This window comes from Pantoea sp. 18069, assembly GCF_902706035.1.
Taxonomy (GTDB): domain Bacteria; phylum Pseudomonadota; class Gammaproteobacteria; order Burkholderiales; family Burkholderiaceae_C; genus Comamonas.
Map to the genome: position 1 here is coordinate 1 of NZ_CACSJA010000023.1, position 57,671 is coordinate 57,671.

The following is a 57,671-nucleotide window of genomic DNA, read 5'->3' on the forward strand; positions in this document are numbered from 1 at the left end:
ACACCCACAGCTACAGCGTAGTGGGCGCCAGCACCGGAACCTATGGCAGCTTTAGCGTGGACGCGAGCGGCCAGTGGACTTACCAACTCGACAATGTCGCAGCGCAATCTTTGAAGACCGGCGATGTACGCACTGAAACCTATACGGTTCAGGTCAGCGATGGCAAGGGTGGCACCGATAGCAAGACGGTCACCATCACCATCAACGGCACCAACGATGTGCCGACACTGGGTGCAAGCACTTCTGCGGTGACGGAAGACAAGGATGTGGTCAACGGCAAGCTGTCCGTTGATGGCGCGGTCACGATTACCGATGACGATACCGGCGAAAGCAGCTTCCAGGCCGACGCGGTCTTCAATGGTGCAGGTGCGCCGTTGGGCACGCTGGTATTCAATACCGACGGCACCTATAGCTACTCGGTGGACAACAGTCTGGTCCAGTACCTCAAGACTGGCGAGTCGGTCATTGAGACCTACACGGTCACCAGCAAGGACGGCTCGGCCACGACGACCATCACGATCACCATCAACGGTACTGACGACGGCGCGGTGATTGCACCAAGCAAGCCCGGCGATGACGCAGGCCAGGTGAAGGAAGATGTGACGTTGTCCGCCAGCGGCAAGCTCGATGTGACCGATCCAGATGAGGATCAGGCCGAGTTCACGCCGGTGGCTGCGCACGCGGGGCAGTACGGTGACTTCAGCATCGACAAGAACGGCAACTGGACGTTTGACCTGAACAATGGCAATGTCACGGTGCAGGCCTTGGGCGTGGGTGAACATCTCACCGACACCTTTACGGTCACCACCATTGACGGCACGACGGCGCAAGTCACGATCACTATCGATGGCACGAACGACAAGCCCGTTCTGTCGGGAGCCTTGACGGGCGCTGTGACCGAAGACGGCACGCAGTCGGCCATGGGTCAGCTGAGCACCACCGATGTGGATATCAATGACACCCACAGCTACAGCGTGGTGGGCAGTGCCACGGGCACCTATGGCAGCTTTAGCGTGGACGCGAGCGGCCAATGGACTTACCAACTCGACAATGCCGCAGCGCAATCTTTGAAGGCTGGCGATGTGCGTACCGAAACCTATACGGTCCAGGTCAGCGATGGCAAGGGTGGCACCGACAGCAAGACGGTCACCATCACCATCAACGGCACCAACGATGTGCCGACGCTGGGCGCGAGCGCTTCTGCGGTAACGGAAGACAAGGATGTGGTCAACGGCAAGCTGTCCGTGGATGGCACGGTCACGATTACCGATGACGATACCGGCGAAAGCAGCTTCCAGCCCGACGCGGTCTTCAATGGTGCAGGTGCGCCGTTGGGGACGCTGGTATTCAATACCGACGGCAGCTATAGCTACTCGGTGGACAACAGTCTGGTCCAGTACCTCAAGACTGGCGAGTCGGTCGTTGAAACCTATACCGTTACCAGCAAGGACGGCTCGGCCACGACGACCATTACGATCACCATCCACGGCACCAACGATGTGCCGACACTGGGTGCAAGTGCTTCTGCCGTGACGGAAGACAAGGATGTGGTCGACGGCAAGCTGTCCGTGGATGGCACAGTCACGATTACCGATGACGATACCGGGGAAAGCAGCTTCCAGGCGGGCGCGGTCTTCAATGGCGCGGGAGCGCCATTGGGTACGCTGGTATTTAACACCGATGGCACTTATAGCTACTCGGTCGACAACAGTCTGGTTCAGTATCTGAAGGACGGTGAAACGGTTGTTGAAACCTATACGGTCACCAGCAAGGACGGCTCGGCAACGACAACCATCACGATCACCATCCACGGCACCAACGATGTGCCAACACTGGGTGCAAGTGCTTCTGCCGTGACGGAAGACAAGGATGTGGTCGACGGTCAGTTGGTCACTTCGGGCACGGTCACGATCAGCGATGACGATACCGGTGAGAACAGCTTCCAGGCGGACGCGGTCTTCAATGGCGCGGGTGCACCGCTGGGCACGTTGGTATTTAACCCCGATGGCACCTATAGCTACTCGGTGGACAACAGCCTGGTGCAGTACCTCAAGACCGGTGAATCGGTCGTTGAGACCTATACGGTCACCAGCAAGGATGGCTCGGCCACGACCACCATCACGATCACCATCAATGGTGCCGATGATGGTGCGATCATCACCGGCAACGACACCGCAAACCTGAAGGAAGACGTCAAGACGGATGCCAGCGGCACGCTGGTGGCCACCGGCGCTGATGCCGGACAGCCTCAATTCATCGAGCAGCGTGACGTGCCGGTCAAGTACGGCGCCTTCACCATTACCAACGACGGCAACTGGAATTACCGTCTGAACAACAACGACCCGGTCATTCAGAGCCTGGGCGAAGGCCAGCAACTGACGGAAACCGTCACCGTGCGCACGGCCGATGGCACGCTGGCCGAGATCAAGGTGACCATTACCGGCACCAATGACATGCCGCAGCTCAGTCAGGCGGACAAGTCGATCACCGAGAACCCGAACGCGGCAGGCGGCGTCCTGACGGCGGTCGGCACGCTGACCATTTCCGATGCAGATGCGGGTGAAGCACAGTTCCAGTCGGGCGCGGTGCTGAGCAAGGTCGAAGGCCAGTTCCTGGCGGCCAATACCGCGCTGGGCACACTGACCTTTAATGCCGATGGTTCGTACAGCTACTCGGTGGACAACAGCAAGGTTGCCTACCTGAAGAGTGGCGAGTCGGTGGTGGAAACCTATACGGTCACCAGCTACGACGGGACGACCACCAGCACGATCGTCATCCGGATCCATGGCCAGGACTCGGGCGCCGTGGTCAGTCCGGCCACGCCCGGCTCCGACAAGGGCGTCGTCACCGAAGACGGCCAACTGGTCGCCGGTGGCAAGCTCGATGTGACGGACCCTGACGCCGGCGAGGCCGTCTTCGTTGCGCAAAGCAATGTCAGCACCACCTACGGTCAGTTCACCATCGGCACCGATGGCACCTGGACGTACACGCTCGACAATGCCAATACGGCCGTTCAGGCGCTGGGCGCGGGTCAGACCCTGACCGAAACCCGTGAGGTGGTGACGGCCGACGGCACCAAGGCCAATGTCGTCATCACCATCAACGGCACCAACGACGTGCCGGTCATCAGTGGCGCGGCCACGGGTGTGGTCACCGAAGATGGCACGACTGCCATCGCAGGCCAACTGACCAGGACCGATGTCGATGCCACCGACACGCACACCTGGTCGGTCAGCAACAGCGGCCAGGGCCAATACGGCGCCTTCACGGTCGATGCGACGGGCCGGTGGAGCTATGTGCTGGACAACGCCAGCTCACAGGTACAGGCGCTGGCCGCAGGCCAGCAGGTGACGGACACGATCGATGTCTCCGTGAACGATGGCAAGGGCGGTGTCGCGACCCAGCTCGTGACCATCACCATCAACGGCACCAATGACAAGCCGACGATCAGCGGCGTGGTCACGGGCGCGGTCCAGGAAGATGTCCTGCTGACCACCAGTGGTCAGTTGACCAAGGCCGATGTCGATCTCAACGACGTGCACACATGGTCCGTGAACAATGCAGGCAAGGGCCAATACGGTACGTTCACGGTCGACGCAACGGGCAAGTGGACCTATGTGCTGGACAACGCCAGCAGCAAGGTGCAGGCGCTGACCGAAGGCAAGAAAGTGACCGACACCATCACGGTGACGGTCAATGACGGCAAGGGCGGTACTGCGAGCCAGACGATTGCGGTCGAAATCACGGGAACCAACGAAGCGCCGGTGCCGAAGGCGGTGTCGGGAACGGGCCCGGAAGACAATATCGTCGCCATTGCTTTGCTCGCCACGGATGCCGACGGTACGGTGGTCAGCTTCCAGCTCACCAGCCTGCCTGTCAATGGCACGCTCTACAAGGATGCGGCCGGCACGCAGGTGCTGAGCCTGCAGGACGTTCTTGCCGCCACCGGCAATGGTGCGACGATCTACTTCAAGCCCAATGATGACTGGAGCGGCACGACCACCTTCAACTACAACGCCAAGGACAACCTGGGGCAGATTTCCACCAGCACCGCGACGGGAACGATCACGGTGACTCCCGTTGCCGAAGACCCGGTGGTGACGATCCAGGTGGGTTCTGGATCGACGCCGGTCACGACGGTGATCAATACTTCGACGGTCAACACCACCAGCTCCGGCCATACCGTGACGGCGACCAATGCCAGCGGCGGCGCTGCTAATGTCAGCGTCATCACGGGCACGAACCACGATGGCTTTGGTGTCTCTGGCACTGCGACGGGCAATACGGGTGCCGCCTCGGAGGAACTGGCGGGCAATGGCAGCTATTCCGAATCGCTGACGATTGCCTTCAATGTTCCGGTCACCAGGATCACCGTGCAGTTCGCCTGGCTGGCCAGCAGCGAGCAGGCGCGCTACAAGATGTACGACGAGGCCGGAAACCTCATCAAGACGGCCATTGTGCAGGGCAAGACCGATACGGTCGAGGAGCAGTTCTCGCTCACGGCGCCGGTGGGCACGACGATTGGCAGCATCGTGTTCGATGCGCCGCGCAACGGCGATGACTATCTGATCCACAAGGTGACCTACACCACGGCCACTACCTATCCGCTGACGATCACCGCAGACCCGCGCGATCTCGACTATTCGGAGTCCATCGTCAAGGTGGTCGTGGAAGTGCCCGCGGGGGTGACGCTGTCGGCGGGCACGCAGATCGATGCCACGCACTGGTCCTTGCCCTTGACGAGCAATGGTGGCTACTCGGTGAGTGTGGACCCCATCACCAACGCGGTCACGATCACGGGCCTGAACATGACCGTGCCGGAAAACGTGACGGTCAATGAAGTAAAGGTGGTCGCGACGGCCGCGGATGGCAGCAGCACGGCGACTGGCACCGATACCTTCCACAGTGTGCCGGTGGCCAATGACGACACCGCGACGGCCGTGTTGAGTTCAAAGAACGTGACTGCGGCATCGACGCAGACGACATTGGCGAATTTCTCCAGCAACGAGAGCAATGCATGGAAGTTTGACAGCAGCAACAACACCCGGGTGTACAAGACCAATGTGGAACTGTCGAGCGTTACGGTGCTCAAGGTTGACATGGGCAAATGGCTGGTCAGCAGGGTCGATGGCTCAACCTCTGACGCCACGAACAACGGAACTGCTTTGGTGCTGACGGACAACAACGGCAACCTCACTGGCGATGCGCGATTGGTGACGCCGATCTACACAGCCACCGCAGCGGGAACCACGCTGCAGTTCCAGGTGAAGTCCCTCAGCAATATGAGCAGCTCCAGCGATTTTGCAAATTGGGCGCTCTACAAGAGTACCGATGGCGGGACTACCTGGTCTGCGCAGCCAGCGCAAAGCGGCACGATTACAGGGGCAGGCACCATCACCACGAGCGCGCTCGAAGTCAATGCTACTTACCGCATTGCCTTGACCGTGCATGAAGGCAGCCACAGAAATACCGATGCCGCTGTCACTTTCGATGACTTCGTGGCCATCGTGCCCGGCGCGACCTCGATCCAGTGGTCTAGCTCGGCCATCACCGGCTCGGTCACGTCCAATGACAGCCTGGGTACCTTGGGCGAAACCTCGACACTGTCGGTCTTCAACGGCTCGACCTGGGTCAATGCGTCGACCGCTGGCACCACGGTGAACGGAGCCTATGGCACCTTGATTCTCAAGAGCGATGGTTCCTATACCTATACGCCGACGGCAAGCGCGGCCGGTGCGGGCAAGGTCGACCACTTCGAGTACAAGCTGACCCAGGCCGATGGCGATGCCGATACGGCCAATCTGGACATCAGCATCCATGCGACGGGACCGGGCGCTGCCCAGGCCTCGACTTTCGCAGGCATGGCGCTGTCGAGCACCGAGACCAGCGGCCATGAAGTGCACGGCACGGCGGGCAACGACACGCTGCTCGGCACCGACGAAGATGACCTGTTCGTCTGGCACCAGGGTGATGCCGGCACGACGGCACGCCCGGCGACCGATGTGGTCAAGAATTTTGGTACCGCGGGCAACGACGCGCTGGATCTGGCCGATCTGCTGCAGGGCGAGGAAACCAGCAGCGATCTGAGCAAGTTCCTGCATCTCGAGACCCGCACCGAGGCCGATGGAAAAACCATCGATACGCTGATCAAGGTCTCGACGGCTGGCACGCTGGATGCGGACGGCAATGGCTTCAACCAGCAGATTCTGCTCGAGGGCGTGAATCTGACGGGTTCCAGCCACGACCAGAACAGCATGATCAAGGACTTGATTGACCAGGGCAAGCTCAAGATAGACCAAAGCGGCAACTGATGCGAAGCGGCGCGGGGCGGTTGGATGACAACCGCCTTGTGGCGCCGCGCAGGCGAGGGCGTTGCGCCCAAGTGTCAATGCAATTCGTTACAGTAGCGTGCTATCCACGCCGCTGTTTCAGCATTTCTGCAGGCGCCCGGGCCCGAGAGCGGCAGGCGCATGCTTTTCATCGTGCCGTTTCATTGAGCCGTCTGCCTTGCCCTTCGCTGCCGTGCCCTTTGCGTCCATCGCGCAGGGCGTGGCTTGCCTATGGCGCTGCGGTCTGGGGGCTGGGCCTGCTGCACGCCGGGCGGAATGCGATTGCGCTGGACTTCGATGCGACGCGGCTGCAAACCAGCATGCAGTCGCGCTATGGCGCCAAGGGTGCTCAGGCGCTGCGCCAGTGGCTTGACATGCTGCAGCAGCAAGCCGGCAAGCCCTTGCCGCAGCAGTTGCCCGCCGTCAACCAGTTCTGGAACCGGGCGGTGGTGCAATCGGAGGACAGCGTGCTCTGGTCGCAGCCCGACTATTGGGCGACACCGCTGGAAACGCTGGGCCGGGGGGCGGGCGATTGCGAGGACTATGTGATCGGCAAGTATTTCTCGCTGCTGCGCCTGGGCGTGCGCGAGGAAAACTTGCGCCTGATCTATGTGCGCGCGCGCATGGGCGGGGTAGGCAGCACGCAAAGCGTGGCGCACATGGTGCTGGGCCACTACGCGACACCGGCGGCAGAGCCCCTGGTGCTCGACAGCATGGTGGACGCCATCCTGCCATCGAGCCAGCGCCGGGACCTGACGCCTGTGTTCAGCTTCAATGCGCAGGGCGTGTATGTTGCCGGCGCGCAGCCGTCGCCGGTGGATCGCATCACGCGCTGGAGCGATCTGCTGGCGCGCATGCGGCAGGAAGGATTTTTGCCATGAATCGCATGGTGTACGCGCGGGGCCGTTGGCGGCCAGGCGCACAGAGGGCTGCAAGATGTCGTTGTTGAAACAACTTTTGATTAGTGTGACCGTGGCCATTGTGGCGATCCTGATCGGCACGCTGGCGTTCAGCATCGGTGCTGCGCGTGCGTATCTCGACGGGCAGCTGCAGTCCGAAGGAGAGAACGCGGCATCGTCGCTCGCATTGACGCTGTCGCAACCGGCGAACCAGGACCCGGTCACGCGCGAGCTGCTGATGATGGCCTTGTTCGACAGCGGGCAGTTCCGGCTGATCCGCCTGACGTCGCCGCAGGGGCAGACGCTGTTCGAACGCAAGAGGGGGGCAGGCGATGGCGCGACGCCGTCCCGCGAGCGTACGCCGCCGTGGTTTGTTGCGGCCTTGCCGCTGCACCAGGCCACGGCCGAGCGCGTCATCAGCGATGGCTGGACCCAGGTCGGCCAGCTCACGCTCGAAGTCGAGGACAGCTACGCCCGCGAAGCCTTGTGGCGCAGCAGCGTGCGCATGGCCACGCTGGTCGTGGTGGCGGGCCTGGCCTGGGCGCTGTTCGTGGTGCTGCTGCTGCAGTGGTTTCGCAAAGTGCTGCAGCGCGAGATTGCGGCCCAGGTACAAGCGATCGATGCGGGCAGTGGAGCGCACGCCGCCGCCACGGACCGCTCCATCGTCGCCGAGCTGATGCCTGTCGTGCGGGCCATTGCCGATACGCGTGAACGCGTGCAGGCGACCTCGATGGAGCAGATGGCGCGCATTGAGTCGCTGGAACTCGAAGTCAATCGCGACCCCGGCACGCAGTTGCCCAACCGCAAGTACTTCGTCAATGAACTGCGCCGCGCCCTGAGCGGCGACGCCGGCCGGGTGGCGCATGGCTATGTGATGCTGTTTCGCCAATGGGACCTGTTGGCGCTCAATGCGCAGATGTCGCGCGCCAGCGCCGACGCCTGGCTCGCTTCGGTGGTCGAACATGTGGGCCAGGTGCTCACGGACCAAGCCGAAGGCGGGCCGCAGCTGGCGCGCCTGAATGGTTCGGACTTTGTCGTGCTCATGCCCGCGCTGGCCGGGCCGCAGGCCATGTCGCTGGTGCAGCAGATCCGCCAGGTGCTGCTGTCGATGCGCGTGCGGCTCGCGGGCGGGCAGTGGTGCCGCTGGAGTTTTGCGCTGACCGACTATTCGTCGTCGAGTTCGGTCACCGGCGTGCTCTCGCGCCTGGACTATGGGCTGATGCGCGCCGAAAGCTCGGGCCAGGCGGAAGTCGAGTTCGTGGCCTATGGCGATGACGAAGTCGTCTCGAACATGGCCGGCGAAACCCTGTGGCGACAGATGCTGATCGAGGCGCTCGAAGCGCCGGGCAGGCTGTCGCTGGCCGTGCAGCCACTGGTTCTTGGCAGCGCCGAGCGCACGCAGCTGCGCAGCGAAGCTTCGCTGACGCTGAGCGCGCCATCGGGCGAGACCTTGATGGGCTCGCTGTTCCTGCCGGTGGCCGTGCGCCTGGGCCTGTCGGCCGACTTCGATCTGCGCGCCGTGGCGCTGGGCCTGGTCTGGCTGGAGCAGCACGCGGATGCCGAACTGGTGGTGCGCATCTCCTTGCCGTCGCTGGCCCAGCCCGATTTTCTGGCGCGCCTGCGCGAAGCGCTGCAGACCGCGCCGGGCCTGCAGCGCCTGTGCCTGGAGCTCGATGCGCACGGCCTCGTCGCCTGCCCGCAGGAAGTCACCGAATTCTGCGGCGCCATGGCGCAGGCCGGTGCGGCCGTGGGGCTGCGCCGCCTGGACCAGCAGCCGATGGCGCTCGCGCACCTGCATGCCCTGGCGCTGCGCTATGTGAAGCTCGGTGGCGATTTCGCCGAGCAATCCTGGCAGAGCCCGGGGGCGCTGCATCTGCTGCAGGCCATGCTGCAGACGGCGGCCACGCTGGGCGTTCAGGTGGTGGTCACCGACTCCGTGAACGGCGAGACCTTGCGCATGCTGCATGCGCATGGGGTGCTGACGCCAGCAATTTGAGCGTGAGGCCAAAAAATTGCGGAGTTTTCTCGGGGCCCGGATTTGAGCTGCTATACTTGCGGCTTCAACGACAGGCGCGTAGCTCAGCTGGTTAGAGCACCACCTTGACATGGTGGGGGTCGTTGGTTCGAGTCCAATCGCGCCTACCAAATAACCATTGGTAAAAAAGCCTTTCAGATCCACGGTCTGAGAGGCTTTTTGCTTTTCGGCGGATGCTCGGCAGCGCGCTTTGCCGGACTTTGTCCCGGGCCGTCAGCGGCGTGGCGGCTGATCGAGATGGCGTGAAAAGCTGTTGATGGTGCCGTCGTACTTGAGCTTTACGCCGTCCAGGAAAAAGCTCGGAGTTCCCTTGACGTCGAAATCTTTGTAAGCCTGATCGGTCAAGCGCTGCAGCGCCCGCAGGCGGTCCGAATTCTTCATTGCGCGGTCGTAGGCCGCATGGTCCACGCCGGATTGCGCCGCTATTTCGCGCAACACCTTTTCCTTGTCCTTGGCGGCCAGGATTTCCGCACGTTTCGCGCGAAAACGCGCGAGCGTCGCATCCCTGCGCATCAGGCCGCCTGCATCCGCGATCAGCAAGATTGCGCCATCCAGGGCATTGTTCACGGTGGGGCGCACCGAGACCCTGAGCCGGCCACTGTCGACGTACCTGGATTTGATCAGAGGCAGCACCTGCTCTTCGAATCGAATGCAGGGCGGACAGGTTGGCGAGCTGTAGACAACCAGTGTGGAAGGCGCATTGCTGGCGCCCAGGAATCGATCTGGAACGCCATCAGGCTGCATCAGCGAGCCGGCAGATGCCGGGCCTGTCAGGCCAATGCACAGGGCAATGAAAAGGAGGACTCTGGTCTTCATGTTCTTCGTGGAAGCCCGGTATTTCCAGCCTCCGTTGCTTGGCACTCAAGGCTTGGTTTGATTGAAAGAGCAGGCCCCCTGCCGGTGGCCTGGAGCTGCTGCACCAGCGCTGGCGGATACTAGGACGGTCTTGCCGTTGCTGCCATCGGGGGCAACCCGATGGCAGTGGGTGCATCCGCGCGCCCTGGGCCTGGCGCAGGGCGTTCGTCTGGAGGCACTCTTGGGCAGGCCCCTTTCAATTCGGCCGGGTATCGGGCTGGTCGCCCGCTGCATCTGCCAACGCGATCTGCAGCGCACCGATGATCAGCGCCTGCATGCCGCGGGTGAATTCCACCTCCATCTCGGCTTCTTCCTGGGCCCGGTCCGCATCGACCAAGGGCTCCTGCGCTGCCACCGAATACACCGTGTCGGCGGCGGCAAAGCAGTGGAACGCCACCGTCGCCAGCAGCCACTGCGCGCGCTCCTGCGGGATGCCGTAGGCCTGCGCGATATGGCGCTGGTGCGATTGGATCTTCTCGATGACAGCCTCGGAAGCCGCCATGCGGCGCAGCATGTAGGGCGTCACGCCCGGATGCGCCTTGACGAATTCCTGTATCGAGGCGCTGAACACCGTCAGGTACTGCCTCAGCCCCTCTGGCTGGTTGCCCAGGGCTTGGGGAATGTGCCAGCGGCGGATGATTTCATCGGCCACCAGTTGCTTGAGTGCTTCCAGGCTGGCGACATGCTTGTACAGCGCCATGTGGCTCACGCCCAGCGCCGACGCCAGGCCGACAAACGTGATGTTGCGCAGCCCCAGCGCGATGCCCGCATCGGCAATGCGCGTGTGGGTGATGGAGGGCGGGCGGCCGCGTCCGCGGGCGGGCGGCGGTGGGGGTGATTCCATGTTCATTCCTTGGGGGATTCCGGCAGCGATTTAATTAGTTTAGTATGATGCAACTAATTCTGATTCTCAATGACGCATCGTGCCTTCGCTGTTTCTTCATTGCTCGCCATTCTGCGCGGTAACCGACCCTTTGGGTCTCTTGAAACCTTGCCTCCGCGCGCACAACGCGGACCTGGTTGCCCCATGAGCGCGCGCGGCGCCGCAGCGGCGCAACCCAGGGAGCCGGGCCCCATAGCCCGCGTGCTGTTGCCGATTCGCGGCCGGCTGATTGCCGCGGCGCTGCTGTCGGCCGTGGGCGCCGTGCTCACGCTGGTGCCGCTGGCTGGCATGGCGCATATCGCCGGCCTGGCGCTGGACGGCGCCAACGCACTGCCGGACATGCTCTGGCCCATCGTCACCATCAGCGTGGCCTGCCTGCTCGCGGGCATGGCGGCTCTCTCGGCCGGCGAACTGGTCGCGCACCTGGCCGACAACCAACTGACCCATGCGCTGCGCCACTCGGCAGCGCAGCGGCTGGCGCAGGTGCCGCTGGGCTGGTTCACGGGCCGCGCGTCGGGTGAGGTCAAGCAGGCCATGCAGGACGACATCGCCACGCTGCACGAGCTCACCGCGCATTTCTTCACCACGGCGGGGCGCGCCGCGGGGGCGGTGCTGGCCTGCGCGCTCTATCTGTTTGCCATGGACTGGCGCATGGCCATCGTGGCGCTGCTGCCGTTTCCCGCGTTCTTCGCGTTTTTTGGCCGCGCCGTGAAGCGCAGCGCGGCCAGCATGGGCGAACTCGCGGCGGGCATGGGCCGCATCAACAATGCGGTGGTCGAGTTCACGGGCGGCATGCCGGTGCTCAAGGCGTTTGGTGCGGCCGGCAAGGCGCATGGTGCCTACCGCGAGGCGGTCGATTCCTTCGCGCGCCTGTTCACCGATTTCACGCGCCCGCTGGTGGGCGCCATGGCAAATGCCAATGCAATGATCGCGCCCGTGGCGGTGCTGGGCGTGGTGCTGGTCGCGGGCACCGTGTTCGTCGCCCAGGGCTGGATGGCGCCGGTGGACCTGCTGGCGTTTGCGCTGGTCGCGCCGGGCATGTCTGCGCCGTTGCTGCTGCTGCACTATCTGACCCATGATCTCAATGCCGCCACGGGCGCGGCGCAGCGCGTGCATGCGCTGCTGCGCACGCCCGTGCTGGCCCGGCCCGCGCCTGCGCAGCGCCAGGTGCCGGACGGCGCCGAGGTGCGGTTCGAGCAGGTCGGCTATGCCTATGGCGGCCAGGACAATGTGCTTTCCGATATCAGCCTCACGCTGCGGCCCGGTACGGTGACCGCGATCGTCGGCGCTTCGGGCTCGGGCAAGTCGACGCTGGCGCGGCTGCTGCTGCGCTTCTTCGATCCCACGCAGGGGCGCATCACGCTGGGCGGCGTCGATCTGCGCCAGATGGAAAGCGCCGCGCTATACCAGCGCGTGGGCTTTGTGCTGCAGGAGGTGAGGCTGATCCATGCGAGCGTGCGCGAGAACATTGCGCTGGGCCGGCCTTCGGCGAGCCCGCAAGCCATCGAGGCGGCGGCGCGCGCCGCCAATATCCATGAGCGCATCCTGGGGCTGCCGCGCGGCTATGACTCGGTGGTCGGAGAGGACGCCCAGCTGTCGGGTGGCGAGCGCCAGCGCGTGAGCATCGCGCGCGCCGTGCTGCTCGACGCGCCCGTGCTGGTGCTCGACGAAGCCACGGCCGCGGCCGATGCCGAAAGCGAGCTGGCCATACAGGAAGCGCTGTCGCGCATGGCCCAGGGGCGCAGCCTGCTGGTGATTGCGCACCGGCTCGACACCATCGCGCATGCGGACCACATCATCGTGCTCGAAGGCGGGCGCATCTGCGAGCAGGGCAGCCATGCCGGGCTGCTGGCACGGGGCGGCCGCTATGCACGGCTGTGGGCATTGGGCGGCTATGCGCCGTCAGAGGAAGAGGCGGGTGCCGCATGCTGAAGACTTTCATCGAACTGCTGGGCGACGACGCGCGCGCGTGGCGCCGCTACGCCGCGCTGGCCGTGTCCTATGGCCTGGTCAGCGGGCTGACCATCGTCACGCTGGTGCCCATTCTTTCGCGCCTGCTCGCAGGTGACGCCGGTGGCGCGGCGTTCTGGCTGGTGCTGCTGGTGGTGGGCATGGCCGTCTGCTGGGCCTGGCGCCGGCAGGTGGAAAAGGCCGGTGTGGCCGTGGGCGTGGCCATTCTCAAGAGCGCGCGCCAGCGCGTGGGCGACCATGTCGCGCGCCTGCCCGTGGGCTGGTTCACGCCGGGCAATACGGCGCGGCTGTCCCATGTGCTGACGCAGGGCATGATGGCCCTGGCCCAGTTGCCCGCGCATGTGCTCACGCCCGTGATCAGCGGTGCCGTGACGCCGCTGGTGATCGCCGTGGCGCTGTTCGTGCTGCATTGGCCGCTGGGACTGATCGCGCTGGTGGCGCTGCCCTTGCTCGTGGGCGTGTCGCTGGCCGCGGCGCGGCTGGGGCGGCGCGCCGAGCAGGCCTACCACCAGCATTTCGCGCAGACCAGCCAGCGCATGGTCGAGTTCGCCCAGGCCCAGTCGGTGCTGCGCGCGTTCAACGGCGAAGGCGGCGGCACGCGCCTGCTGGAGCAGGCCATGGCGCAGCAGCGCCAGGCCGCAGCGCGGCTGATCTATCTGTCGTCGGCCGCGGCGGTGCTCAATGCCTGGACGGTGCAGGCGATCTTCGCGGCGCTGCTGGTCGCGGCCATGCTGTGGCTGCAGGCCGCACCCGACAGCGCGACGCTGATTGCCGCCGTCGTGGCGCTGCTGCTGGTCAACCGTTTCATCGACCCGCTGCTCGACGTCGCGAGCTATGGCGAAGTGCTGCGCGGCGCGCGCGGCCAGCTGGGCGCGGTGCGCGAGATCCTCGCGGCCAAGCCCCTGCCGGAGCCGGCCCGGCCGCAGGCAGCGCGCGATGCGTCGGTGGAGCTGCGCGATGTCGGCTTCCACTACGCCGCGGGCCAGGCCCCCGTGCTGCAGGGTGTGAATCTGCGCATCGCGCCGCGGAGCATGACGGCGCTGATCGGCACGTCCGGTTCGGGCAAGACCACGCTGGTGCGGCTGATCGCGCGCTTCTTCGATGTGCAGCAAGGCAGCGTGATGGTGGGCGGTGTCGATGTGCGCGAGATCAGCAGCGAGCAACTGGCGGCGCAGATCAGCCAGATCTTCCAGGACAGCGAACTGTTTGCCGGCAGCATTGCCGACAACATCCGCATGGGCCGGCCCGGGGCCAGCGAGGCGGAAGTGCTGCAGGCCGCGCACCAGGCCGGCGTGGCCGAGATCATCGCGCGTCTGCCGCAGGGCATCGATACCCCCGTGGGCGAGGGCGGGGCGCGGCTGTCGGGCGGCGAGCGCCAGCGCGTGGCGATTGCACGCGCGCTGATCAAGCGCGCGCCCATCCTGCTGGTCGACGAAGCCACGGCGGCGCTCGACGCCGAGAACCAGGCCGTCATCGCCCAGGCGCTGGCGCGGCTGCGCGGCCAGTGCACGCTGATCGTGATTGCCCACCAGCTGTCGACCGTGGCCATGGCCGACCATATCGTGGTGCTCGATGGCGGCCGGGTCTGCGAGCAGGGTAGGCCCGCGGAACTGGCGGCCGCAGGCGGGCGCTATGCGCGCTTCCTCGCACAGCGCCGCGCCGCCAAGGGCTGGCGCCTCGCGCCGGCGCGCAGCTGATTTCGCGGACTCCCACATGCCGCTATTGCGTTCCGGCCTGTTGCCGCTGTTTGCCCTGCTGTGCGCCGCCTCGCTGCTGGTCGGCGCGCGCCAGGTCGCGTGGGTGGACATCCTGTCCCTTTCCGACGATGCCTGGCTCACCCTCACCGCGAGCCGCCTGCCGCGCCTGGCGGCGCTGGTGCTCACGGGCGTGGGCCTGGCGGTCTGCGGCGTGGTGCTGCAGCAGATCCTGCGCAACAAGTTCGTCGAGCCGGCCACCACGGGCGGGCTTGACGCCGCCAAGCTGGGCATCCTGGTCGCGCTGACGGCCGCGCCCGCAGCGGGCACGACCGTGCGCATGCTGTTCGCGCTGGCCTTCTGCCTGGCCGCGAGCCTGCTGTTCGTGGCCATCATCCGCCGCGTGCGCGCGCGCAGCACGGTACTGGTGCCTGTCATAGGCTTGATGTATGGCGGCGTGCTCAGCGCCATTGCCGAGTTCTACGCCTACCAGCACAACATCCTGCAGAGCATGCAGGGCTGGCTGCTGGGCGACTTCTCGCGCATCGTGCAGGGCAACTACGAAATCCTCTGGCTGGTACTGCCCATCGTCGCGCTGACCTATGCCTACGCGCAGCGCTTCACCGTGCTGGGCATGGGCGAGGGCATGGCCACGAGCCTGGGGCTCAACTACCGGGCCACGGTGCTGCTGGGCCTGCTGCTGGTGGCGGTCACGGTGTCGGCCACGGTGATCACGGCGGGAGCGATTCCGTTTGTCGGGCTGGTCATTCCCAATCTGGTGGCGCTGCGCCATGGCGACCACATGGGCCGCACGCTGCCGGTGGTGGCGCTGGGCGGCGCCTCGCTGCTGCTGGCCTGCGACATCCTCGGGCGCCTCGTGGCCTACCCGTACGAGGTGCCTATCGGCCTGACCGCGGGCGGGGTGGGCGGCTTGCTGTTTCTGGCGCTCGTCGTCTGGAGGCGGCGATGACGCGCAAGACGCTCCGGGTCGGTGTGGGCGCGGGCTTGACGGCGCTGGCGCTGACCTATGTATTCCTGTTTTCGGGCATGGACTTCGACTATGTGATCCCCAAGCGGCTGGTGCGGCTGGGCGCGATGCTGATTGGCGGCATCTGCATTGCCTGGTCGTCCATCACGTTCCAGACGCTCACCAACAACCGCATTCTCACGCCCGCCGTCATGGGCTATGAGGCGGTTTATCTGCTGCTGCAGTCCTTGCTGGTGCTGCTGCTGGGAACGCAAAGCCTGGTGCTGCTGGGTGCGAGCGGCAACTTCGCGCTGTCGGTGGCATTGATGCTGGCCTATTCGTGGGTGCTGCACCGCTGGCTGTTCCAGGACGGCGCCAGCAACGTGTATTCGCTGCTGCTGGTGGGGCTGGTGCTCACGCTGGTGATGGGCACGTTCACGCAGTTCGTGCAGTTCCGTACCAGCCCGGGCGAGTTCTCCATGCTGCTGGGCTTTACCCAGGCCTCGTTCAACCGCGCGCAACCCGAGCAGCTGCTGTATGCGGGCGTGATCGTCGCCGTGGTCTGCACCGTGGGGCTCAGGACCCTGCCCACGCTCGATGTGCTGGCGCTGGGGCGCGAGAGCGCGATCTCGCTGGGCGTGGACTACCGCCGCGCCGTGCGGTTGCAGCTGGTGCTGATCTCCACGCTGGTCGCAGTCTCCACCAGCCTGCTCGGGCCCACGGCCTTCATGGGCATCTTCGTCGCGAACATGGCCTATGCGCTGGCGCGCAGCATACGCCACCGCGTCACGCTGCCCATGGGCTGCGCGATCGCCGTCGCCATCTTCATCGCGGCGCAGCTCGCGGTGGAGCATGTCTTCAACTACCGGACCACGGTGGGCATTCTGGTCAATCTGGTGTGCGGCGCGTACTTCCTTGCACTGGTCGTGCGCAACCGGGGCGCGGAATGACATTTTTCATCCAGGCACTTCCAATCTTCAGGAGAAAACCCATGAGATTCACCCTCCGCAGCGCCGCCTTGCTGCTGGCCGGCATGACCGCGCTGGCGACCAACGCACAGGCGCCCCAGGCCGCGGCCTTTGCACCCGTGACGGTGCAGCATCAACTGGGCAAGACGGTGATCAGCAAGCCGCCGCAGCGCGTTGCGGCACTGGACATGAACGAGGTGGACTTCCTCGACCAGCTGGGCGTGCCCGTGATCGGCATGCCCAAGGACTTCATTCCGCACTTCCTGGCCAAGTACCGGAATGCGCCGCGCGTGCAGGACCTGGGCTCCATCGTTCAGCCGAACGTGGAACGGGTGCATGCAGCACGCCCCGATCTGATATTGATCACGTCGCTGCAGGCCGGCCAGTACAAGGAGCTGTCGCAGATCGCGCCGACGATACAGTTCGACGTCGACTACCGCAACAGCGAGGCCCGGCATATCGAGGTCATCAAGGACCATCTGCTGACGCTGGGGCAGCTGTTCGGCAGGCAGGACATTGCGCGCACCAAAGCCGCGGAACTCGACGCCAAGGTGCAGCAGGCGCGCCAGGTCACCAGGGACCGTGCCGAGAAGGCGCTGATCGTGCTGCACAACAACGGCGCCTTCAGTTCGTTCGGCCCGCAGTCGCGCTACGGCTTTGTCTTCAGCGCGCTGGGCGTCAAGCCCGCGGGCCCGGCCGCCGAAACGGGGCTGCATGGCCAGCCGGTCTCGGGCGAATTCATTCAGCAGGCCGATCCCGACATCATCTATGTGGTCGACCGCACCGCGGTGATGGAACGCCGCGCCGCGCTCAATGCCCAGAGCCTGGGCAACCCGCTGCTGCGCCAGACCAAGGCCTGGAAGAACGGCCGCGTGGTGTTTGTCGATGCCCAGGCCTGGTATGTGACCGCGGCCAGCCCGACGTCCGTGCGCATCGTGATCGATGACGTTCTCAAGGGCTACGGCCACAACGTCAGGCCCTGAGCCCATTTCCGGCCCTGACCAGGGCCTGATCCCCTGACGTATTCCTGTGCAAACGACGGCAATCTGCCGTCCGAAAACAGGATTGCGTCTCATTTCAATCCACTTCAACCTCTTAAGCGAGCATCCGATGTCCCGCATCCGCCGCATTTCCCCTTCCACACAACCCCGCGCCTTTCTCCTGCGCCAGACCGCTGCCGCTGCTTTGGTGCTGACTGTCGCCACCCCGCTGGCCATGGCCCAGTCCGGCGAGACCTCGGCGACGCTGCCCACCGTGACCGTATCGGGCCAGGCATCTGGCGCCACCGCGCCCTATGCCGGCGGCCAGGTGTCTTCGGGCGGGCGCGTCGGCTTCCTGGGCGACAAGGACTTCATGGAAACGCCGTTCTCCACCATCAGCTACACCGAGAAATATGTTGCCGACCGCCAGGCCAAGGACATCACGGAAGTGATTGCCGCCACCGACCCTTCGGTGTTCAGCAACGGCGTCTCCGGCGCCTGGAGCGAGAACTATTCGATACGCGGTTTTGCCTCCGGCACCAGCGATATGACCTTTGGCGGCCTGGCCGGCATGGCGCCGTACTACCGCACCTCGCCTGAAATGTTCGAGCGCGTCGAAGTGCTCAAGGGCCCGTCGGCGCTGCTCAATGGCATGCCACCGGGCGGCTCGGTGGGCGGTGCGATCAATCTCGTGCCCAAGCGCGCCGGCGACACGCCGCTCACGCGCTTCACAACCACCTACCTGTCCGATGCGCAGTTCGGCGGCCACCTCGACATGGGCCGGCGCTTTGGCGCGCAAAAGGAATTCGGCCTGCGCTTCAACGGCGTCTACCGCGATGGCGCAGGCCCGGTCGACAACCAGGACAAGAAGCTGCAGATGGGCGCGCTGGGCCTGGACTGGCGTTCGCAGCGCGCGCGCCTGTCGGCCGACTTCTACAGCGCCGATGACCACATCAATGGCCAGACGCGCGGCGTGAGCCTGGCGCCCGGTGTCGCCATTCCCCGGCCGCCCAGCGGCGATACGCTGATCAACCCCGACTGGGCCTATGTCGACAGCAAGGACAAGGGCGCGATCCTGCGCGGCGAGATCGATCTGACGGACCGGATCACCGCCTATGGCGCGTTCGGCTCGGCCAGGACCAACTACCAGTACAACGGCGCGATCTCGGCCCAGGTGCTCAACGCCGCGGGCGACTACCGGACCACCATGGGCCAGCTGGCCTTCGATGTAGACAAGAAGTCGGCCGAGGTCGGCCTCAAGGGGCGTCTGCAGACCGCTGGGATCAAGCACCAGTGGGCCTTGAACGCCACGCGCTACGAGCATGACCAGCGCGACTACGGCCGGCGCACGGTGCCCGGCGCGGACTGGACCACCAACCTCTATCACCCTGTCTGGGGTGCGGCGCCGGCATTCATCGCGCCGCCGGTCTCGCACACGGCGCTGGAACTGACCAGCTTCGGCCTGGTCGACACCATGTCGTTCGCGCAAGATCGCGTGCAGCTCACGCTGGGCCTGCGCCGCCAGCAGGTCAAGAGCGACACCTACAGCACCGCGACCGGGCTGCTCACCACGCGCTACGACCAGGGCGAGACCACGCCCGCGGCGGCGCTGCTGGTCAAGGCTTCCGACCGCATCGCGCTCTATGCCAACTATATCGAGGGCCTGAGCCAGGGCCAGAAGGCGCCGATCACGTCCGCCAACCCCGACGACATCTTCGCGCCCTACAAGACCAGGCAGAAGGAGACGGGCGTCAAGATCGACATGGGTGACTTCACGCACACCTTCAGCGTCTACGAGATCAGCAAGCCCGCCAGCTATACCGATCCGGTCACCAACATCTTCTCGTTCGGCGGCGAGCAGCGCAACCGCGGCCTGGAGTGGAGCTTCTTCGGCGCGGCCACGCGCAGCTTGCGACTGATGGGCGGCGTGGCCTATGTGGACCCCAAGGTCACGCGCACGACCACCGCCAACGCCCAGGGCAAGATGGCCACGGGCGTGGCCAAGCTGCAGGGCAAGCTGGGCGTGGAATGGGATGTGCCCGGCGCCACGGGCCTGACGCTCACCGGCAATGCGACGTCCGTCTCCAAGCAATACATCAGCGCCGACAACGGCCTGTGGGTGGGCGGGCGCACCACGTATGACCTGGGCGCGCGCTATGCGACCAGGCTCGCGAACCGCTCCGTGACTTTCCGCGCAGGCATCACCAATGTGACCAACAAGGCCTACTGGGGCATGCCGCTGCTGTCGAGCCTGGCGCTGGGCGCGCCGCGCACGTTCCAGCTGTCGGCGAGCGTGGATCTTTGATCGGCACAGTGCGAACGCCATTTCCCCGTTCGCACTGAGCCTGCCTGCGCGGCCCGGTCGAAGTGCCGAAGAACCGGCCCATCATCCCCTGGGCCGCTTGCTTCAGAAGTCGTAGCGCATGCTGACGTTCACGCTGCGCGGTGCCCCCCAGGTGTACTGCACGCGGCCGAAATCGCGCATGCCCGCGAAGTAGCTCTTGTCGAACGCATTGCGCACGTTGAGGTTCAGGCTCAGGTGGGTGTTGAAGCGATAGCGCGCCATCAGATCGACGACCCAGAACGAGGGTTGAACCAGCGGGCCGGCCGTGGTCTTGCTTTGCCAGCGCGTGGCCGCGCCCACGGTCAGGCCGCTCACGGCGCCGCCGAGCTGGTAGGTGCTGCCCAGCTTGAACTGGTTCTTCGGCAGATAGGTGTAGTTGTTCAGATTGCTGCTGTTTTGCACATAGCTGCCCTGGGCCTGCCAGCCGCGCGCGATCTCGCCCGACAGTTCGAGCTCGTAGCCGCGCTTGGTGACGCCCGACACGGAGCGGTAAAGGCTGATGCCATCGGGAGTGACTTCACCCGTGGCTTCGGCCACGTTGTCGGTCTTCATCCAGAAGTAGGCCAGGCTGGCGTTGAGGCGCTTGTCGAAAAACTCGCCCTTGGCGCCGATCTCGCGCGTCTGGCCTTCTTCGGGGTCCAGCGTGCGGCCTTGTGTATCCACCGCACTTTGCGGCTTGAAGATGCTCGCATAGCTGCCATAGAGCGAGACGTTCTTGTGCACATCGACCACCAGACCGGCGTACGGGGTGATGACATCGCTTTTCGCGAAGTCGAAGTTCGAATAGTCGTAAGGCGTGAGATCGTACTGCTGGTAATTGGTGATGCGCGCGCCCGCGATCAGCTTGACCGGGTCGGCCAGATTGAAGCGGCCCGCGGCATAGACCGAATGGCGGCGCGAGCTGAAATAGCTGTGATTGTTCAGCGGGAAGCTGTCCAGATCAGCGGGGCGCACAATGGCGGCGCCGCCGCCCGCGTAGTCGAAAGCGACGTTGCTGTAGCGCCTATTGCCCGAATAGGTATTGGAGCTGGTGCGCGCGGCATCGACCCCGAACAGCAGCTCATGGGTGCGGCCAAACAGTTGCACCGGGCCCTGCAGGTCCAGCGCCAGGCTGCGGTTCTTGTTGACCTGATCGCGTGCCCAATTGGTATCCACCACGGCCGGAATGCCGGTGAACCAGATGCCGCCTTCGCCGTCGGGCATCTCGGTTCTTTCATCGCTGACACGCAGCTTGGCGCTCCAGCCATTGCCGAAGCGGTGTTCCAGGTTGGCAAACAGCGTGCGCGAGTCTTGCGCATAGCCCGACCAGGGCGCGCCCACATTGAACGAGCGCGGCTGCAGGCCCATGTACTGCCCGTTGGCCGCATAGGCCTGGATCATGCTGGTGCTGCCCGCGCCGTAGTACTCGCGCTGGCGCTGGGTGAAGCCGACATTGAGCAGCGTGCGGTCGCTCAGATCGATGTCGAGCGTGCCGAACAGCGTCTGGTTGCTGCGCTTCGCATGGTCGCGGAATTCCTTGCCGTCGGCGGCGGCGGCAACGAGACGCCCGCGCACGCTGCCGCTTTCGTTGAGCGCACCGCCGATGTCCACATCGGCACGGTAATTGTCCCGGCTGCCCACGCCCGCGCCCACGCTGGCCTTGAACTCGTGCGTAGGCCGCTTGCGAATCATGTTGACCGTGGCGCCGTAGTAGCCATCGCCGTTCATCAGGCCCGACGAGCCCTTGAGCACTTCGATGCGGTCCATCTCCACCATGTCGTCCATGGTGTAGAGCATCTGCGTGTTCGCATACCAGCCGCTGGCCATCTGGCGCAGGCCATCGACCTGCAGGTTGACGGCGTTGCCGCGCACCATGATGTTGTTGCCGTCGCCCTGGCGATCGATGGCCACGCCCGGCGTCTGCTCCATCACATCGGTCAGCGTCTCGAGCTTGAAATCATCCATGCGCTGGCGCGTCATCACGCTGACCGACTGCGGCGTTTCGCGCAGCGTCAGGGCCAGGCCGGTGGCGCTGCGCGTCGGGCCGGTCTGCGTGTAGCTGCCCGTGCCTTCTGTCGTGCCGCTGTGGTCTGCGCGCGCCGTGACCGTCACTGTGTCCAGCTGCACGGCGCGAATCAGATAGGTCCCCGGTATCGACTGCACGAACTCCAGGCCGCTGCCGCGCAGCAGCTGGCGCAGACCGTCCGAGAGTTCGAGCTGGCCGCGCACCGCAGGCGCCTGCCTGCCCGCGAGCAGCGCGCCATCGGCGGCAATGGTCACACCCGCGCTGCGGGCCAGCGACTTGAGTGCGTCAGCCAGCGGCTGGGCCGGAAGATCGATGGACAGCGGCGCGGCCCAGGCAACGGACGCTGCCCAGGCGGATGCGCACAGCAGGGAAAGGGTGGCGTGGCGCAGGGGACGGCCGGCGCGGGAAAACTTCGACATGAAAGAGGGCTCCTGAGAGGTCATTGCTCGTCCCACGGACAAGCCTGCATGTATGACGCAGATGCCCGCCCAATCCCTGAGCTCGAAGGCGAAATAAATTTCCTCAGCGCGCCGAAAGCACGATTTCGCTGCCGGCGCGCTGCACGCGCACCGCGCCCAGATGCGGCAGCGCGCGCAGGAAATCATCGAGCTGGCGCAGCTGCACCGCGGCCGTGATGCGCGGCGCGCCCGGGCCCGTGGCGCGCAGGGCGCGTATGGCCAGCGGGTGGTAGCGCGACAGCGTGGCGGCGATTTCCTCCAGCGTTGCCAGCTCGAAGACGATCAGCCCGCGCTCGATGGCAAACGCGTCTTCGGCGTTGAGGCCCGCAAGGCGCTGCGGCGTGCTGCCCGGCACGGCCGCGTCGTACCAGGCGCCGACCTGGCCGGCGCGCAGCTCCAGCGGGGCCTGCAGCTTGTCGCGCGCAGCCAGGCGCACCACGCCTTCCTGCACGCTCACGCGCACGCTGCCCGGCAGTCGATCGACCGAGAACACCGTACCCACCACGGTGATGCGCGCGCCCGCGCAGTCGACGACAAACGGGCGCGCGGGATCGGGCGCCACATGGAACAGCGCCTGGCCATGGGCCAGCCGCACGGCGCGCTGCGCACGATCGAAGGCGACTTCAATGGAGGTCGATCCGCCCAGCCGCACCTGGCTGCCATCGGGCAGGGACACGGGATCGAACTGGCCGATTGCTGTCTCGCGCGCCAGCGCGAAGCGCGCGGCGTCATCGGCTGCGCGCCAATGCGCATGCAGCAGCCATCCCAGGCTGGCAAAACCCGCAAGCCCCAGCAGCCCGCGCGTCACATGGCGGCGCTGGCGTCGCCGCTGGGCCGTGGCCAGTGCCTGGGCGCGGTCGGTGGCGCCGAAGTCCTGCCACAGCAGGTCAAAGCCTGCGTATTCGCGCGCGTGGTCGGGGTGGGCCTTGAGCCAGGCATCGAAGGCGCTGCGCTGCGCCTGCGGCACCGGGGTCTCGCGCATGCGCAGAAACCAGCGCGCCGCATCTTCGCGCGCCGTCGTGTGGGTTGCCATCTTCAGCCGCCGATCTGCTCGCGCAGCGCGCGCAGATCGACCAGGGCGCGGATCAGATGGCGCTCCACCGCGTTGAGCGTGATGCCCAGCTGGCGCGCGATCTCGGGCTGGGTCAGTCCCTCGATGCGGCACAGCCAGAACACTTCGCGGCAGCGCGGCGGCAGGCCGCTGATCGTGGTCTGCACCGCATGCAGGCGCTGCTGCAGGTCAAGCAGGAATTCCGCCGAAGGCGCGGTCAGCAGCATCGCGTCGGCGCCTTCGTTCTGCAGCTGCAGCGCATCGTCGGGCAGGGCGCACCAGCGCCTGGCCTCGTTCGCATGGTCGGCCAGCACCGAATGCACCACGCGCCGCAGATAGGCATGGGGACTCGCAAGGCTTGTGTGCCGGCCGCTGAGTGCGTAGCGCAAAAAGGCATCGTGCAGCACGTCCTGTGCCCGGTGCACGCAGCGCGTGCTGCGCCAGATGGTGGGCAGCAGAGCGTGGTAGGCCCAGCCCAGGTCCAGGCCGAGCCATACGGGGGAGGCGGTTTGATTCACGGAAAGAATGGTCAATCGTAATGATATTGGTTCTCAATACTGATTATCCATCGAATCCGGCGCCAGCCGCCGCGCCTTGCGCCAGCGCCTACAGCTTTGGCGTGTACTTCAAGGTGAACATCACATTGCGCGGATCGCCAAAGTCGTTGTTGCCGTTCTGCTCGGCAAAGCCCGGAATCCAGTAGCGCTTGTCAAACACATTGTTGACGTTGAGCGCCAGGCTGACTTCGGGCGTGACCTGGTAGGCCAGGCGCATGTTCCAGACGCTGAAGCCCGGCACCTTGAACGAACGGTCATAGCCCAGCGTATGGCTTTGGGCGTTGAAGCCCGCGCCCACGGTCATCGCGTTCCAATCGTTGGGCAGGCGATACGAAGCCCAGACGCGCATGAGGTTGCGCGGCGTCCAGGTGCTGAACACCTTGCCCTGGTTGCTCGGGTCGCTGAGGAACTTGGTGGTGTTGTAGGTATAGCCGGCCATCACCTGCAGATTACGCAGCACTTCGCCGCTGACCTCGGCTTCCAGGCCCTGGCTGCGCACCTTGCCCGAGGGTGTGGAACAGTACCAGCCGCTGCAGGCCATGCCCGAGGCGACGTCGTTGACGGCGCGGTTCTTGTGGTCGTAGCGGAACAGGGCCAGCGACGAGTTGAGCCGTCCATCGAGCAGTTCGCCTTTGACGCCCAACTCGTAGTTCGTGCCGATGATGGGGTCCAGCACCTGGCCGGCAATGTTGCGCGCCGACTGCGGTTCGAACACGCTGGTGTAGCTGCCATAGGCCGACCACTGGGGCGTCAGCGCATAGACCAGGCCCACATACGGCGTGATCTCGCCCGATGCGGTGTTCACCGTCTGGGTGTTGTACAGCGACTCGTTGTAGATGTAGTCATACCAGCTGCTGCGCGCGCCGACGATGGCCGTCAGCGGATCGCTGAGTTTCGCGCGCCAGCTGGCGTAGATGCCTTTTTGCTGCACGTCGTACGTCGCACGCGTCTGTACTCCGCCCGCGGCCAGGATGGTGGCTTCGTCCTGCCATGGGCGGTAGTTGTCGATGGCGAAGATATTGCCGCCGGGCGTGAACGTGCGCGCGTACATGTCGTTCGACGTGTACTTCGAGTAGTTGGCGCCCAGCGTCACTTCGTTGCGCAGCCCCAGCAGGGAGAATGTGCCGTTGACGTAGGCATCGAGCCCCACCTTGGTCGAGTCGAAGTCCGTGACCCAGTTGGCATAGGTCAGTCCGCTGCCGTCGGCGGCGACATTGCCGTGCATGCGCTGATGGACCGAGGTGTTCTTCTCGGTCAGGCGCAAGGCCGAGACCTTGAGCTTCCAGTCGGCGTTGAAGCGGTGGTCCAGGTCGGCAAACAGCATGGTCTGGTCTATGCTCGCGCGGTTCCACCAGGCGCCGACGAAAGTCGAGCGATCCAGCCCGAGGTCGCTGCCGTCCGCGAACCGCGGCAAGCCGCGGATCATCGGGCGGCCTTGGCTGTCGGAGTTGCTGATGCCCAGGCCCAGAGTCGTGGCCGGGCTGATGTCATAGTCGAGCGCGGCATACAGCGAGCGCGTGCCATCGTTCACGTAGTCGACAAAGGAGTGACTGCGCGCTTCATCCAGGACCGCGCGGCCGCGCAAGGAGCCGTCGGCGTTGAGCGGGCCCCCGGCATCGAGCTGTACGCCGTAGCGATCCCAGGAGCCGGCACGCGTGGTCAGCGTGACGGTCTTCTCGGCCTGGCCGCGCTTGCGCACCAGGTTCACCGCGCCGCCCGGGCTGCCCGTGCCCTGCAGCAGGCCCGAGGCACCGCGCAACACTTCGAGGCGGTCATAGAACACCATGCCTTCCGTGCCCCAGTTGCCCAACGCGTAGTTGTTGCGCGGAACGGGAACGCCATCGTATTGCCAGGCATCGATCTGGAAGCCGCGTGCCGACAGCACCATGCCCTGTCCCACGCCCTTGACGCCTACCGCGCCCGTGATGTTGTTGGCCGCGACGCGCAGGTCGGTGATTCCCTGTTCGTCGAGCTGCTTGCGCGTCAGCACGCTGATCGACTGCGGAATTTCCTTGAGCGATTGATTGCCCTTGTTGATGCTGACCGCGCGAACGGCGAACGAGTCAGAACCTTCGGTGGTGGCGCTGCGTTCGGCCTGCGCCGTGACCGTCACGGCCCCGAGCGCCGCCTCGGGCCCACCGGCCTCGCGCGACGTCACGGCTGCCGCGCTCCTGCGCACTACATACCCCCCGCCCGCACCCGGAGCGGCTTCCAGGCCATGTCCGGCAAGAACCGCTTTCAGTGCGGCCGGCACGCTATAGCTGCCCGACAACCCTGCGCTGGTCTTGCCCGCGGTGAGCGCGCCGTCGAACGACAGCCAGATGCCGGCGCTGGTCGCGAGGCGATTGAGCACCTGGTCCAGCGTGCCGGCCGCAATGTCGTAGCGCACGCTGGCTTCGGCGCGCGTGGGCGCGGCGCCATCCTGTGCCCAGGCGGGTGCGAAGGCGATGCCGAGGCAGGCCAGCAACGCGGCGTGGTGCAGCGGTTTCATGCGCGGTGAATGGCCTGCAGCCGAGCGCTTGTCAATTCCCATGGTCATCCGACTTTCCCTCTCATTGTTGAAACGGTGCGACGCGCGTTGAAAACGCGGTCTCTACCTGTTTCCCGAACGAGATGGAAAAAGTGCTACGGCCCACGCAAAAAAGTTTCAGTCCCTGGCCTCCACCGTGACCCACCAGCGCGTGGCCGTGCTTATCTGCAGCGGCAAGGCCTGGGCCAGGATGCGCAGCGCATGGTCGGTGTCGTCTAGCGGGTAGACGCCCGAGACGATGAGATCGCGCACTGCCGGATCGCAGCGCAGCACGCCGCTGCGGTAGCGGCCCAGTTCCGCAAGAAAGTCTTCGAGCCGCATGCGCTCGGCGACCAGCACGCCCTGGGCCCAGGCCGTCGCATTGGCATTCAGCGGCGTGATGGCGTCGACGGACGCCAGGCTGAAGCGCGCCTGCTGGCCTGCATCGACGCGCTGCCTTGCGGCCATGCCGCCGTTTGCGGGGCTGATTTCCACCGCGCCTTGCTCGACGGCCACCTGAATCCAGGGGGCGCTCTGGCGCACGCCAAAGCGCGTGCCCAGGGCGCGCACCGTGCCTTGCGCGGTGTGCACGATGAACGGCCGCGCGCTCGCATCCGTCGCCGTGGTGATGAAGATTTCGCCGTCCAGCAGGCGCACCTGGCGTTCGCCGGCGCTGTAATGCACATCGATGGCGCTGGCGCTGCCCAGCATGATTCGCGTGCCGTCGGGCAGAACGATTTCGCGTCGCTCGCCGCGTGCGCTGCGGTGGTCGGCGAGCACGCGCTGCCATGGCGCGGTTTCGCGCACGGCATACGCAGCCAGGCCGCCGCCGGCCAGCAGACCCGCGATGCCCAGCAGCGCGCGCCGGCGCGCCGTCGATGGCCGCACGCGCAAGGCCTGTCCCGCGGCGGGCCGGGCCAGGGTCTGCAATCGGCTATCCGTACGCTGCACCTGCGCCCAGGCCTGGGCATGCTCGGGCGCCGCGCCTAGCCATTGCGCAAAGCCATCGCGCTCCTCCTGCGTGACTTCGCCCGACCAGAACGTGACCTGCCATTCGAGCGCCTGATGCAGCACCGCGCCGTTGCTCATGCAGCCTCCGGGTGCAGCGCCGCATGGCAGGCGAGGGCGGCGCGCAGCATGTACTTGCGCACCGCGCCCACCGAGACTTGCAGCTGGGCGGCAATCTCGGAGTAGGTCAGCCCATCGAGCTGCGACAGCATGAACGTCTCGCGCACCTTGGCCGGCAGACTGCCCAGCGCCGCATCGAGCAGCAGCAAGGCCTCGAGCGCCAGGGCCCGCTCCTCGGGCGAAGGCGCGAAATTTTCCGGCAGCACGGCCAGCGCATCGAGATAGGCGGCCTCGAGCACGCGGCGGCGGTGCAGGTCTATGACCAGGCCCTTGGCGATCTGCGTCAGATGCGCGCGCGACTGCGCGGCATCGGGCATGCGGCCCGACACGAGAATGCGCACGAACGTGTCCTGGGCCAGATCGGCCGCGTCGAAGGCATTGCCCAGCCGACGGCGCAGCCAGCCCTGCAGCCAGCCGTGGTTGTTGCCGTAAAGGGTCTGAAGGTCCTGGGATGCGTCGCCTGCCGACATGAAAGAGCCGTCTGTCGCGCTGCGACGGTTGTTAATGAGAACTGTTCTCATGTTAACAAAACTTGCGCGTGGCGGGTTCCAGCCGGTGGCGGTCTTCAGGGGTTTGGATGCGGCTACGATCGGTTCTCCGTATTTCCTTTCCATGAAAGAACCCCATGCAATTTGCCCTTGTTGCACAAGACTTCAAAGATGACGGCGCATTGGAGCGGCGCCTGGCCTGCCGCGAAGCCCACCTTGAACGCGTACGCGTGCTGGCTGCCCAGGGCGGCTTCATCAGCGGCGGCGGCGTGCTCGATGCCAGCGGCAAGATGGTGGGCTCGAACGCGCATTTTTCCTTTGCCGACCGCGCTTCCTTCGACGCCTGGCTCGAGACCGAGCCGTACATCTTGCAGCGCGTGTGGGAAAAGATCGAGATCAGCGAAGTGTGCCTGTTCAATCCCGCGGCGTGATTCCAGCAGCGCAGGGAACACTGCGTTCGGTTCCCATGCGCTGCAGCGCTACGCTAGCGTGTCATAGGTCCGCATGAGATGGCGCGGCATCGCGCGCCATCTCGATCTCTTACAGCGTGGGCGTGTACTTCAGCGTGAGCATCACATTGCGCGGCTCGCCATAGGTGGAGCCGGTGTAGCCCACGTAACCCGGCAGCACGTAGCGCTTGTCGAAGACATTGTTGACGTTCACGGCCACGTTGACTTCGCGCGTGGCCTGGTACGACAGGCGCAGATTGCCCACGGTGAAGCCCGCGAGCTTGAACGAACGGTCATAGCCCAGGGTATGGCTTTGCGTGTTGACGCCGCCGGCCACCGTGAGCCGATTCCATTCGCCGGGAAGGCGATACGACGCCCAGGCCCGCAGCATGTGCTTGGGCGTGATGGTGCTGAACGCCTTGCCCTGCTCCTCCGGGTCGCTGAGGAATTCCGTGGTGTTGTAGGTGTAACCGGCCATCACCTGCAGATTGCGCAGCACTTCGCCGCTGACTTCGGCCTCCATGCCCTGGCTGCGCACCTTGCCCGAGTTCCTGGAGCAGTACCAGCCGTCGCAGGCAAAGCCCGCTTCCAGGTCGTTGACGGCACGCTTGTTGTGGTCGTAGCGGAATACGGCCAGCGAGGTGTTGACGCGGCCGTCCGCGAGTTCGCCCTTGATGCCCAGTTCATAGTTCTTGCCGATGATGGGTTCCAGCACATTGCCCGCGGCCGTGCGTTCGGACTGCGGCACGAACACGCCCGTGTAGCTGCCATAGGCGGACCATTGCGGCGTGAGCGCATACACCAGGCCGGCATAGGGCGTGATCTCGCGCGAGGCGGTGGTGACCGTGCGGGTGCTGGCCTGCTTGTCGTTGTAGATCGCGTCGTACCAGCTGGCGCGCGCGCCGGCAATCGCTGTCAGCTGCTCGGTGAGCCGGGTGCGCAAACTGGCGTAGACGCCTTTTTGCTGCACGTCGTATCCCGCGAGATACTGCCTGCCACCGTCGGCCAGCAGGCTGGCCACGGTAGGCTGGGGGCGGTTGTGGTCTATGGCGAAGAGGTTGCCGCCGGCGGTGAAGGTGCGCGCGAACATGTCGTCGGAGGTGTACTTCGAGTAGCTGGCGCCCACGGTGGTTTCGTGGCGCAGCCCCAGGGCCTGGAAGCGGCCGTTCACATAGGCGTCGAGCCCGACCTTCTCGGAGTCGAAGTCGGTGATCCAGTTGGCATAGGTCATGCCGCTGCCGTCCGCAGCCACATTGCCGTGCATGCGCTGGTGGCTGGACGTGTTCTTTTCGCTCAGGCGTACCGCCGCAAGCTTGAGCTTCCAGTCGGCGTTGAAGCGGTGGTCCAGATCGGCGTAGAGCATGGTCTGCTCGATGCTGCTGCGGTTCCACCAGGCGCCGGTGTAGGTGGAGCGGGGCAGGCCCACGTCGCTGCCGTCCGCTCGCAGGGGCACGCCGTAGATCATGGGCCGCGACTGGCTGTCCGAATGGCTCACGCCCACGCCCACCGTCGTGTCGGGGCCTATGTCGTAGTCGAGCGCCGCATACAGCGAGCGCGTGCGGTCGTTGACGTAATCAATGAAGGAGTGGCCGCGGGCTTCGTCGACCACCAGGCGGGCGCGCAGCGTGCCCTCGTCATTGAGCGGCCCGCCGGCATCGAGCTGCAGGCCATAGCGGTCCCAGGAGCCGGCACGCGCCGTGACCGAGACGGTCTTTTCGGACTGGCCGCGCTTGCGCACCAGATTGACCGCGCCGCCCGGGCTGCCCGTGCCCTGCAGCAGGCCCGAAGCGCCGCGCAGGACTTCCACGCGGTCATAGAACACCATGCCTTCGGTGCCCCAGTTGCCCAGCGCGTAGGTATTGCGCGGAATGGCCACGCCGTCGTATTGCCAGTCATTGATCTCGAAGCCGCGCGCGAACAGCACCATGCCCTGGCCCACGCCCTGGGCGCCCACCATGCCGGTGACGTTGCTGATCGCCACGCGCAGGTCGGTGATGGCTTGCTCATCGAGCTGCTTGCGCGTGACCACGCTGATCGACTGGGGAATGTCCTTGAGCGACTGCGTGCCCTTGTTGATGCTCACGGCACGAACCGCGAGCGAGTCCGAGCCTTCGGTGGTGGCGCTGCGCTCGGCCTGGGCCGAGACCGTCACCGCGGCCATGGTCACGGCACTGCCTGCCGGCGCGCCCGCGCTGCCTTCGCGCGCGGCGGATGATTTGCGCAAGACAAAAAGCCCGTCGCCGCGCTGTTGCGCCTCGAGCCCGCTGCCCTGCAGCACGCGGCGCAGCGCTTCCTCGTTGCCGTAGCTGCCGCGCAGGCCCGGGCTGCGCAGGTCGTCGACCAGCGAAGGCTCGAATGACAGTCCCATGCCCGCGGCCGTGGACAGGCGCAGCAGCGCCTCATCGAGCGGGCCGGGCTCGATCGCATAGGTGCGCTGCACCGGCGACGCTGAAGGGCTGGTCTGGGCAAATGCGCCGGGCATGGCGCTGGTGGCCAGCAGCACGGCAATGGCCAGCGCGCAGGGCTGGAAACGAAGCGAGGGCTTGGAAGACATTTTTTCCTTTCGTCATGTACTGATGAACACGACGAACGAAACGCAAAAAGGTATCACTGGGCGGCGTGGGCCGGCTCCACGGTCACCCAGTACGCGCTGCGCTGGCGCACCTGCACCGGCAGGGTCTCGGCCAGCAGCTGCAGGCTGCGCTCGCGCGCGAGCGCGGGGAACGTGCCCGAAATGCGCAGATCGGCGACATCGGGGTGGCAGCGCAGAAAGCCCGGGTGGTAGCGGTCCAGCTCGGCGACCAGATCGGCCAGGCGCATGCGGCGCGCGACGACCATGCCCTGGGTCCAGGCTTCGTCGGCGACGCCGGCATGGGCTTGGGGCTGGCCTGCGCCGCTGGCGCCGAAGTCCAATCGCTGGCCCGCATCGACGCGCGTCAACTTGCCCTGGCCTTCGACTTCAACCGCGCCTTCGAACACCACCACGCGGCTGTAGTCATCGCTGCCGGCGCGGCGCACCGAAAAGCGCGTGCCTATGGGGCGCACGCTGCCGTCCGCCGTCACCACGCGCAGCGGGCGGGGCAGGGGCGACGGGTCGGGTGCGCTGGTCACCAGGATCTCGCCGCCTAGCAGCCCAATCGTGCGTGCCTGGGCATTGAAGTCCACGGCAATCTCGGTGGCCGTATTGAGCAGCAGCCGCGTGCCGTCGGCCAGGGTGAGCGGCAATTGCTCGCCGGTCGCGCTGCGCCAGCGCTCGCCGTCGACACGCCTCTGCTGCCAGCCAAGCCAGCCTGCGGTGGGCAGCAGCGGCAGCCACAGCAGGCGCAGCAGATGGCGGCGCCGCGCCGCAGGCTTTTCCAGCGTGGCGCGCAGCGGCCCGCCGGGCAGGTCGCGCAGGTCGCCCATCAAGGCCTCGGCGCGCTGCCAGGCGCGGCCATGGGCCGGGCTGGACGCGCGCCAGCACTCGATGGCTTCCCATTCCTTGGGGCCTGCATCGCCGCCATGCAGCTGGGTCAGCCATTCGGCGGCTTCGCGCAGGATGGCCGGGTCGATGGTGGCATCGGCGCGTGCCGCGTCGGCGCTGCTCATGCCGTCCCCAGACAGGCAAGAAAAGCCTGGCTCATATGGCGCTTGACCGTGGGCAGCGACACGCCTTCCTGTTCGGCAATGTCGGCATAGACCAGGCCGTCGAGCTGCGAGCTCAGGAAGATGCGGCGCGTGAGCGCGGGCAGGGCGGCCAGGCAGGCGTCTATGCGCAGCAGGGTTTCGACGATCAGCAACTGCGTTTCCGGCGACGGCGCCAGCGGCTCGGGCCGGGCGGCCAGGGCCTCGAGGTAGGCGCGTTCGAGTTCCTGGCGTCGCCAGTGGTCGGCCACCAGGTTGCGGGCAATGGTGGTGAGGTAGGCGCGCGGCTCGCGCCAGGCGGCCGTGTCCGCGGCTTGCCGGGAGCTCAATACGCGCACGAAAGTGTCCTGCGCCAGATCCGCGGCGCGATCGCCACAGCCCAGACGCCGGCGCAGCCAAGCCCGCAGCCACCCGTGGTGGTCGCTGTACAGGGTTTGAACATGTTGTCGTAGGGCCGCGCCGGCGTCAGACATAGCGTTTTTATAAATGAGAAAGATTCTCATTCTAATGGTGTCGCCGAAATCAGCGGCAAACAGCTGTCCGGGCGTTGGGCGCTACCAACGGTCATGCCGAGGCAGGAAAGGGTGCGGCAGCGGCGCCATCACCGCCGCGCGATCCTTACCAAACCGTCATGTGGAGTTCATCCCACGCGCGAGGACTGGTTCCTATCATCGCCTCAAATCACCCTGGTGCCGCATGCCTGCACTGCTTTGAGAAAGCCGAGATATGGTTCCCTCTTCCTTCCCCGCGATGCCTCCCGCCTGGCTGTTGCGCCCCAGCGTTGCCGCGTTGCTCGTCAGTGCGCTGTTCGCGGCGCCGGCCTTCAGCCAACATCTCGCGGCCGTCAAGGTTGCACCGGCGGCCATGCGCCTGCTGGAGATCGCGCCCGTGCAGGCGCCGCAATCGAACCAGTGGCTGTGGTCGCCCGCGCGCCTCGAGTACCCGTCGGGGCAGCTCGACAGCGTGGTCTCGCCCGCCCAGGCGCGCGTCACCGCCATCCATGTGCAGCCGGGCCAGGCCGTCAAGGCCGGCGCGCCGCTGGCCACCCTGGTGAGTGCCGATGCGCTGCGCATGCGCCATGAAGTCAGTGCGGCCCAGCTGGGCGCCGAAACCAGCCGCGCCGAACTGCAGCGCCAGCAGGACATGGTCGAGCGCGGCGTGGGCACCGAGACAGAGTTGCGCGTGGCCCAGGCCCGCAGCAAGGAAACGGCGCAGGAACTCGCGCGTGCGCGCGGCACCGCGGCCTTGCTGGGCCCTGACGGCGGCGACCGCATCGTGCTGCGCGCACCGCACGCAGGTGTTGTCGCCCAGCACCAGGCGAGCATGGGCATGCTGGCCGAAGCCGGCGCCGTGCTGTTTTCCATCGGCAACCCGCAATCGCTGGGTGTGGTGGCCGAAGTGTTCGAAGCCGACCTGCCGCAGCTCAAGGCCGGCGTCGCCGCCCAGGTCGAGCTGTCCACCCAGTCGGCGCCGGTGGCGGCACGCGTGCAGCAGGTCGGTGCGGTGGTGAATGCTGAATCGCGCCGTGCGCCGGTGCAGCTGGCGCTGACCGACAAGGACTTGCCCCAGGGCCTGCGCGCAGGCATGCAGGCGCGCGTGGGCATTGCCGTGGAGCGCTCGGCCGAGATGCGGGTGCCGATAGGCGCCGTGCTGATCCAGGACGAGAACCGCAGCGTGGTGTTCGTGCAGACCGCCGAGCATGCATTCGAGGCGCGCGACGTGAAGCTGGGCCAGCCGGTACGCGGCTGGGTGCCGGTGATCTCCGGCCTCAAGAGCGGCGAGCGCATCGTGGTGCGCGGGGCGCTGCTGCTCGATGGCGCTGCCAGCCAGATGCTCTAAGGAACGGACCAGAGCATGTTGCGCGCATTGATTGATTTTGCCGTCCATAGACGGCTGGTGGTGGTGTGTGCCACCGTGATGATCGCCATCTACGGCATCTACGCTTACCTGCACACGGCGATCGAAGCCTACCCGGACGTGACCAACGTCCAGGTGGGCATCATCGCGCAGGCGCCAGGCCTGGCGCCCGAGGAAGTCGAACGCCAGATCACGCAGCCGCTCGAGCGCCAGCTCAACGGCACGCCGGGCCTGGTGTCGCTGCGTTCGGAGAGCTACTTCGGCCTGTCGATGGTGAACATGGTCTTTGACGACCATGCCAACAGCTTCACCGCGCGCGCCGAAGTCGCGCAGCGCCTGCCGCAGGTCGAGCTGCCCGCGGGCGTGACGCCCGAAATGGCGCCCGACTACACGCCGCTGGGCAAGATCTTCTACTACCGTCTCAAGAGCGACCGGCATACGCTGGACCAACTGCGCACCGAGCAGGAGTGGAACATCGTGCGCACGCTCAAGCAGGTCCAGGGCGTGGCCGATGTGGTGAGCATAGGCGGCTTCGTCAAGGAGTACCACGTCGAAGTCGACCCGGACAAGCTCTACCGCCTGGGGCTGTCGCTGGCCGACGTGACCGAAGCCATAGAGAAGTCCAACCGCAACGTCGGCGGCGGCCTGCTGCGCCGGGGGGAGCAGTCGTTCATCATCCGCGGCATCGGCCTGCTGCGCTCGCCGCAGGAAATCAAGGAGGTGGTGGTGCAGTTGCGCGGCGGCGCGCCCATCACCATCGGTGACGTCGCCAGCGTGATCCAGTCGCATACGCCGCGCCAGGGCTCGGTCGGCATGGACGACGAAAACGACGTGGTGCAGGGCGTGGTGCTGCTCAAGCGCGGCGAGAACCCCTCGCTGGTGCTCGACGGCCTGCATGAGAAGGTCAAGCTGCTCAATGGCGGCCTGCTGCCCGAAGGCATGCAGATGGAAACCACCTACGACCGTTCCGACCTCGTGGGCCATACGCTGGCCACCGTGCAGCACAACCTGCTGTTCGGCGCCGGCCTGATCGTGGGCGTGCTGTGGCTGGTGCTGCGCAGCCTGCGCGGCTCGCTGATCGTCGCCACGGTGATTCCGCTGTCGCTGCTCGTGGCCTTCATCGGCCTGCACTGGCTGGGCATGCCGGCCAACCTGATTTCCATGGGCGCGATCGACTTCGGCATCATGGTCGACGGGGCCGTGGTGCTCGCGGAGAACATCATCCGCAACGCCCGGCTGCGCAAGCCCGCGAACCAGCGCGAGATGCGCGCCATCATCATCGAATCGACGATTGCGGTCGCCAAGCCCACGCTGTTCGCCATGGCCATCGTGATCGCGGCGCTGATTCCCGTGTTCTCGCTGCAGAGCATCGAAGGCCGGATCTTCCGTCCGCTGGCCATGACCTACAGCTTCGCGCTGCTCGGCGCGCTGGTGTTCGCGCTGGGCCTGGTGCCCGCGCTGTGTGCGCTGCTGCTCAAGCCCAAGCATGTGATGAAGCCCGAGCCCGAAGTGTTCGAGCGCATGGACCACGGCTACCAGCACTGGATTGGCCGCACGCTGGACCGCATTGCCCGCCAGCGCCTGGTGGTGTTCGGCGCCATCGCGATCCTGGTGGCTGCGGGGCTGTCGGCGACGAAGCTGGGCACCGAGTTCCTGCCCCAGCTCGACGAAGGCGACGCCTATGTGCTGGTGCAGATGCCGCCGTCGATCTCGCTGGAGAAAGGCCAGGAAGTGCTGGCCGAAGTGCGCCACATCCTGCGCCAGTTCCCCGAAGTGACTTCGGTCAGCACCGAGCAGGGCCGGCCGGAGTCGGGCACCGACAACGAGACGCTGAACATGGCCAAGGCGCTGATCCGTCTCAAGCCGCTCAAAGACTGGCGCAAGGACCTGACCAAGCCCGCGCTGATCGAGCAGATGCGCGATCAACTGAACGTGATTCCCGGCGTGGCGTTCAACTTCTCGCAGCCTATCCGCGACAGCGTAGAGGAGTCGACTTCGGGCGCGCGCGGCCAGGTGGTACTCAAGGTGTTCGGCCCCGAGATCGACCAGCTGCGTGCCATTCTGCTGCAGACCATGGACCAGGTGCGTCCCATCGAAGGCGTGGTGGATCTGGACCTGTACCGCGATGCGCCCGCACCGCAATTGCACGTCGAGTTCGACCGCAACGCGCTGGCGCGCCAGGGCATTGCGATGGAAACCGCGCAGAAGACGCTGGAAATGGCGCTGGCCGGTGAACTCGCGACCACGCTGTGGGAGGGGGAGCACCCGGTGCCGGTGCGCGTGCGCCTGCCCTATGTGAATCGCATGGACGAAGCCACGATGCGCGACATCGCCATCCCCACGGCGCAGGGCGGATCGGTGCCGCTGCACTCGGTCGGCAAGATCAGCGTGAAGATCGGCAATGCATCGATCTTCCGCGAGAACAACAGCCGCTACATGGCGCTGAAGTTCAACGTCGAAGGCCGCGACATCGGCTCGGTGGTCAAGGACACGCTGGCCGCGTTCAAGGCCAATGTCCAGGTGCCCGCGGGCTACCAGGCGGTCTGGGGCGGCGAGTGGGAAAACCAGCAGCGCGCCGCGCAGCGCCTGCAGGTGGTGGTGCCGCTGTCGCTGCTGATCGTCTTCGGCCTGCTGTTCGGCGCGCTGGGCCAGGCCCGCAGCTCGGGGGTGATCCTGCTGTGCGCTCCGTTCGCGATGGTCGGCGGCATTGCCGCGCTGCACATCACGGGCATAGAGCTGTCGATCAGCGCGGCGATCGGCTTCATCGCCCTGCTGGGCCAGGTGGCGCTGGTCGGCCTGCTGGTGGTGTCGGCCGTCGAAACCCTGCGGCGTGAAGGCATGCCGCTGCGCCAGGCCCTGGTGCAGGGCACGGCCGAACGCATGCGCTCGGTGCTGCTCGTCGCCACGCTGGCGCTGCTGGGCCTGCTGCCCATGGCGCTGTCCACGGGCGTGGGCAGTGAAACCCAGCGCCCCTTTGCTTCGGTGATCGTCGGCGGCATGCTGGTGCTGCCCGTGGTTGCGCTCGTACTGCTGCCCGTGCTCTATGCCTGGCTCGGCCCCAAGACCTTGAAGAAACCGGATGAGTTGGATGAAAGCCATTAAATCTATAGCGGCGGCCGTGGCCCTCGTGAGCGCGGGCGCCTGCCTGGCCGCGCTCCCGGCGCAAACCTCTGCATCTGCCGGCGGGCCCGCTGCGGTAAGTGCTGCCCAACTGCCCGCATCGCTGGGCCTGGTCGAGTATCTGGCGCTGGTGCGCAGCCTGCATCCGACGCTGCGCGCCATGCCGCTGCGCCAGCGCATGGAACAGGCCGATGTGCAGACCGCGGGCACCTGGGCCAACCCCAGCGTGCACTACGGGCGCAAGCCCGAGGAGAAGGAGTGGGGCGTGGAGCAGTCCCTGCCCATCTTCGGGCAGATAGGCATGCGCACCGAAGCCGCGAAGCTCGCGGCCGCGACCGGCGAAGCCGAGCGCGCGGCGCAGGTGCAGGAAATCATGGGCCAGGCGGCCCAGCGCTTTGCGCAGCTGCTGCTGGACCAGGAAAAGCTGGCCGCCAAGCGGCAGGCGATGGCGCAGCTGGAGCAGGCCGCCAAGGTGGTGCAGGGGCAGATCCAGCTCGGCGGGCGCAGCCGCTACGACGGCGCGCGCGTCGAACTGCAGCGCGCCCAGATGCAGGTGCAACTCGAGCAGCAGGAGGCCCAGACGCTGGCCGCGCGCGCCGCGCTGGCCGAACTGCTGGCCCAGCCGAACTGGACGCCCGAGGCCGTGGGCAGCCTGCTGCCTGCGAAGGAGGCGGCGCAGGAGCCGTCGTTCGACGCGATGTGGCAGCAGGCCCGGGAGCGGCTCGCGCCGCTGCAGGCCGCGCATGCCAAGGTGGTGCAGGCCGAGCAGTTCACGCGCCAGCAGGCGCGCGAGGCCTTGCCCACGCCCACCGTGGGCGTGACGCGGGTGCGTGGCCGCCAGGAGACCTATGGCTATAACCAGGTGGGTATCTCGATCGAGCTGCCGCTGTTCGATCGCAAGCAGGGCACGATAGAGCGCGCACGGCTAGAGCATGCGCAGGCGCTGCTCGAGGAAGACGCCGCGCAGCAGCAGGCCCGCCAACAACTGCAGCAGGCGCTGCGCCAGCGCAATCTGCTGCGCAAGTCGCTCACGAGCTTCGAGTCGCGCGGGCTGAGCCAGCTCGCGCCGCTGCGCCAGATGGCGCAGGACGCCTACCGCCTGGGCCAAAGCTCCATCCTCGAGTGGCTGGACGCGATGGACTCGGTCTCCAGCCACCAGCAGGAATACCTGGATCTGACGCTCCAGGTCTGGCAGGCCGAATGGCAGCTCGACGCCGCGCGCGGCCGGTTGCCACTCGCCGGTGGGGTCGTGGGCAGCGGCTGCATCGGGGCCGCCTGTTTATAGTTCGGGACTTTGCCTCCTTCTGTACCCCTGCCCATGCCGCGCTTCCTCATCATCGAAGACGATTCCCAGAATGCCCGCTTCCTGGCCGAAGGCATGCGCGAACTCCAGGCCGAAGTCTGCGTCTGTCCCGACGGGGTGCAGGGGCTAACCCAGGCCGTGACCGGCCACTGGGATGCGATCGTGCTCGACCGCATGCTGCCCGACGGCTTCGACGGCATCAAGATCCTGCAGGCGCTGCGCGGCATGGGCAACACCACGCCGGTGCTGGTGCTCAGCGCGCTGTCGGCCACCGACGAGCGCGTGCGCTGCCTCAAGGCCGGCTGTGACGACTACCTGACCAAGCCGTTCGCGTTCTCGGAGCTGCAGGCCCGCCTCGAAGCCCTGCTGCGCCGCGTGCAATCGGCCGCGCCTGCGTCGGTGCTCGAAGTCGGGGATCTGCGGCTGGACCTGCTGAGCCGCCATGCCGAGCGCGGCGGGCGCACGCTGCTGCTGCAGCCGCGCGAGTTCCGCCTGCTGGCCTTTCTTGCGCGCCATGTGGACCAGACCGTCACGCGCACCATGCTGCTCGAATCGGTCTGGGATTACCGCTTCGATCCGCAGACCAATGTGATCGACGTGCACATCAGCCGGCTGCGCAACAAGGTCGACAAGGGCTCCGAGCAGCCGCTGATCCATACCGTGCGCGGCGTGGGCTACTGCCTGTCGACCCACGCGCCCGGGCTATGAACCTGCTGAGCACGGCCAGGCGCCCCTGGAGTTCGATTGCCTTTCGCCTGGCCCTGAGCTATGGCGGCCTGCTGCTGCTGACCATGGTGGTGGTGTTCACCATCTTCTATGTGCAGATGGTCAGCGTGTTCAGCCACCGCATGGACCGCGAAGCCAAGATGGACCTGCAGCGCCTGGAGCAGCATGCGCTGCATTACGGCGAAGCGTCGCTGCGCAAGGAAATCGACCGGATGCTCAGCGATGGTGTCGACAGCCAGACGGAAATCGCCATTCTCACAAACTGGGACGGCGACTTCCTCGCCGGCAATGCGCGCATCCTGCCGCAGCGCAGCATCAGCACCTTCGGCTTGCGCGAGCTGCCGCTCGAGCGCGAAGGCCGCAGCATGACCGGCCGCGTGGCCGTGGCCCAGCTGCCCAGCGGCAATGTGCTGATCGTCGGCCGCGACATGGATGCGCTGCAGGACATCGAGCAGCGTTTCATGCGCGCCAGCCTGACCGCGGCGGTGATCGTCGTGATCCTGGCCATTTCGGGCAGCGTGGGATTCGCGCGCCTGGTCGATGACCGCGCGGCCAGCATACGCCACACCATGCTGCAGGTCGCCAACGGTGACCTGGGCCAGCGCATTCCGCTTTCCAACGATGACGATGAATTCACGCGGCTGGGCCGGGACATCAACAAGATGCTCGACCAGATCGAGCTGCTGATGGATGGCGTGCGCCATGTCTCCAACACCATCGCCCACAACCTGCGCACGCCGCTCACGCGGGTGCTGCTGCAACTGCGCAGCGTGCGCCATCTGGGCGGAAATGATCAGCAGCGCCTGCTCGAACACCTCGAGCAGGAGGTGCAGGACCTGGGCACGGTGTTCGACAAGTTGCTGCAGATTGCCGAGCTCGAATCCGGCATGCGCCGCCAGGAGTTCGCGGTGGTCGATATCCAGGGACTGCTGGCCGACATCGCCGACCTGTACGTTCCGGTGGCCGAGGAAACCGGCTCCTACCTCGAAGTCGTGGTCCAGGGCCACCCCTGCGCGCTGGGCGATGCCGATCTGCTGGCCAATGCGCTGGCCAATCTGGTCGAAAACGCGCTCAAGTACGCCTGCCAGCAAGCCGGCGGCCATCTGCGCATCACGGCCGAGCAAAAGGGCGAGATGATAGACCTGCGCCTGCAGGACAACGGCCCGGGCGTGCCCGCGGACTTGCTGCCGCATATCACCGATCGCTTCTACCGCGTCCATGAACGCCAGCCCGGCCATGGCCTGGGGCTGTCGAGCGTGCAGGCCATCGTGCAGTTGCACAGCGGCAGCCTGCACTTCGCCAATCTCGCGCCCGGCTTCGAGGTGCAGCTGCGCCTGCCGGCGGCGGCAAGCGCGTAGCGGACCCCGGGACTCAGAACGTGTTCACGTTCTCAGATCCGCAGCGTGCGCCAGCTGCGGAGAAGGGCGCCGGCGCGCGCACGCCAGTCGCTTGCAGCCGGAGGCCGCGCCGGTGCCGCCACCGGACTGCAGCGCAGATGGGCCGGGCCGGCCAGCGCCGTGATCTGCAGCCTCAGCGCAGCGGGCGCGCGCCAGCTCTGGCCCGCCTGCAGCCGCCACTGCAGCCCGGGCAGCGCGTCGATGCCGGCCAGCGCCGAACTGTTCAACTGCAGCGTGCCGGTGGCGCAGAACAGTTCGTCGCCCGCGGCAAAGGCGCGTGTCAAGGTCTGGCCGCGGGCCAGTGGCGCAAGGGTGGGAGCGGGGGCGGTGGGTTGCATACAGGGACTCGCACAGGTACTGTTTCGGTGCTGTAAGCGTAGGGCCGGCGTGCCTGGCATAACAGGCACAGCAGAAAGCCTTGTGCACCGCAGCAGCGCTGCTTGTGGCCAGCTGTTCTGGTCTGTCAATGGCCAATCTGTATCTGTTGCAGAACAGCCAGAACAGGCATGATGCAAGGCCTGAGCCCTTTGATGTCCCGTCCCATGCCCCTGACCGTAACCACCCCGGACGCATCGCTGCCGCTGTACCAGCGCATCGCGGCCGATTACGCCCATGCGATGGCCCTGGGCACGTTGCAGGCGGGAGAGCGCATGCCTTCGGTGCGCGAGGTGATGCGCAGGCACACGGTGAGCCTGTCGACCGCCCTGCAGATGCTGCGCCACCTCGAAGCCGCGGGCCATCTCGAGGCGCGCCAGCGCGTGGGCTATTTCGTGCGCAGCGCCCGGGGCGGGGCGCTCGCGCCCAGCAGCGAACCCGATCTGAGCCGGCCCGTGCAAGGCGTCGACCAGGCGCACTTCATCGGCATCAACGCGCATATCTCGCTGCTGCTCGAGCAGGGGCGCCAGGCGGATGTGCATACCGATATCGGGGGCTGCACGCCGCCGCCGGGGCTGTTCGACCACCATTACCTGAACCGCATCGTCGCCAGGCTGCTGCGCGACGACCCTACGCTGCTGGTGCAGGGGCGCTCGCTGCTGGCCAACCAGGGCAATCACCCCCATTTCCAGCAGGCCATGGCGCGGCGCGCGCTGGCCTCGGGCATACGCGTGGCGCCGGCCGACGTGCTGGCCACCACCGGCAACTCGGAAGCCGTGAGCCTGGCATTGGCCGCGGTGTGCGCTCCTGGCGACATGGTGGCCGTCGAGTCGCCGACCTACTACGGCCTGCTGCAGGTGGTGGAGTCGCTGCAGCTGCAGACCCTGGAAATCCCCTGCAGCCCGCGCACGGGCATGTCGATCGAAGCGCTGGAACTCGCGTTCCAGACCCAGCCGCGCCTCAAGGCCGTGGTGGTCGTGCCGGAGCTGCAGATGCCGCTGGGTGCGCGCATGCCCGATGCGCACAAGGCGCGCATGGTGGCGCTGTGCGCGGCCCATGGCGCGGCGCTGATCGAAGACGACTCCTACGGCCTGTTCGTCGAAAGCGATCAGGCGGTCAAGCCCCTCAAGGCCTGGGACAACACGGGCGGCCATGTGATCTATTGCCAGGCTTTCAACAAGAGCCTGGCGCCGGGCCTGCGCCAGGGCTGGATGAACGGCGGGCGCTGGCATGGGCGCGTACAGATGCTCAAGTTCGCCCAGAGCCGCAACACGCAGACGCTGGGGCAACTGGTGGTGGCCGAAGTGCTGGGCTCGCCCACCCACCAGCGCAGCCTGGTCAAGCTCAAGCAGCAGCTGCGCAGCCAGCGCGAAGGCATGGCGCGGCTGGTGGCGCGCCATTTTCCGCTGGGCACGCGCCTGAGCCTGCCGCCCGGCGGGCTGTGCCTGTGGCTAGAACTGCCTGAAGGGTTTTCCAGCGCCGCGCTGTTCACCGCGGCCCTGGCGCAGGGCATACGCATCGCGCCGGGCAGCATGTTCTCGAACTCCGGGCGCTACGAACACTGCCTGCGCCTGGCCTGCACGCATCCCGTGACGCCCGCGATGGAGCAGGTGTGCCGCACGCTGGGGGCGATGGCCTGCGCGCAGCTGGGGCAGGCGGCGCGCGGGTGAGAGGCCACCCTCGGCGGCTCAGGGCGAACGGTTGTTGAGGGCGCGGTGTAAAACTCCGTTCGGGCTGGGCCTCGCTCGGCGCGCCCGTCGAAGCCCCGGCATTGAATCAACCCGCCTCAAGCCTCGCTGGCCGGCTCGCCACAAACAGGTTGCAAGCGTTGCGCTCAACTGCTCCCCCGTTCGCCCTGCGCCTGCCTGGCCGGCCGGGTTCTGCAGCAACGCCGACCCGCTGCCCGGCATCGCCAATCAAAGCGATTCAGCCACTTCCTTCAAGCAAGCCACCAGATGCTGCGCGCCCGGTGTCAGCGTGCGGCTGCGGTTCCACATCACGCCTGCAGGACGCATGAGGCGCGGGAGCGTCAGTGGCAGCACGTTGAGCGGTTGAATCGGGTCTTTCGCTGCCGCCGCGGCCATCATTGCGATGGCATTCGTCATGTGCAGGTAGGAACGGATCAGGTGCGTGGAGAGGGTTTCGATGTAGTTGCTGGAGAGCGAAATGTCGTGGCGTTCGAGGATGTGTTCCAGCGGCTCGCGCAGTTGCGAGCCTGCGGGCGGCAGTACCCAGGGGTAATTTTTCATATCCGCCCACTTCACTTTCTTCTGTTTCGCCAGCGGATGGTTCGGGCCGGTCATCAGCACCAGAGGCTCTTTCAGAAGTTCCAGCTCCTGCACATCCTGGCTTGCGTGCCGGGAAGGCAGTCGGCCGATCAGCAGATTGATATTGCCCTGCAGGAGCTCGGGCATCAGCGTCTGGATGGTGCCCTCGGTCACCAGCACGTTGGTGCCAGGCGAGCGCTCCTTGAGCAGAGCCAGTGCCGTGGGCAAAAGCACCGATGTCCACGCCGGGAAGACCCCCACATGAATCTTTCCTTCCGTGCCTGTGCTGATGGCGCGCAGTTCTTCGCGCGCGTGGTGGATGTTGACCAGCATGCTGCGCGCATGGCGGATCAGGCATTCGCCGTAGGCCGTTGGCTGCAAGCCTTGAGGGGTGCGGGCGAACAACTGCAATCCAAGGCCTTTTTCCAGCTCGGACAGCGCCTTGGAAACCGCGGAAACGGTGATGTGCGAGATCTCTGCGACTTGCTTCAGGTTGCCGAAATCATCCAGTGCAATCAGCAGCCGCAGCTGTCTTGCTTTGAGGTTGACTTGCAGATACCAGTCGAGTGGGGAAGCGGGCATGTCGATGTGTTCGCTGGCAGTTCGATGGGCAGAACCTATGCCTTAGATCGTGAACACGTTCTGAGGGAACCGTAGCTTAACTGAATGCTCAACCGAGGCCACAAATTACTCAATCGACAACGTGTTGGTGCACATGCACCATCGGTCACTCAAAACAACCAACAGAAATGAGAGACAAGCCATGAGTGATTCAGGACGGAATGTGCTGCGAAAAATGATTCAAGGCGCGCTGGCGCTGGCGTGCGTTGCGAGCGGCGCGGGCCTGCATGCCGAAGCCGCATTTCCGAGCAAGCCGCTGACCTTGTACGTGGCGTTTGCGCCGGGCGGGGCGGGCGATATTGTTGCGCGCCTGGTGACGCGGAAGATGTCCGAGAGCATGGGGCAGCCCATCGTCATCGAGAACCGGCCCAGCCCGATGGTGGCCGTGCAAACCGTGCAGCGCGCCAAGCCCGACGGCTACACGATGGTCATGGCCGGCAGCGGCACGGCGCTGACCACCGGGCTTTTCAAGAAGCTGCCGTACGACCTGATGAAGGACTTTCGCCATGTCTCGTCGTTGTCCACTTTCGATCTGGCACTGATCACCGGTACCGAGTCGGGCTTCAAGTCGGTGGCGGACGTGGTGGCGTATGCAAAGGCCCATCCGGGCAAGCTGAACATCGGCACCGTTCGCGTAGGCAGCACGCAGAACTTGTCCGCAGAGATGTTCAAGTCGATGGCCGGCATCGACGCCTTGATTATTCCGTATCGCACCACCGCCGAAGTGATGTCCGGCCTGCGCAGCAAGGACATCCAGGTGGGCCTGGAGATGGTTCCGCCGCTGCTCGGCCAGATTGCCGGCGGCAGCGTCCGTCTGCTGGCTGTCAGCTCCCTGCAGCGCTACCAGGACCTGCCTGATGTCCCAACGCTCGACGAAAGCGGCGTGAAGGGCTATGAATCCGGATCCTGGAATGGCGTGAGCGTGCCCGCCGGCACGCCGACGACCATCGTCAACCGACTGGCGAGCGAAATCGCCAAGGCGGTCAATTCGCCGGAGGTCCAGAAGGAGCTGCTGAGCATGGGAATGCGGCCCGACAGGAGCTCGCCGGAACTGATGACCAAACGCATGCAAGGCGATATCGACAAATGGCGCGGCGTCATCAAGGCCGCAAATATTCCCCTGCAATGAGTTGAGCGCAACGGTCCGGATGGCTTGAGCTGGCCTGTCCCAACCGCTGGCCCAAGCCGCCAGAAGCTTCATGCGATCGATCCCCCATAACACCAACCGAGACAAGCCGGATGCAACGCCCGTTGCGCCGGTCAACACAATGAAACCAAAAAGCAAATATCTGCGTTCCACATGGGTGCTGGCAGGCATGCTGGCAATCATCAGCCCGGCTGCCAACGCGCAATCTTCACTCACCGTATTCGGTGTGATGGACTTGGGAGTGCGCCGCACCAATACCGACCATGTCGGGCATGTGCTTTCGATGGCAAGCGGCGCCCACACCAGCAGCCGCTACGGCGTTCGCGGTCGCGAAGATCTGGGCGGCGGCTTGAGCGCTTCGTTCTGGCTCGAGTCCTTTCTCAGCGCCGACACGGGGGCGGTGACTCCCGCAGGCTTTCAACGCCGCTCCACATTGAGCCTTTCGCATACTGAGTGGGGTGAGCTGCGCATGGGGCGCGATTTCACGCCGACGCATTCGAACTGGGCGCGCTTCGATCCGTTCAACTACGTGGGGATTGGCTCGGTGCAGTTGTTCTCTCTGAGTGCAACCGGCAGCACGCCGGCCACCGCGGCTTTCGGCAGCAATGCCAACAGCATCCAGCGTTCCAGCAATGCCATTCAGTATCTGTTGCCGCGCAATAGCTGGGGTCTGGAGGGCGGCATCACCAAGTCGTTCGGTGAAGGCAATGTGTCGGCCAGCGATCAGCATTCGTCGATTGGCGCACGACTGGGCGTGAACCTGGGGCCGGTATTTGTCTCTGCAGCGAGCTATACGACGCATGACGACAAGACCATTTCCGACTTCAAGGACCGCGCGGTGGCGGCGTCGTGGAACGCCGGATTCGTCAAGCTTTCGGGGGGCGTGCGCCGCTTCGAGTACCAGCAGGCGACGCAGAGCAACTACCTTCTTGCCGCAGTGGTTCCGTTTGGTGCGCATGAGGTGAAGTTCTCGTTCAATCGCGCAAAGATGGGCGGCACGGCGGGGGCCACGGCTATTCAGGGTGACGGCGCGGATCAGCTGGCACTGGGCTATGTGTACCGCCTGTCCAAGCGCACGGCGGCCTACGCCACGGCGGCCACCATGCGAGACAAGGGCAATGCGCGCTTCGTCATTCCAGGCGCACCGGCAGGCACGGCGGGCGCCCGCTCGCAGGGCTTCGAGTTCGGCATGAATCACGAATTCTGACGCGCAAATCCTTCACGCAATTGAGCCGTCCGGCAACCCCGTGCCATGCGCGTTCGCGTGGCTGCGAGCCATGTTTTTCATGGCCGCGCGCAAGGTTTCAAGGCTGTTGCCTCGGGTTTGCCCGTGTGTGCCTGCCTGGCGTTTCTCATCGGCAGGAAGTCGGAAAAGTACCAGTGAATGTTTTTTTTGTGTAGTGGCTAAACGCCCCGCCTTTCATATTCTTTCAACCCATAGAGCGACATCGCCGATGTGCCGAGCAACCGAAAAGGTTGCGGCCAAAACCAAGATCCCAAGGAGTACGAAGTTGTCCAAGAAAGTGCCTCTCAAAATTGCCATCGCGGAGCATCCGCATACCTCGGCAATCCGCAACGGTTCCATTCCGATTGAAGGCGTCGAGCCCGAGTTCGTCACCGTCAAACCGCAGATTGGCGCCTTCCGCCGCATGGTGCGCGATGTGGAGTTCGATGTCTGCGAACTCGCTCCCACTACCTACATCATTGCGCGTGCCTACGGTGCGCCGTTCGTTGCCTTGCCGGTGTTCGTGGTGCGCCGTTTCCACCATGGCGGTCTGCTGGTGCGCCCTGATGCGGGCATCAGGACACCGAAGGACCTGGAGGGCAAGAAGGTGGGCGTGCGCGCCTACTCGGTGACTACGGGCGTGTGGACACGTCAGGTGCTGATGGACGAATTCGGTCTCGATTCCTCCAAGGTGACCTGGGTGGTGGACGATGAGGAACACGTCACGCAACTCAAGCTGCCATCGAACGTGATTCACGCACCCGAAGGGACTTCGCTCGCCGACATGATGGCCAGCGGCGAACTGGTGGGCGGCTTTGCCGCCGCCGCGGGCATCGGCCGCACCGGCGCACCCACCGGCGGCTGGAAGGAAGTGGAGGCCGACTATCCCGATCTGCTGCCCAACGCGGCAGAACTGGAAACCGAATACTTCGCACGCACAGGCATTTATCCGATGCACGGCACGATCGTCGTGAAGGATTCCGTGCTCGCCGAGAACCCCTGGATCGCCAGGTCGCTCTACAACGCATTCGATCAGGCCAAGCAGGAATGGCTTGCGCGCCTGAACTCCGGCGAGGCGAGCACCGATGGCGACAAGAAATACCGCGCGTTGCAGAAGATCGTCGGCAACGACCCGCTGCCCTACGGCCTGCAGGAAAACCTCAAGACCATCGAAGCGCTGGAAGCCACGGCATTCAAGCAGGGCCTCACGCCGCGTCGCATGTCCGTCGGCGAGCTGTTCGTCGACCCGCAAGCCTGAATAACGGGAGAAGAGAAAAATGATCATTGATTGCCACGGTCACTTCACCACCGTTCCCGCGTCGTTTCGCGCCTGGCGTGCCAAGCAGGTGGAGTGCGCCGACAACCCTGCGGGCGCACCTTCGCGTGCCCAGGCGCATGTCAGCGACGACGAAATCCGCGACGCCATCGGCAACGGCCAGCTCAGGCTGCAGCGCGAACGCGGAAGCGACTTGACGCTGTTCTCGCCCATCGCCGGCCTGATGAGCCACCACCTCGGCAACGAGCGCACCTCCCTGGAGTGGGCCGAGGTTTCCAACGACCTGGTACGCCGCGTCTGCGATCTCTATCCCGACAACTTCGCGCCCGTTTGCCAATTGCCGCAGTCGCCGGGCGCCGCGCCCGGAAACTCGATTCCCGAGCTGCGTCGGTGCGTGCAAGAGTTGGGCTTTGTCGGCTGCAACCTGAACCCCGATCCCACCGGCGGCTACTGGACCGGCACGCCCATGACGGACCGCGAGTGGTACCCGCTCTACGAAGCGCTGTGCGAGTTGGACGTGCCGGCGATGATTCACGTGGCTGCATCGTGCAACCCATGCTTTCATGGCACAGGCGCGCATTACCTGAATGCCGATACCTCCGTGTTCATGCAATTGCTGCAGGGCGATCTGTTCAAGGATTTCCCAACGCTGCGCATGGTGATACCGCATGGCGGCGGCGCCGTGCCCTATCACTGGGGCCGCTATCGCGGCATGTCGCTGGAGTTGGCGAATCGTCCGCTCGAAGGCCTGCTCGACAACATCTTCTTCGACACCTGCGTCTATCACCATCCAGGCGTGGAACTGCTCACCAAGGTGGTGCCGACGAGCAACGTGATGTTCGGCTCCGAGATGATCGGCGCCGTGCGAGGCCGGGATCCGAAAACCGGCCACTACTTCGATGACACCAAGCGCTACATCGACGACTGCACCGCGCTGTCCGACGCGGATCGCCTGGCCATCTTCGAAGGCAATGCGCGCCGTGTCTATCCGCGCCTGGACGCCCAACTCAACGCCCGTGGCAAGCAGCTCGGCGCTGCACTGGAGACAGCATGAACTACATCGACATTCATCCGCACATCATCTCCGACGACGAAAAGCGCTACCCGCTTGCGCCGCTGTTCGGCAAGCGATCGGACTGGTCGCGCGAGCGCCCCAGCACCGTCGAGATGCTGATTGCCGCAATGGACGAAGCCGGCGTTGCCAAGGCGGCGGTCGTGCACTCGTCAACCACCTACGGCTTTGACAATTCCTATGTGGTGGATGGCTGCAATCAGCATGCAGACCGCCTGGTGGCGGTGGGCTCGGTCGACATGCTGGGCGACAACGTCGAGCAGGTCGTGCGCGACTGGGCGGACAAGCGTCTTGCGGGCCTGCGCATATTCACTGGCGGCTCCACCAAGGATTTCGATCCCAGCGAGCTGGACAATCCCAAGTCCTTCAGGGCCTGGGAGGTGATTGCCGAGCTGGGCCTGCCCATGTGCATCCAGACCGGCCCCATCGGCCTGCCGCAGGTGCGCATGCTGGCCGAGAGATTCCCGAAGGTGAACATCATCCTGGACCACCTGGGCCGACCGGATGTTCTTGACGGCGCGCCATACCGCAACGCGCAAAGCCTTTTCGACCTGGGCGATCTGCCCAATCTCTACATGAAGATCACGCCCCGCATTTTCGGCGACGTGAAGAAGGACAAGGCCAGCGCCGAGACTTTCTTCCCGCGTGTGGTCGAGGCTTTCGGGGCGCAGCGAATGGCGTGGGGCTCCAACTTCCCCACGTCACCGGGCACGCTCAAGGAAATCCTGGCAACGGCAGAAGAAGGGCTGGCCTGCCTGAGCGCGCAGGAGCGTGCGTGGGTGTTTGGAAAGACGGCGGCAACGCTCTATCCCATGCTGGCGTGATGAATGAAGGCTTGAGAGTTCTTGGTTGAAACAGTGGCGGTGGTGTGCATGAATGCTGCCGCCGCCACATAAAAAAGAGAAAAAAATGGAGACAAGCACAGTAGAGAAGAAGCAGGGGGCCGCGTACCCCTGGATCATCCTGGCCCTGTTGTCGATGGGGCTGCTGATCGCGTTCGTGGACCGAACCAGCCTGTCGTCCGCACTCGCCGACAAGAACTTTGTCCGCGACTTCGCGCTCACCAGCGTAGATCGCGGTTGGCTCAACTCGGCATTTTTCTGGACCTATGGCTTGATGCAATTGCCCATGGGCTGGTTGGTGGATCGCTATGGCGTGAAGTGGCCGTACACGGTGTGCTTTTGCATCTGGTGCCTGGCCACCGCAGCGACGGGCATGGTGACTGCGTTGGCCGCTTTGCTGCTCATGCGCCTGTTGATTGGTGCGGCGGAAGCCGTGGTGATTCCCGCCAGCTACCGCTGGATAGGCAACAACTTCGGTGAGAACCACAAGGGGTTTGCGGTCGGGTTGTTCGCCATGGGCGGCAAGTTCGGCCCCGCGATAGGTGCGCCGATTGCCGCCTGGTTCATCGTGAGCTACTCGTGGAAGTTCATGTTTCTGGTGACTGGCGTCGTTGGCTTGCTGTGGCTTGTGCCATGGCTCTACATGGTGCGCAACGATTTTCCGTCGAAGACGGAACTCGCCACGGCAAAGCGCAGGGCTTCATCCGTCACCTTGAGAAATATTCTGGCGAGCCCCGTGGTCTGGGGCGGCATGATCAACAACTTCTGCTACGGCTACTTCACGTTCTACTGCATGACGTGGATGCCCGCCTACCTGGTGGAGCAGCGCGGCTTGACGCTGCAGAAGTCGGGGCTGTTCACCTTCTTCAGCTTTGCCGGCATCGCGCTCATGGCCACGTTTGGAGGCTGGGCGGCGGATCGCATCATTGCCCGCGGTCACAACGCGGTACGGGTGCGCAAGGCATTCGTTGTGGCGGGCTTCATCGGCGGCAGCACCGTGCTGCTTGGTGCGTTCACCGAATCGCTTCAGGCTGCGCTGTTCTGGAACGTGCTGTCGCTCTCCATTCTGGGGCTGGCCACGGCAAACAACCTGGCGCTGTGCAAGCTCACCCTGATTCCCAAGCAGGCGATTGGCCTGACGACCGGCGTGCAGCAGTTGGCGACCAGTCTGGCGGGCGGCATTTCCGCAAGTCTCTCGGGCTGGCTGCTTCATGTGAGCGGCAACTATGACCTGCCGATGATGGTGATCTTCGTATTCCTGCTGATCGGTGCAACCAGCACGCTGGTTTTGCTGCAACCCAAATGGGCGCCGAAGGTCAGCGAAGAGAAGGCCGAACCCAGCCCCTCTTCGCCGGGACCAGGCATTGCCAAACCCGCAGCCTCCACGGCCCATTGATTGCGTGAACGGCGCCTAGGCGCGCCCAGGACTTTTCGTTCATTTTCCCCCGCAAAAAACGACAGACCGAAGGCTGTCGCGGGGGCCCCTTTGTCTCAAATTTTCAAACGTTCAACAGCGTATGGCAAAAATCGTATTCGGAATGGCAGTACCGCACAGCGGCATGCTCGGCCAGGCACCCGAGGACTGGCTGATCAATGGCGAGCGCGACCGCAACAATCCAGAGCTCTGGTATCAGAATCGCACCTGGACCTACCCGGAGCTGGAGGCGCACCGAGGTGCGGCATTCGAGAAGTATCTGACGCTCGAGGAGCGCACCGCGCGCTCCCGGCGTTGCCGTGCCGCACTCGATGAGATGGCCGCCGTGTATCGCCGCGCGAACGTGGACGTGGCCATCATTCTGGGCAAGGACCAGAAGGAGATCTTCACCGATCACTCGCCTTCCATCGCCATCTATACCGGCCAGGAAGTGCACAACGGCCCACCACAGCGCGCCGTGTATGCACCCGATCACCACGTCACGCACCAGTGCCATCCGCAACTGGCCACCTACCTGATCAACCGGTTTCAGCGCGAAGACTTCGACCTGACCGACCTGTTCGCCTGGCCCGACAACGTGTGGATGAAGCCGCTGCCGGAATACCCCGTCGTTCCGCACGCATACAGCTTCGTCTACCACCAGATCATGGGCGACAACCCGCCGCCGCATGTGCCGGTGATCATGAATTGCTTCTACCCGCCGACGCAGCCTTCGATGGCGCGCTGCATCGACTTCGGCCGCGTGCTGCGCGAGGCGATTGTCGAATGGCCCGAAGACCTGCGCGTGGGAATCATCGCCTCGGGCGGGCTCTCTCATTTCGTGAACGACGAAGCCTTCGATCACCGGATCATGAAGATGCTGGCCGACTACGACTACGAAGGTCTGGCTGCTGTGGACGACCGCTCCTACCAGTCCGGCACTTCCGAAATCAAGCTCTATGTGAGCGTGATGAAGGCGCTGCAGGAGACCAGGGCGCAGATGACGCTGGTCGATTACGTGCCCTGCTGGCGCACGCCTGCGGGCACCGGCGAAGGCATGGGCTTCATGTACTGGAACGCCGCCGAATAGACACCCAAGAAAACAGATATTGAAGGAAAAGACATGTCCCAAACCCGCCTCAACAACGTCATCCGCGTGCTGGAATCCGGCAAGCCCGCATTCACCGCCTTCGCCAAACTCGACAAGCAGACGGCCATCGAAATGAGCGATGCTCCCTATGACGGCATCGTCTTCGAGATGGAGCACAACCCGTATGACGTGACCGCCTTCGGTGACGCACTGCAGTACATGCTCAACCGCAAGGAAATTGCGGAGTCGGGCTCGGTGGCGCCGCGCGTCACGCCGATTGCGCGTATTCCTGCCAACGGCGCGGAAATGAACCAGTCGTTCGCCAAGCAGGTGCTCGACCGTGGCGCCTATGGCGTGATCTGGCCCCATGTTGCCACGGTGGAGCAGGCCTACAACGCAGTGGCTTCGTGCCGCTATGCACGCCCGAAGAACGCGCCGCTCTATGAGCCCAGGGGCGTTCGCGGCGACGGCCCGGCGAATGCCTCGCGCTACTGGGGCTTGTCGATGGCCGACTACTACGAGAAGGCCGACGTGTGGCCGCTGGCGCCGCAGGGGGAAATCCTGGTGGGCCTGATGTGCGAGAGCACGCAGGCGATTGAAAACCTGGACGACATTCTCGCCAACGTTCCCGGCATCGGTCTGATCCTCATCGGCGAGGGCGACCTGAGCCAGGAGCTGGGCCTGCCGCGCCAATACGAGCATCCCGAAGTGCTCGACGCGATGCGCAGGATCGTTGAAACCTGCCGCAAGCACAACGTGGTGGTGGGCAATCCGCACGTGACGGCCAAGAACCATCGCCGCCTGCTGTCCGAAGGCTATCGCTTCCTGATGTCCGCACCGCAGCGCACCTACGGCGTGGTCGGCATGGCGCGCGAGCTGGCGGGATATTGAAGCGATGAACGCCGCCGCAGGCCTTGTCGAAACGCGCGCCGGCAGCGGCCGGCAGGCCCGGCCCGCGACCCATCCATCCATCCATCCAAATTCGATTCTGGAAATTCACAGGCACAAGGAGAGCTTTCCCATGACCACCACCACCGCTGTCGACCTGCCGACCCTGCGCACGAATCTGACCGAGTACGCCGTGACCAAAGCCATGCGCGACGGGCGCGTGAAGTCCGACATCGTCAACCTCGACTTCTGCGGTCCTACGCCTGCGCACAACGGCTTCAAGCCCATGGTGCGAGAAAACGCATTCGATGCAGGCGAACTGGCCATCGTCACCTACCTGCAGGCCAAAAGCTACGGCAAGCCCTATGTGCTGCTGCCCGCGCCGATTTCCGGTCGCTTTCAGCACCACTGCGGCGGCTTCAATCTCGACTTCGGTCACCTCGATCCGAAAGACATCGAAGGCAAGCGCGTGGGCGTGCGCACCTATGCACAGACAACCGGCCTGTGGATTCGCGGCATCCTGCGCCACGAGTACGGCGTTGATCTCGACAAGGTGACCTGGATGACGCTGGGCGACGGTCACCTCGCCGAGTACGCCGACCCCGCCAACTGCGTGCGCCTGCCCAAGGGCTCGTCCATTCCCGACATGATGATGAACGGCGAGCTTGACGCCGCGCTGCTGGGCGAAGACATGCCCAAGGACCCGCGCGTGCGCACGCTGGTGCCCGATGCGCAGGCGGCCGCCCGCGACTGGTATGCACGCGAAGGCGTGGTGCCGATCAACCACATGTTCGTGGTGCACCAGGACATCTCGAAGAACCGCCCCGACATCGTTCGCGAGATCTTTCGCATGCTCAAGGAAAGCCGCGCGCTCACCGAAGGCGGCGTGCCGGCGGTGTTTCCGCCCATCGGCCTGGAGGCCAACCGCAAGGGCCTGCAACTCGCTATCGACTGGGCGCTAGACCAAAAGATCATTCCCCGCCGGCTGTCGGTCGATGAGTTGTTTGATGACGTGACGGGCAGTCTTTCCTGAGTGCCGTGCGCTGGCGAGTTGACTGCGCAAGGCGTCAGCAGCCCGCCAGCGGCACAGGCCCAGGCCATTGAATCGACGACAACTACAACATACAAAAGACGGAGACAACCATGAAGAAGCCTGTAAAACGCAACAACGTGGGATATGCCATCGCTGTTCTGGCAAGCACCGTGCTGGCTGGAACCGGTGCCAACGCAATGGATTTGAATCCCGATGGTGACTGGCAAGTTCGTTGGGACAACACCGTGAAGTACAGCGGTGGATATCGCTTGAAGAATCCGGACGGCGCGCTGATTTCTCCCGCCGCGTCCAAGCGCAACAACGATGACGGAGACCGCAATATTCAGCGCGGCCTGATGTCCAATCGTCTTGATTGGTTCACTGAATTCGACGTGCAGAAGGACGGCTTCGGCATGCGCATGAGTGCTGCGGCCTGGTACGACGCGGTCTACAACCGCCGCAACGACAACGACTCCGCCGCCACTGCCAACATCACCAGTGGCGCGCACAACCAGTTCACCAGCGGCACGCGCACTGCGGCCGGGAAGAACATCGAGCTGCTCGACCTGTTCGCCTTCGGCCAGGTGGACCTGGGCGAACAGCGCCTGTCGCTGCGCGCCGGCCAGTTCTCGCAGACCTGGGGAACCAGCCTGTTCTTCGGCAACAACGGCATCGCCAAGGGCATGGCGCCCATCGATATCTACAAGCTCAACATTCCCGGCGCAACCGCCAAGGAAACCACGATGCCGGTGCCGCAGGTTTCCGGCACTTTGCAACTGACCGAGAGCACCAGCCTGGAAGCCTATGTGCAGGCGAAATTCAAGCCCACGCGCCTTCCGCCGGCAGGCAGCTACTTCAGCAGCGCGGACTTCCTGGGCCCCGGCCGCGAGGTGTTCGACCTGGGCACTCCCGGCCCGGGCAGGCTGAACTATGCGGGCGATATCAAGGGCTCGGGCAGCCCGAATTTTGGCGTGGCATTGAATACGCACAGCGATCTGCTCGATACCGATTTCGGCTTCTACGCGCTGCGCTATCAGGACACTTCGCCGCAGGTGTTCACGCAGGTGCCCGACAGGCGCTACTGGATTGCCTATCCCCAGAACATCCGCGTGCTGGGAACCAGCTTCGGCACCCAGGTGGGCGAGGCGAACGTGAGTGGCGAGGTCTCCGTGCGCTTCGGTCAGCCACTCGCCGCCAGGCAAGGCTCGCTCTCCATGGCCGCAGGTGCGACCAACGTCAACCTGGGCGGCGGCGGCGCCTATCCCACCGGGAAAACGGCGCACATCAACCTTTCGACCGTCAACGTGTTCGGCCCTTCCGCGCTGTGGGGCGGAGCGAGCCTGGCGGGTGAGTTCGCTGCCAACCACGTGATGTCGATCGACCGCAACGAAAGCATCCTCGACGCTGCGCGCAACAAGACCAGCGCGGGCATTCGCGTGGTGTTCACGCCAACGTACTACCAGGTCATGCCAGGCCTGGACCTGAGTCCGTCGATCAACCTGGGCTGGTCGTTCAAGGGCAACTCGATGATAGACACCGCTTTCCCCTTTGCGGGCAGCCCGAACAGGGGCGGCGACCTGGTGCTCGGACTCTCGGGTGTCTACCTGAGCAAATGGACGGCAAACCTTTCCTACGTGCGCTATCTGGGCAAGGTCGATACGCAAGCCATGCTCGATCGTGACTACATCCGCTTGAGTCTGCAAACGTCGTTTTGAGCACGCGTCGATACCGAACCACATTCCAAGAGAGCATAAAAATGAACACGAAGACAAGCCAATTCGCTGCTGTCTTGCTGCTGCTCGCCGCAGCCCAAGTCAACGCCGCAGTCACGCCTGAAGAAGCGCAAGCACTCAAGGCCAGCCTCACTCCCTATGGCGCAGAGCGCGCGGGGAATGCGCAAGGCACGATCCCCGCATGGGATGGCAAGGCCCCGGCCGTGAACCCCGATGCCAAGGGGCGGCGCATCGACCCGTATGCCGGTGAGAAGCCGCGGCTGGTCATCACCGCCGCGAACCTGAGCGAGCATGCGCAGCAGTTGAGCGAAGGCACGAAGGCGCTGTTCGCCAAGCAGCCGGCGTTCAAGATCGACGTCTATCCATCGCACCGCACCGCCCATTTCTCGCAAGGTGTGTACGAGCAGGTGTTCAAGAACGCAACCCGTGCCAAGCTGGCCAACGATGGGCTCACGGTGGAGGGCGCCTTCGGCGGCATTCCCTTCCCGATTCCCAAGGACGGCAACGAGGCCCTGTGGAACCACGCGCTGAGCTACCGCGGTCAGGTCACCAACATCGTGAGCGACAAGTATGTAATGACGGCCTCCGGCGACCGCATCCTGACGGCGCGTTCACGCACGCAGCGTGCGATCCCGTTCTACGACCCTGCGGGAGCGTCCGAGCAGGGCAACGGCGAAGTCTCGCGTACCCGGATCGACTATCTGGAACCGGCAGCCATCTCCGGCCAATCGCTGCTGTCCATCGAGTATGTGGACAGCTTCGCCAAGCAAAAGGACGGTTGGCAGTACCTGCCGGGCCAGCGCCGCGTGCGCAAGTCACCGTCGATCTCGCACGATGCGCCGGATGCGTCCGGCGGTGGTCTGGTCAGCTTCGACGACGTGAACCTGTTCCAGGGCGAGCAGGACCAGTACCACATCAAGCTGCTGGGCAAGCGCGAGTTGATCATTCCCGCCAACAACAACGGCTTGTTTGCCAAGGCCAGCAAGGATGTGGTCCACAAGGGGCTGCTGGCTCCCGAGGCCGTGCGCTGGGAACTGCGCCGCGTGTGGGTGGTGGAGATGACGCTCAAGGAGGGCAAGCGAAACGTGCAGGCCAAGCGCCGCCTGTATCTGGACGAGGACACCTGGCAAGCCGTGGTGTCCGAGTCGTGGGATGCGCAGGGCAAGCTCTGGCGCACTGGTCAGGCGCATACCTTGCTGGCAAGCGACCAGCCGATGTCGATGACCGTGAGCTATGTGATCTATGACCTGCAGGCAGGCGCCTATGTATATGCCGCCGCGCTGCACGATACAGGCGGCGTGCAGTTCAGTGGCTACACCCCCAGGGAACTGAGCAGGTTCAGCTCGGCAGCGTTGTCCAGCGGAGGCGTGCGTTGAATTGCGCAGGCATGGAGGGCCGGCGCATGGGGCGCCGCGGCTTGCTGTGTGCCGCTGCTTGTGCCGTGCTGCCGACAGTGTCGCTGGCGGACGGGCGGCAAACCGCGTTCGTGCGGCCCGCACTCCAGGTGACGCGGCCCACGCAGGCCGTCATGGTGTGCGTGGCGCGAGCGGGCCTGCGCCTGGTGGCGGGCGGCGAGCGCGGGCTGATCGTCTATTCCGACGACAACGGCAGGCAATGGCAGCAGGCGCAGGTGCCTGCGAGCGTGACGCTCACGGCCATGCGCTTTGCCAGCCAGCGCGAGGGCTGGGCCGTGGGCAACATGGGCGTGGTGCTGCGCACGCGCGACGCGGGTGCCACATGGCAGCGGGTGCTCGATGGGCGCACTGCTGCCGAGCTGGCGCTCAAGACTGCGCAGTCGGCATACGCCTCGGCCGAGGCCGGCGCGGCTGCGCAGCAGTTGCAGGCGTCACTGGAAGATGCGATGCGCCTGGTGAGCGAGGGCGCGGACAAGCCGTTCACGGACATCATCATTCGCGCCGACGGATCGCTGCTGGTGATCGGTGCCTATGGCCTGGCGTTTGCAAGTTCCGACGGCGGAACGACCTGGCAAGCGCAGATGCACAAGCTCCCCAATCCGGAGGGGCTCAGCCTGTACGGATACGCCACGCGATCCGACGAGCACTGGCTGGTGGGTGAGCAAGGACTGTTGCT

General features: G+C 65.2%; 41 protein-coding genes and 1 tRNA gene (1 of these 42 running past the window's edge). 29 read left to right on the forward strand and 13 right to left on the reverse strand.

Annotated elements, in window-relative coordinates; all coding sequences use genetic code 11:
- The first annotated feature begins 20 nt into the window (after positions 1-20).
- The 4 genes from GVL12_RS17280 to GVL12_RS17295 all read left to right on the forward strand — a co-directional run bounded on the left by GVL12_RS17280 (position 21) and on the right by GVL12_RS17295 (position 9,373).
- Entirely contained in the window at positions 21-6,311 is a 6,291-nt protein-coding gene (locus GVL12_RS17280; RefSeq protein WP_235033896.1) for a VCBS domain-containing protein, read from the forward strand.
- A 218-nt stretch (positions 6,312-6,529) separates the two neighbouring features.
- The gene (locus tag GVL12_RS26325; protein WP_235033897.1) at positions 6,530-7,210 is read left to right on the forward strand and encodes a transglutaminase-like cysteine peptidase; all 681 of its coding nucleotides are present in this window, start codon (positions 6,530-6,532) and stop codon (positions 7,208-7,210) included.
- A 64-nt stretch (positions 7,211-7,274) separates the two neighbouring features.
- A complete protein-coding gene (locus GVL12_RS17290) occupies positions 7,275-9,224 on the forward strand; it encodes a LapD/MoxY N-terminal periplasmic domain-containing protein (protein ID WP_200843850.1) in 1,950 nt (649 codons plus the stop codon).
- 72 nt (positions 9,225-9,296) lie between these two features.
- Positions 9,297-9,373, forward strand: a tRNA-Val gene (locus GVL12_RS17295).
- Between the two features lie 103 nt (positions 9,374-9,476).
- Here GVL12_RS17295 and GVL12_RS17300 read toward each other — a convergent pair.
- Positions 9,477-10,079 (reverse strand): thioredoxin domain-containing protein, encoded by a 603-nt coding sequence (locus GVL12_RS17300; protein ID WP_159916284.1) that lies wholly within the window; start codon positions 10,077-10,079, stop codon positions 9,477-9,479.
- Positions 10,080-10,314: 235 nt separating this feature from the next.
- Entirely contained in the window at positions 10,315-10,962 is a 648-nt protein-coding gene (locus tag GVL12_RS17305) for a TetR/AcrR family transcriptional regulator (protein ID WP_159916286.1), read from the reverse strand.
- Positions 10,963-11,145: 183 nt separating this feature from the next.
- On the opposite strand from GVL12_RS17305, the gene GVL12_RS17310 reads away from it, so the two are divergent.
- From GVL12_RS17310 to GVL12_RS17335, 6 genes are all read left to right on the forward strand, one after another.
- Positions 11,146-12,933, forward strand: a complete 1,788-nt coding sequence (locus tag GVL12_RS17310; protein ID WP_159916288.1) for an ABC transporter ATP-binding protein — start codon at positions 11,146-11,148, stop codon at positions 12,931-12,933.
- The gene (locus tag GVL12_RS17315) at positions 12,927-14,669 is read left to right on the forward strand and encodes an ABC transporter ATP-binding protein (protein ID WP_159916290.1); all 1,743 of its coding nucleotides are present in this window, start codon (positions 12,927-12,929) and stop codon (positions 14,667-14,669) included. The genes GVL12_RS17310 and GVL12_RS17315 overlap by 7 nt, the downstream gene beginning before the upstream one ends.
- Before the next feature lie 16 nt (positions 14,670-14,685).
- Positions 14,686-15,636, forward strand: coding sequence for an ABC transporter permease (locus tag GVL12_RS17320; protein ID WP_159916292.1), 951 nt, complete (start codon positions 14,686-14,688; stop codon positions 15,634-15,636).
- Positions 15,633-16,583, forward strand: a complete 951-nt coding sequence (locus GVL12_RS17325; protein ID WP_159916294.1) for an iron chelate uptake ABC transporter family permease subunit — start codon at positions 15,633-15,635, stop codon at positions 16,581-16,583. Before GVL12_RS17320 ends, GVL12_RS17325 begins: the two co-directional genes overlap by 4 nt.
- Before the next feature lie 41 nt (positions 16,584-16,624).
- Entirely contained in the window at positions 16,625-17,584 is a 960-nt protein-coding gene (locus GVL12_RS17330; RefSeq protein WP_159916296.1) for a siderophore ABC transporter substrate-binding protein, read from the forward strand.
- A gap of 127 nt (positions 17,585-17,711) precedes the next feature.
- Entirely contained in the window at positions 17,712-19,886 is a 2,175-nt protein-coding gene (locus GVL12_RS17335; protein WP_159916298.1) for a TonB-dependent siderophore receptor, read from the forward strand.
- A gap of 102 nt (positions 19,887-19,988) precedes the next feature.
- On the opposite strand, the gene GVL12_RS17340 is transcribed toward GVL12_RS17335, so the two are convergent.
- The 6 genes from GVL12_RS17340 to GVL12_RS17365 all read right to left on the reverse strand — a co-directional run bounded on the left by GVL12_RS17340 (position 19,989) and on the right by GVL12_RS17365 (position 28,103).
- Positions 19,989-22,349 carry a TonB-dependent receptor gene (locus tag GVL12_RS17340; RefSeq protein WP_159916300.1) on the reverse strand — a complete coding sequence of 787 codons (2,361 nt, stop codon included), beginning with the start codon at positions 22,347-22,349 and terminating at the stop codon, positions 19,989-19,991.
- Between the two features lie 103 nt (positions 22,350-22,452).
- Positions 22,453-23,421, reverse strand: a complete 969-nt coding sequence (locus GVL12_RS17345; protein ID WP_159916302.1) for a FecR domain-containing protein — start codon at positions 23,419-23,421, stop codon at positions 22,453-22,455.
- 2 nt (positions 23,422-23,423) lie between these two features.
- A complete protein-coding gene (locus GVL12_RS17350) occupies positions 23,424-23,957 on the reverse strand; it encodes an RNA polymerase sigma factor (RefSeq protein ID WP_159916304.1) in 534 nt (177 codons plus the stop codon).
- A gap of 88 nt (positions 23,958-24,045) precedes the next feature.
- Entirely contained in the window at positions 24,046-26,535 is a 2,490-nt protein-coding gene (locus tag GVL12_RS17355) for a TonB-dependent receptor (RefSeq protein ID WP_200843851.1), read from the reverse strand.
- A 108-nt stretch (positions 26,536-26,643) separates the two neighbouring features.
- Positions 26,644-27,594 (reverse strand): FecR domain-containing protein, encoded by a 951-nt coding sequence (locus GVL12_RS17360; RefSeq protein ID WP_159916306.1) that lies wholly within the window; start codon positions 27,592-27,594, stop codon positions 26,644-26,646.
- Positions 27,591-28,103: a sigma-70 family RNA polymerase sigma factor gene (locus tag GVL12_RS17365; RefSeq protein WP_159916308.1), complete on the reverse strand. Its 513-nt coding sequence runs from the start codon at positions 28,101-28,103 to the stop codon at positions 27,591-27,593. The genes GVL12_RS17360 and GVL12_RS17365 overlap by 4 nt, the downstream gene beginning before the upstream one ends.
- Before the next feature lie 155 nt (positions 28,104-28,258).
- On the opposite strand from GVL12_RS17365, the gene GVL12_RS17370 reads away from it, so the two are divergent.
- Positions 28,259-28,552 carry a YciI family protein gene (locus GVL12_RS17370; RefSeq protein ID WP_159916310.1) on the forward strand — a complete coding sequence of 98 codons (294 nt, stop codon included), beginning with the start codon at positions 28,259-28,261 and terminating at the stop codon, positions 28,550-28,552.
- A 109-nt stretch (positions 28,553-28,661) separates the two neighbouring features.
- On the opposite strand, the gene GVL12_RS17375 is transcribed toward GVL12_RS17370, so the two are convergent.
- The 3 genes from GVL12_RS17375 to GVL12_RS17385 are packed head-to-tail and all read right to left on the reverse strand — an operon-like array spanning position 28,662 to position 32,667.
- Positions 28,662-31,124 carry a TonB-dependent receptor gene (locus GVL12_RS17375; protein WP_159916312.1) on the reverse strand — a complete coding sequence of 821 codons (2,463 nt, stop codon included), beginning with the start codon at positions 31,122-31,124 and terminating at the stop codon, positions 28,662-28,664.
- A 53-nt stretch (positions 31,125-31,177) separates the two neighbouring features.
- Positions 31,178-32,158, reverse strand: coding sequence for a FecR domain-containing protein (locus GVL12_RS17380; protein ID WP_159916314.1), 981 nt, complete (start codon positions 32,156-32,158; stop codon positions 31,178-31,180).
- A complete protein-coding gene (locus GVL12_RS17385) occupies positions 32,155-32,667 on the reverse strand; it encodes a sigma-70 family RNA polymerase sigma factor (RefSeq protein WP_159916316.1) in 513 nt (170 codons plus the stop codon). The genes GVL12_RS17380 and GVL12_RS17385 overlap by 4 nt, the downstream gene beginning before the upstream one ends.
- A 253-nt stretch (positions 32,668-32,920) precedes the next feature.
- Here GVL12_RS17385 and GVL12_RS17390 point away from each other — a divergent pair, with 253 nt between their 5' ends.
- Genes GVL12_RS17390 through GVL12_RS17410 form a run of 5 tightly spaced genes read left to right on the forward strand, consistent with a single transcriptional unit; the run spans position 32,921 to position 40,558 of the window.
- The gene (locus GVL12_RS17390) at positions 32,921-34,033 is read left to right on the forward strand and encodes an efflux RND transporter periplasmic adaptor subunit (protein ID WP_159916318.1); all 1,113 of its coding nucleotides are present in this window, start codon (positions 32,921-32,923) and stop codon (positions 34,031-34,033) included.
- Between the two features lie 15 nt (positions 34,034-34,048).
- Positions 34,049-37,153 carry an efflux RND transporter permease subunit gene (locus tag GVL12_RS17395; protein WP_159916320.1) on the forward strand — a complete coding sequence of 1,035 codons (3,105 nt, stop codon included), beginning with the start codon at positions 34,049-34,051 and terminating at the stop codon, positions 37,151-37,153.
- The gene (locus tag GVL12_RS17400) at positions 37,140-38,456 is read left to right on the forward strand and encodes a TolC family protein (RefSeq protein ID WP_159916322.1); all 1,317 of its coding nucleotides are present in this window, start codon (positions 37,140-37,142) and stop codon (positions 38,454-38,456) included. Before GVL12_RS17395 ends, GVL12_RS17400 begins: the two co-directional genes overlap by 14 nt.
- Before the next feature lie 33 nt (positions 38,457-38,489).
- Positions 38,490-39,182 carry a response regulator transcription factor gene (locus tag GVL12_RS17405; protein ID WP_159916324.1) on the forward strand — a complete coding sequence of 231 codons (693 nt, stop codon included), beginning with the start codon at positions 38,490-38,492 and terminating at the stop codon, positions 39,180-39,182.
- A complete protein-coding gene (locus GVL12_RS17410; protein WP_159916326.1) occupies positions 39,179-40,558 on the forward strand; it encodes a HAMP domain-containing sensor histidine kinase in 1,380 nt (459 codons plus the stop codon). Before GVL12_RS17405 ends, GVL12_RS17410 begins: the two co-directional genes overlap by 4 nt.
- A 32-nt stretch (positions 40,559-40,590) precedes the next feature.
- On the opposite strand, the gene GVL12_RS17415 is transcribed toward GVL12_RS17410, so the two are convergent.
- The gene (locus GVL12_RS17415; protein ID WP_159916328.1) at positions 40,591-40,935 is read right to left on the reverse strand and encodes a hypothetical protein; all 345 of its coding nucleotides are present in this window, start codon (positions 40,933-40,935) and stop codon (positions 40,591-40,593) included.
- Positions 40,936-41,139: 204 nt separating this feature from the next.
- On the opposite strand from GVL12_RS17415, the gene GVL12_RS17420 reads away from it, so the two are divergent.
- A complete protein-coding gene (locus GVL12_RS17420; protein WP_159916330.1) occupies positions 41,140-42,642 on the forward strand; it encodes a PLP-dependent aminotransferase family protein in 1,503 nt (500 codons plus the stop codon).
- A gap of 246 nt (positions 42,643-42,888) precedes the next feature.
- Here the strand turns inward: GVL12_RS17420 and GVL12_RS17425 are convergent, their stop codons facing one another.
- A complete protein-coding gene (locus GVL12_RS17425; protein ID WP_159916332.1) occupies positions 42,889-43,821 on the reverse strand; it encodes a LysR substrate-binding domain-containing protein in 933 nt (310 codons plus the stop codon).
- A gap of 133 nt (positions 43,822-43,954) precedes the next feature.
- Here GVL12_RS17425 and GVL12_RS17430 point away from each other — a divergent pair, with 133 nt between their 5' ends.
- From GVL12_RS17430 to GVL12_RS17485, 12 genes are all read left to right on the forward strand, one after another.
- Complete coding sequence (locus GVL12_RS17430; RefSeq protein ID WP_235033899.1) at positions 43,955-44,989, forward strand: tripartite tricarboxylate transporter substrate binding protein; 1,035 nt, start codon at positions 43,955-43,957, stop codon at positions 44,987-44,989.
- Between the two features lie 70 nt (positions 44,990-45,059).
- On the forward strand, positions 45,060-46,214 hold the full coding sequence (locus GVL12_RS17435) for a porin (RefSeq protein ID WP_159916334.1): 1,155 nt from the start codon (positions 45,060-45,062) through the stop codon (positions 46,212-46,214).
- A 304-nt stretch (positions 46,215-46,518) separates the two neighbouring features.
- Positions 46,519-47,490 carry a PhnD/SsuA/transferrin family substrate-binding protein gene (locus GVL12_RS17440; RefSeq protein WP_159916336.1) on the forward strand — a complete coding sequence of 324 codons (972 nt, stop codon included), beginning with the start codon at positions 46,519-46,521 and terminating at the stop codon, positions 47,488-47,490.
- Positions 47,491-47,509: 19 nt separating this feature from the next.
- Complete coding sequence (locus GVL12_RS17445; protein WP_159916338.1) at positions 47,510-48,562, forward strand: amidohydrolase family protein; 1,053 nt, start codon at positions 47,510-47,512, stop codon at positions 48,560-48,562.
- Positions 48,559-49,404, forward strand: a complete 846-nt coding sequence (locus tag GVL12_RS17450) for an amidohydrolase (RefSeq protein WP_159916340.1) — start codon at positions 48,559-48,561, stop codon at positions 49,402-49,404. The genes GVL12_RS17445 and GVL12_RS17450 overlap by 4 nt, the downstream gene beginning before the upstream one ends.
- A 52-nt stretch (positions 49,405-49,456) precedes the next feature.
- Entirely contained in the window at positions 49,457-50,818 is a 1,362-nt protein-coding gene (locus tag GVL12_RS17455; RefSeq protein ID WP_200843853.1) for an MFS transporter, read from the forward strand.
- Positions 50,819-50,960: 142 nt separating this feature from the next.
- A complete protein-coding gene (locus tag GVL12_RS17460; RefSeq protein ID WP_200843854.1) occupies positions 50,961-51,926 on the forward strand; it encodes a hypothetical protein in 966 nt (321 codons plus the stop codon).
- A 33-nt stretch (positions 51,927-51,959) separates the two neighbouring features.
- Positions 51,960-52,817: an HpcH/HpaI aldolase/citrate lyase family protein gene (locus tag GVL12_RS17465; protein ID WP_159916344.1), complete on the forward strand. Its 858-nt coding sequence runs from the start codon at positions 51,960-51,962 to the stop codon at positions 52,815-52,817.
- A gap of 130 nt (positions 52,818-52,947) precedes the next feature.
- Complete coding sequence (locus GVL12_RS17470) at positions 52,948-53,847, forward strand: phosphate ABC transporter substrate-binding protein (RefSeq protein ID WP_159916346.1); 900 nt, start codon at positions 52,948-52,950, stop codon at positions 53,845-53,847.
- Between the two features lie 110 nt (positions 53,848-53,957).
- On the forward strand, positions 53,958-55,562 hold the full coding sequence (locus GVL12_RS17475; RefSeq protein WP_159916348.1) for a DUF1302 family protein: 1,605 nt from the start codon (positions 53,958-53,960) through the stop codon (positions 55,560-55,562).
- 41 nt (positions 55,563-55,603) lie between these two features.
- Positions 55,604-56,956: a DUF1329 domain-containing protein gene (locus GVL12_RS17480; RefSeq protein ID WP_159916350.1), complete on the forward strand. Its 1,353-nt coding sequence runs from the start codon at positions 55,604-55,606 to the stop codon at positions 56,954-56,956.
- Between the two features lie 65 nt (positions 56,957-57,021).
- Positions 57,022-57,671, forward strand: partial view of a YCF48-related protein gene (locus GVL12_RS17485; RefSeq protein WP_159916352.1) — the 5' portion only. The gene runs 433 nt beyond the window's last position; 650 of the gene's 1,083 nt are visible here — the first part of the coding sequence; its start codon is at positions 57,022-57,024; the stop codon falls past the right edge of the window.

Coding starts and splice junctions, on each gene's coding strand:
- GVL12_RS17475 (WP_159916348.1), top strand. CDS start 53,958: ATGAAGAAGCCTGTAAAACGCAACAACGTGGGATATGCCATCGCTGTT.
- GVL12_RS17385 (WP_159916316.1), bottom strand. CDS start 32,667: ATGTCTGACGCCGGCGCGGCCCTACGACAACATGTTCAAACCCTGTAC.
- GVL12_RS17395 (WP_159916320.1), top strand. CDS start 34,049: ATGTTGCGCGCATTGATTGATTTTGCCGTCCATAGACGGCTGGTGGTG.
- GVL12_RS17400 (WP_159916322.1), top strand. CDS start 37,140: ATGAAAGCCATTAAATCTATAGCGGCGGCCGTGGCCCTCGTGAGCGCG.
- GVL12_RS17305 (WP_159916286.1), bottom strand. CDS start 10,962: ATGGAATCACCCCCACCGCCGCCCGCCCGCGGACGCGGCCGCCCGCCC.
- GVL12_RS17355 (WP_200843851.1), bottom strand. CDS start 26,535: ATGACCATGGGAATTGACAAGCGCTCGGCTGCAGGCCATTCACCGCGC.
- GVL12_RS17460 (WP_200843854.1), top strand. CDS start 50,961: ATGGCAGTACCGCACAGCGGCATGCTCGGCCAGGCACCCGAGGACTGG.
- GVL12_RS17435 (WP_159916334.1), top strand. CDS start 45,060: ATGCGATCGATCCCCCATAACACCAACCGAGACAAGCCGGATGCAACG.
- GVL12_RS17470 (WP_159916346.1), top strand. CDS start 52,948: ATGACCACCACCACCGCTGTCGACCTGCCGACCCTGCGCACGAATCTG.
- GVL12_RS17345 (WP_159916302.1), bottom strand. CDS start 23,421: ATGGCAACCCACACGACGGCGCGCGAAGATGCGGCGCGCTGGTTTCTG.
- GVL12_RS17405 (WP_159916324.1), top strand. CDS start 38,490: ATGCCGCGCTTCCTCATCATCGAAGACGATTCCCAGAATGCCCGCTTC.
- GVL12_RS17335 (WP_159916298.1), top strand. CDS start 17,712: ATGTCCCGCATCCGCCGCATTTCCCCTTCCACACAACCCCGCGCCTTT.
- GVL12_RS17425 (WP_159916332.1), bottom strand. CDS start 43,821: ATGCCCGCTTCCCCACTCGACTGGTATCTGCAAGTCAACCTCAAAGCA.
- GVL12_RS17450 (WP_159916340.1), top strand. CDS start 48,559: ATGAACTACATCGACATTCATCCGCACATCATCTCCGACGACGAAAAG.
- GVL12_RS17300 (WP_159916284.1), bottom strand. CDS start 10,079: ATGAAGACCAGAGTCCTCCTTTTCATTGCCCTGTGCATTGGCCTGACA.
- GVL12_RS17415 (WP_159916328.1), bottom strand. CDS start 40,935: ATGCAACCCACCGCCCCCGCTCCCACCCTTGCGCCACTGGCCCGCGGC.
- GVL12_RS17465 (WP_159916344.1), top strand. CDS start 51,960: ATGTCCCAAACCCGCCTCAACAACGTCATCCGCGTGCTGGAATCCGGC.
- GVL12_RS17340 (WP_159916300.1), bottom strand. CDS start 22,349: ATGTCGAAGTTTTCCCGCGCCGGCCGTCCCCTGCGCCACGCCACCCTT.
- GVL12_RS17370 (WP_159916310.1), top strand. CDS start 28,259: ATGCAATTTGCCCTTGTTGCACAAGACTTCAAAGATGACGGCGCATTG.
- GVL12_RS17380 (WP_159916314.1), bottom strand. CDS start 32,158: ATGAGCAGCGCCGACGCGGCACGCGCCGATGCCACCATCGACCCGGCC.
- GVL12_RS17365 (WP_159916308.1), bottom strand. CDS start 28,103: ATGTCGGCAGGCGACGCATCCCAGGACCTTCAGACCCTTTACGGCAAC.
- GVL12_RS17310 (WP_159916288.1), top strand. CDS start 11,146: ATGAGCGCGCGCGGCGCCGCAGCGGCGCAACCCAGGGAGCCGGGCCCC.
- GVL12_RS17320 (WP_159916292.1), top strand. CDS start 14,686: ATGCCGCTATTGCGTTCCGGCCTGTTGCCGCTGTTTGCCCTGCTGTGC.
- GVL12_RS17330 (WP_159916296.1), top strand. CDS start 16,625: ATGAGATTCACCCTCCGCAGCGCCGCCTTGCTGCTGGCCGGCATGACC.
- GVL12_RS17315 (WP_159916290.1), top strand. CDS start 12,927: ATGCTGAAGACTTTCATCGAACTGCTGGGCGACGACGCGCGCGCGTGG.
- GVL12_RS17430 (WP_235033899.1), top strand. CDS start 43,955: ATGCACCATCGGTCACTCAAAACAACCAACAGAAATGAGAGACAAGCC.
- GVL12_RS17480 (WP_159916350.1), top strand. CDS start 55,604: ATGAACACGAAGACAAGCCAATTCGCTGCTGTCTTGCTGCTGCTCGCC.
- GVL12_RS17445 (WP_159916338.1), top strand. CDS start 47,510: ATGATCATTGATTGCCACGGTCACTTCACCACCGTTCCCGCGTCGTTT.
- GVL12_RS17375 (WP_159916312.1), bottom strand. CDS start 31,124: ATGTCTTCCAAGCCCTCGCTTCGTTTCCAGCCCTGCGCGCTGGCCATT.
- GVL12_RS17420 (WP_159916330.1), top strand. CDS start 41,140: ATGCCCCTGACCGTAACCACCCCGGACGCATCGCTGCCGCTGTACCAG.
- GVL12_RS17325 (WP_159916294.1), top strand. CDS start 15,633: ATGACGCGCAAGACGCTCCGGGTCGGTGTGGGCGCGGGCTTGACGGCG.
- GVL12_RS17410 (WP_159916326.1), top strand. CDS start 39,179: ATGAACCTGCTGAGCACGGCCAGGCGCCCCTGGAGTTCGATTGCCTTT.
- GVL12_RS17390 (WP_159916318.1), top strand. CDS start 32,921: ATGGTTCCCTCTTCCTTCCCCGCGATGCCTCCCGCCTGGCTGTTGCGC.
- GVL12_RS17455 (WP_200843853.1), top strand. CDS start 49,457: ATGCTGCCGCCGCCACATAAAAAAGAGAAAAAAATGGAGACAAGCACA.
- GVL12_RS17360 (WP_159916306.1), bottom strand. CDS start 27,594: ATGAGCAACGGCGCGGTGCTGCATCAGGCGCTCGAATGGCAGGTCACG.